This is a genomic window from Nitrosomonas europaea, from assembly GCF_900167395.1.
Lineage (GTDB): Bacteria > Pseudomonadota > Gammaproteobacteria > Burkholderiales > Nitrosomonadaceae > Nitrosomonas > Nitrosomonas europaea.
Map to the genome: position 1 here is coordinate 1 of NZ_FUWK01000013.1, position 52797 is coordinate 52797.

The 52797-nt window shown below is 53.4% G+C and carries 44 protein-coding genes and 1 pseudogene; 28 read left to right on the plus strand and 17 right to left on the minus strand.

Features of this window, described 5'->3' with window-relative positions; translation table 11 throughout:
- A partial coding sequence (locus B5D58_RS05755; protein ID WP_234989011.1) for an integrase core domain-containing protein occupies positions 1-702 on the plus strand: 702 nt, incomplete at its 5' end.
- Between the two features lie 49 nt (positions 703-751).
- On the opposite strand, the gene B5D58_RS05760 is transcribed toward B5D58_RS05755, so the two are convergent.
- Positions 752-1882, minus strand: a complete 1131-nt coding sequence (locus B5D58_RS05760; RefSeq protein WP_041356706.1) for an STN domain-containing protein — start codon at positions 1880-1882, stop codon at positions 752-754.
- 325 nt (positions 1883-2207) lie between these two features.
- Between B5D58_RS05760 and dinB the strand changes: the two genes are divergently transcribed.
- Positions 2208-3356 carry a DNA polymerase IV gene (dinB, locus tag B5D58_RS05765; RefSeq protein ID WP_041357149.1) on the plus strand — a complete coding sequence of 383 codons (1149 nt, stop codon included), beginning with the start codon at positions 2208-2210 and terminating at the stop codon, positions 3354-3356.
- A 238-nt stretch (positions 3357-3594) separates the two neighbouring features.
- Here dinB and B5D58_RS13595 read toward each other — a convergent pair whose 3' ends face one another.
- Positions 3595-4617 (minus strand): FecR domain-containing protein, encoded by a 1023-nt coding sequence (locus tag B5D58_RS13595; protein ID WP_234989012.1) that lies wholly within the window; start codon positions 4615-4617, stop codon positions 3595-3597.
- 21 nt (positions 4618-4638) lie between these two features.
- Entirely contained in the window at positions 4639-5151 is a 513-nt protein-coding gene (locus B5D58_RS13600) for a sigma-70 family RNA polymerase sigma factor (protein WP_011111805.1), read from the minus strand.
- Between the two features lie 245 nt (positions 5152-5396).
- Here B5D58_RS13600 and B5D58_RS05780 point away from each other — a divergent pair, with 245 nt between their 5' ends.
- On the plus strand, positions 5397-7565 hold the full coding sequence (locus tag B5D58_RS05780) for a copper-transporting P-type ATPase (protein ID WP_011111804.1): 2169 nt from the start codon (positions 5397-5399) through the stop codon (positions 7563-7565).
- Between the two features lie 15 nt (positions 7566-7580).
- Here the strand turns inward: B5D58_RS05780 and B5D58_RS05785 are convergent, their stop codons facing one another.
- The 8 genes from B5D58_RS05785 to hlyD all read right to left on the minus strand — a co-directional run bounded on the left by B5D58_RS05785 (position 7581) and on the right by hlyD (position 19376).
- Positions 7581-8420 (minus strand): SDR family oxidoreductase, encoded by an 840-nt coding sequence (locus tag B5D58_RS05785; protein WP_011111803.1) that lies wholly within the window; start codon positions 8418-8420, stop codon positions 7581-7583.
- 74 nt (positions 8421-8494) lie between these two features.
- Positions 8495-10879, minus strand: coding sequence for a sucrose synthase (locus B5D58_RS05790; protein WP_011111802.1), 2385 nt, complete (start codon positions 10877-10879; stop codon positions 8495-8497).
- 69 nt (positions 10880-10948) lie between these two features.
- Positions 10949-13090 carry an HAD-IIB family hydrolase gene (locus tag B5D58_RS05795; protein WP_011111801.1) on the minus strand — a complete coding sequence of 714 codons (2142 nt, stop codon included), beginning with the start codon at positions 13088-13090 and terminating at the stop codon, positions 10949-10951.
- 7 nt (positions 13091-13097) lie between these two features.
- Positions 13098-14039: a carbohydrate kinase family protein gene (locus B5D58_RS05800; protein WP_011111800.1), complete on the minus strand. Its 942-nt coding sequence runs from the start codon at positions 14037-14039 to the stop codon at positions 13098-13100.
- A gap of 249 nt (positions 14040-14288) precedes the next feature.
- Positions 14289-15413, minus strand: coding sequence for an ABC transporter permease (locus B5D58_RS05810; protein ID WP_011111799.1), 1125 nt, complete (start codon positions 15411-15413; stop codon positions 14289-14291).
- 6 nt (positions 15414-15419) lie between these two features.
- On the minus strand, positions 15420-16571 hold the full coding sequence (locus B5D58_RS05815) for an ABC transporter permease (protein ID WP_011111798.1): 1152 nt from the start codon (positions 16569-16571) through the stop codon (positions 15420-15422).
- On the minus strand, positions 16568-18340 hold the full coding sequence (locus B5D58_RS05820) for an ATP-binding cassette domain-containing protein (protein WP_011111797.1): 1773 nt from the start codon (positions 18338-18340) through the stop codon (positions 16568-16570). Before B5D58_RS05820 ends, B5D58_RS05815 begins: the two co-directional genes overlap by 4 nt.
- A gap of 1 nt (position 18341) precedes the next feature.
- The gene (gene hlyD, locus B5D58_RS05825; RefSeq protein WP_011111796.1) at positions 18342-19376 is read right to left on the minus strand and encodes a secretion protein HlyD; all 1035 of its coding nucleotides are present in this window, start codon (positions 19374-19376) and stop codon (positions 18342-18344) included.
- A 210-nt stretch (positions 19377-19586) separates the two neighbouring features.
- On the opposite strand from hlyD, the gene B5D58_RS05830 reads away from it, so the two are divergent.
- Positions 19587-19709 (plus strand): type II toxin-antitoxin system Phd/YefM family antitoxin, encoded by a 123-nt coding sequence (locus B5D58_RS05830; protein ID WP_198407865.1) that lies wholly within the window; start codon positions 19587-19589, stop codon positions 19707-19709.
- Between the two features lie 29 nt (positions 19710-19738).
- Here B5D58_RS05830 and B5D58_RS05835 read toward each other — a convergent pair whose 3' ends face one another.
- Entirely contained in the window at positions 19739-20299 is a 561-nt protein-coding gene (locus B5D58_RS05835) for a gamma carbonic anhydrase family protein (RefSeq protein WP_011111795.1), read from the minus strand.
- Positions 20300-20329: 30 nt separating this feature from the next.
- Here B5D58_RS05835 and B5D58_RS05840 point away from each other — a divergent pair, with 30 nt between their 5' ends.
- Positions 20330-20806 carry a glutathione peroxidase gene (locus B5D58_RS05840; protein ID WP_011111794.1) on the plus strand — a complete coding sequence of 159 codons (477 nt, stop codon included), beginning with the start codon at positions 20330-20332 and terminating at the stop codon, positions 20804-20806.
- 212 nt (positions 20807-21018) lie between these two features.
- Entirely contained in the window at positions 21019-23190 is a 2172-nt protein-coding gene (locus B5D58_RS05845) for a TonB-dependent receptor family protein (RefSeq protein WP_198407864.1), read from the plus strand.
- A 133-nt stretch (positions 23191-23323) separates the two neighbouring features.
- Here the strand turns inward: B5D58_RS05845 and B5D58_RS05850 are convergent, their stop codons facing one another.
- The 3 genes from B5D58_RS05850 to B5D58_RS05865 form a co-directional block, all read right to left on the minus strand.
- Positions 23324-24937 carry a tetratricopeptide repeat protein gene (locus B5D58_RS05850; RefSeq protein WP_011111792.1) on the minus strand — a complete coding sequence of 538 codons (1614 nt, stop codon included), beginning with the start codon at positions 24935-24937 and terminating at the stop codon, positions 23324-23326.
- Positions 24938-25033: 96 nt separating this feature from the next.
- Positions 25034-26083, minus strand: a complete 1050-nt coding sequence (locus B5D58_RS05855) for a PD40 domain-containing protein (protein ID WP_011111791.1) — start codon at positions 26081-26083, stop codon at positions 25034-25036.
- A 233-nt stretch (positions 26084-26316) separates the two neighbouring features.
- On the minus strand, positions 26317-26952 hold the full coding sequence (locus B5D58_RS05865) for a hypothetical protein (RefSeq protein ID WP_011111790.1): 636 nt from the start codon (positions 26950-26952) through the stop codon (positions 26317-26319).
- 510 nt (positions 26953-27462) lie between these two features.
- Here B5D58_RS05865 and B5D58_RS05870 point away from each other — a divergent pair.
- The 3 genes from B5D58_RS05870 to B5D58_RS05880 all read left to right on the plus strand — a co-directional run bounded on the left by B5D58_RS05870 (position 27463) and on the right by B5D58_RS05880 (position 29830).
- The gene (locus B5D58_RS05870; protein ID WP_011111789.1) at positions 27463-28425 is read left to right on the plus strand and encodes a universal stress protein; all 963 of its coding nucleotides are present in this window, start codon (positions 27463-27465) and stop codon (positions 28423-28425) included.
- Positions 28426-28746: 321 nt separating this feature from the next.
- Positions 28747-29097 carry a DUF3147 family protein gene (locus tag B5D58_RS05875; RefSeq protein ID WP_011111788.1) on the plus strand — a complete coding sequence of 117 codons (351 nt, stop codon included), beginning with the start codon at positions 28747-28749 and terminating at the stop codon, positions 29095-29097.
- Positions 29098-29353: 256 nt separating this feature from the next.
- A complete protein-coding gene (locus B5D58_RS05880) occupies positions 29354-29830 on the plus strand; it encodes a hypothetical protein (RefSeq protein ID WP_011111787.1) in 477 nt (158 codons plus the stop codon).
- A gap of 36 nt (positions 29831-29866) precedes the next feature.
- Here the strand turns inward: B5D58_RS05880 and B5D58_RS05885 are convergent, their stop codons facing one another.
- Together B5D58_RS05885 and B5D58_RS14295 are read right to left on the minus strand one after the other, a co-directional pair.
- Complete coding sequence (locus tag B5D58_RS05885) at positions 29867-30427, minus strand: YqaA family protein (RefSeq protein WP_011111786.1); 561 nt, start codon at positions 30425-30427, stop codon at positions 29867-29869.
- A gap of 227 nt (positions 30428-30654) precedes the next feature.
- On the minus strand, positions 30655-30780 hold the full coding sequence (locus tag B5D58_RS14295) for a hypothetical protein (RefSeq protein ID WP_256335804.1): 126 nt from the start codon (positions 30778-30780) through the stop codon (positions 30655-30657).
- A gap of 107 nt (positions 30781-30887) precedes the next feature.
- On the opposite strand from B5D58_RS14295, the gene B5D58_RS05890 reads away from it, so the two are divergent.
- The 19 genes and pseudogenes from B5D58_RS05890 to B5D58_RS05985 all read left to right on the plus strand — a co-directional run bounded on the left by B5D58_RS05890 (position 30888) and on the right by B5D58_RS05985 (position 52661).
- On the plus strand, positions 30888-31883 hold the full coding sequence (locus B5D58_RS05890) for an ABC transporter substrate-binding protein (RefSeq protein ID WP_011111785.1): 996 nt from the start codon (positions 30888-30890) through the stop codon (positions 31881-31883).
- Positions 31880-32668, plus strand: a complete 789-nt coding sequence (locus tag B5D58_RS05895) for an ABC transporter permease (RefSeq protein WP_011111784.1) — start codon at positions 31880-31882, stop codon at positions 32666-32668. The genes B5D58_RS05890 and B5D58_RS05895 overlap by 4 nt, the downstream gene beginning before the upstream one ends.
- Positions 32665-33459: an ABC transporter ATP-binding protein gene (locus B5D58_RS05900; RefSeq protein WP_011111783.1), complete on the plus strand. Its 795-nt coding sequence runs from the start codon at positions 32665-32667 to the stop codon at positions 33457-33459. The genes B5D58_RS05895 and B5D58_RS05900 overlap by 4 nt, the downstream gene beginning before the upstream one ends.
- The gene (locus B5D58_RS05905) at positions 33453-34673 is read left to right on the plus strand and encodes an NnrS family protein (RefSeq protein ID WP_011111782.1); all 1221 of its coding nucleotides are present in this window, start codon (positions 33453-33455) and stop codon (positions 34671-34673) included. The genes B5D58_RS05900 and B5D58_RS05905 overlap by 7 nt, the downstream gene beginning before the upstream one ends.
- 272 nt (positions 34674-34945) lie before the next feature.
- Positions 34946-35224: pseudogene (locus B5D58_RS14430) on the plus strand (patatin-like phospholipase family protein); the annotation flags it as partial.
- A gap of 112 nt (positions 35225-35336) precedes the next feature.
- Positions 35337-36767: a patatin-like phospholipase domain-containing protein gene (locus B5D58_RS05915; protein ID WP_234989014.1), complete on the plus strand. Its 1431-nt coding sequence runs from the start codon at positions 35337-35339 to the stop codon at positions 36765-36767.
- A gap of 365 nt (positions 36768-37132) precedes the next feature.
- Complete coding sequence (locus B5D58_RS05920) at positions 37133-37660, plus strand: sigma-70 family RNA polymerase sigma factor (RefSeq protein ID WP_011111781.1); 528 nt, start codon at positions 37133-37135, stop codon at positions 37658-37660.
- A gap of 121 nt (positions 37661-37781) precedes the next feature.
- Positions 37782-39008, plus strand: coding sequence for a FecR family protein (locus tag B5D58_RS05925; RefSeq protein ID WP_011111780.1), 1227 nt, complete (start codon positions 37782-37784; stop codon positions 39006-39008).
- Between the two features lie 161 nt (positions 39009-39169).
- A complete protein-coding gene (locus B5D58_RS05930) occupies positions 39170-41575 on the plus strand; it encodes a TonB-dependent siderophore receptor (protein ID WP_011111779.1) in 2406 nt (801 codons plus the stop codon).
- Positions 41576-41818: 243 nt separating this feature from the next.
- The gene (locus B5D58_RS05935; protein ID WP_011111778.1) at positions 41819-42187 is read left to right on the plus strand and encodes a DUF6164 family protein; all 369 of its coding nucleotides are present in this window, start codon (positions 41819-41821) and stop codon (positions 42185-42187) included.
- Between the two features lie 219 nt (positions 42188-42406).
- Positions 42407-43900, plus strand: coding sequence for an apolipoprotein N-acyltransferase (lnt, locus tag B5D58_RS05940; RefSeq protein ID WP_011111777.1), 1494 nt, complete (start codon positions 42407-42409; stop codon positions 43898-43900).
- A gap of 55 nt (positions 43901-43955) precedes the next feature.
- The gene (locus B5D58_RS05945; RefSeq protein WP_041357143.1) at positions 43956-44879 is read left to right on the plus strand and encodes a glycine--tRNA ligase subunit alpha; all 924 of its coding nucleotides are present in this window, start codon (positions 43956-43958) and stop codon (positions 44877-44879) included.
- Positions 44876-47023: a glycine--tRNA ligase subunit beta gene (glyS, locus tag B5D58_RS05950; protein WP_011111775.1), complete on the plus strand. Its 2148-nt coding sequence runs from the start codon at positions 44876-44878 to the stop codon at positions 47021-47023. Before B5D58_RS05945 ends, glyS begins: the two co-directional genes overlap by 4 nt.
- 11 nt (positions 47024-47034) lie before the next feature.
- Positions 47035-47577 (plus strand): D-glycero-beta-D-manno-heptose 1,7-bisphosphate 7-phosphatase, encoded by a 543-nt coding sequence (gmhB, locus tag B5D58_RS05955; protein WP_011111774.1) that lies wholly within the window; start codon positions 47035-47037, stop codon positions 47575-47577.
- Entirely contained in the window at positions 47577-48305 is a 729-nt protein-coding gene (locus tag B5D58_RS05960) for a lysophospholipid acyltransferase family protein (protein ID WP_011111773.1), read from the plus strand. Before gmhB ends, B5D58_RS05960 begins: the two co-directional genes overlap by 1 nt.
- Before the next feature lie 193 nt (positions 48306-48498).
- Positions 48499-50943: a S8 family peptidase gene (locus tag B5D58_RS05965; RefSeq protein ID WP_011111772.1), complete on the plus strand. Its 2445-nt coding sequence runs from the start codon at positions 48499-48501 to the stop codon at positions 50941-50943.
- 266 nt (positions 50944-51209) lie between these two features.
- Positions 51210-51440 carry a type II toxin-antitoxin system MazE family antitoxin gene (gene mazE, locus B5D58_RS05970; protein WP_041356688.1) on the plus strand — a complete coding sequence of 77 codons (231 nt, stop codon included), beginning with the start codon at positions 51210-51212 and terminating at the stop codon, positions 51438-51440.
- Entirely contained in the window at positions 51433-51774 is a 342-nt protein-coding gene (locus B5D58_RS05975) for a type II toxin-antitoxin system PemK/MazF family toxin (RefSeq protein WP_011111770.1), read from the plus strand. Before mazE ends, B5D58_RS05975 begins: the two co-directional genes overlap by 8 nt.
- A gap of 377 nt (positions 51775-52151) precedes the next feature.
- Positions 52152-52661 (plus strand): hypothetical protein, encoded by a 510-nt coding sequence (locus B5D58_RS05985; RefSeq protein WP_011111768.1) that lies wholly within the window; start codon positions 52152-52154, stop codon positions 52659-52661.
- The last annotated feature ends 136 nt before the right edge of the window (positions 52662-52797 follow it).

A 52797-nucleotide genomic window follows, 5' to 3' on the forward strand; every position in this document is an offset into this window, starting at 1 on the left:
TTTCAACCAGATATGACCGTAAAGCTATTTACTTCTCCGCCTTCATACATCTGGCTGCAGCAACTTTATGGCTTTAAATGTCGATTCGACCTAGAGAAGAAGCAAGAAGATGATGTTGCTCATGGCGAGATCGAGACAGCCCATCCCGGATATCTCGGTAGCCAAGACACATTTTACGTCGGCACTATCAAGGGCGTGGGCCGAATTTACCAACAAACCTTTGTCGATACTTATTCCAAGTGGGCAGCAGCGAAGCTGTATACCAACAAAACACCAATTACATCAGCTGATATGCTCAATGACCGGGTACTGCCGTTCTTTGCTGAACAGAGTATGGGCATTATTCGCATTCTGACCGACCGCGGTACCGAATATTGCGGCAAGCCGGAAAATCATGATTACCAGCTTTATCTGGCACTCAATGACATTGAGCATTCCAAAACAAAAGCCAATCATCCGCAGACTAACGGTATTTGCGAGCGTTTCCACAAAACCATCTTGCAGGAATTCTACCAGGTGGCATTCCGGCGCAAGATTTACCAGTCCATTGAAGAGTTACAACACGATCTGGATGATTGGATGGCGTACTACAACAGTGTGCGGACTCACCAGGGAAAAATGTGCTGTGGACGCACCCCGATGCAAACTTTAATTGACGCAAAGGAGATATGGGACGATAAAATTACCGAATTGAATAACTGAATCTGATCTAACAGGCACTCGTCAAATCGGGTAACTGTCAGATCAGATCTCAACTACTACAATTTATTGCAGTCGAATAATTGAGTCCAAACATCACAGACCACTGATCATTAATAATAATGTTATCCCCCATTAGGATATTGTTGTATTGGTCAGCATAACTTGGATTCATTGATTTATTCCCCATAGGTCCCCAGTCCGGTTCGGGTATGTACTTGAGTTGACTCAATGCCAGTGTACTCGTGCCATTTAGATAGGCCCATCCATCATTACGTACAAGTTGCTCATAATAGTTAGATGAGTAGCCCAATGTCAGCTTATGATCAATATTGAAAGTTGAAAAACGGGTGTCTGAATAAATATATCCGCCGTAGTTATTATGTTTTTCTTTGGATAGATTCAAAAGTCCCTGACTAATGGCAGAACCATTTGAATAAGCGAGAGGAATACCATCATAAATTGGCGTAGTTGCATTGAATCCACGCATAGTAGCATTAGGTACACCAGTCGTAACATTAGTACTAGGTTCCTGGATCAGTGGATTCATTTTAAAAATCTGTCTCATATCCTGAGCATTAACGTTCTCAATCAGATCGGAAGTTACGACACTGATCGAATAGGGTGTATCGCGCAAGCTTCGTTCACCCCATAAACCGATCCCGCTGATATTACTGACCCGATACCCTTCTTCCGCTGTGCCTTGTTTCAGGGTATCAGCTGACGTACTCACTGTCATCAGGGGAAGTGTTCCGACTGTGTTTGCAACCGGCTGCAGGACGTGCTGTCCCTGTGCATTACGTTGTGTTTCCATCCCGGTTCCCGTCAGCAGTACGTCCAGTGCTCCCTGTATACTGAATGACCCCTGTACGCCGGGGCTATTTTTGCCTTGCGCAAGATCGTTAGCACCCACCAGGAAAATACCGGATTCAGTAGAGAAACGCGTCAACACTGTGTTCAGCGGCCCGGCTGGAATATCGTAGCGGCGTGTGGCAGCAGCCTGAGTCTGTTCGATTGCGGGCGCTACAATAGTTTGTGCTCGGATATCGGTTGACCCGCTCGCTGTGATGAACAAGCCGCCGGCAAAGATCAGCTGCACGACCAGCCTTAGCAGATACAGGAATGAGTCGAATGGTAAGGGGTGCGCCGTAGCGGCAGTATGGGGCGAGCGACTGTAAAACATGATATTTTTTCCTCAGACAGGGTTAATGTGACGTTGCGAGCGCCTTTACCGTCAGGATTACCAGCTGCTTGAGCAAAGCTTGGTCCGGATATACCGATCTTGCCTTTCAGGCAGCTGATCAATCGCTGATATGAACTGCGCTCTCACCCTGTAAATCAATCGAGCGGGCAAAAAGCGGAACCATTTTCAAAAAAATTTTGTACGATCTTCGAGATATCACCGCGAAGGAGGAGGGCTGACATTCTGAGAGGTTGCGGGGCGGGATCGCTTTCCACTGTTCCGAATATCCCGGAGAGGCGTTTGAAATACGATTAATATGCATGGCATGAATACCAAAAATCGCCGTATTGCCCATCTGGATATGGATGCTTTTTATGCATCGGTAGAACTTCTGCGTTATCCGGAATTGCGGGGATTACCGGTTGTCATAGGCGGCCGATCGGTTCACCAGCCAGTCATTCAGCCGGATGGGAAGCGTTCATACGTAAGGCTGCGTGACTATACCGGTCGAGGAGTAGTAACGACATCGACTTATGAGGCACGTGCATACGGCGTTTTTTCAGCGATGGGGATCATGAGGGCCGCACAGTTGGCGCCTGATGCCATACTGTTACCCGCAGATTTCGATACCTATCGTCACTATTCGCGGCTGTTTAAAGATGCGATTGCACGGATTACGCCTCATATAGAAGATCGTGGCATCGATGAGATTTATATTGATCTGAGTGAGCATCCTGATGAGACAGCTTCACTTGCATCGAGTATCAAGCAGGCAGTGCGTGATGCCACGGGGCTATCCTGTTCGATCGGAATAGCGCCCAACAAGCTCCTGGCAAAAATCAGTTCCGATCTTGAGAAACCTGATGGGCTGACTATCCTGACTCATACTGATATTCCGAATCGAATCTGGCCTTTGTCAGTTCGCAAGATTAACGGGATCGGGCCAAAAGCAGAAGAGAAGCTTGTCAGGCTGGGTATTCAGAAAATCGGGGAATTAGCCAAGGCTGAACTCAGTTTGCTCCAGGCTCATTTTGGCCGTAGTAACGCAATCTGGCTTCATGACTCAGCCCATGGTCGCGATAGCCGCCCCGTGGTAATCAGTTCAGAATCCAAGTCAATCAGTCGTGAAGCAACCTTTGAACGAGATCTTCATGTGCAGGAGGATCGGGAAATATTGTCGGATATCTTCACTGAATTATGTACGCGTGTTGCAGAAGATTTACAACGCAAAGGCTATGTCGGGCGAACGATCGGTATCAAATTGCGATACGAAAATTTTCAAACGATCACACGTGATCTGACTGTACGGAACCCGACTGCTGATGCGTCAACTATTCGCAAGGCTGCGAGAGATTGTCTTCGGCGTGTTCCTTTCGAACAAAAGTTGAGATTACTTGGCGTTCGTATCAGCGGGTTGTCTAAGATCAGTGCGTTATTAAAGGAAAACTATTACTTTCAGGAAGAGCTGTTTTGATTAATGGAAAAGATTATGGATATCAGACCAATCAGGACAGACACTGGCTACCGTACAGTACTGAAGGAAGTCGAAACGCTCATGACTGCAGAATCCAGAACAGTGGAAGGCGATAAACTGGAATTTTAGGATCAACTATAAATCAAAACTTACTTTGTCGGCTTCTCCTTGCCGTATTGTTCATGCTGTCTGCGGCTCGCCTTCTCGTCATTTTTGATTGGGAAATAGAATTATCGGTTCAGCGGTGGGGATCAGCGTCGGTTCGTGCCTCGATGCTGACCCACCAGGGCAGTGTGCGCTGGATCCGAATCGGGAGGGCAGATGCCAGCATGGTCAGGGTATCGTCGGTGTCTCGTAGCGGGAAGCTGCCAAACACGCGCAGACCAGCTACTTCAGGGGCTATACCCAGATACCCGCTGCGATAACGGCGCAGTTCCTTCACGACATCGCCCAGTGTCATATCCCAGGCTACCAGTACACCACGGCTCCAGGTTTCGCGTGCACTATCGGCTGGTTCGACCGCTGCTGAGGCATCGGTGGTAAAACGGGTTTGCTGTCCCGCCTGGATGAGGGAGGATGTACCCGCCGCAGAGGTTATTTCGACGCTACCCTGATAGACTCCCAGGAAGGTTTTGTCACTCTCCAATCGCACAGTAAAACGGGTGCCCAATGCTCTCAACCGTCCCTGCGGTGTATCGACTACAAAAGGCCGCTGTGGGTCAGTAGCAGTATCGATCAGAATTTCACCTGTGATCAGGCACAGGCGGCGGAGACTGGCGTGATACGCTTCGTTGAGCGCAGTAGCAGTATTGAGCCAGACATGCGTGCCATCCGACAGGACGACTTCGCGCTGCTCACCGGTAGCAGTGTGATGATCGGCCATCTGTGCCAGAACGATACCGGGTAGCGGTGTATGACGCCAGGTTGCCCAGCCGAATAGTCCGGTTCCGGCCAGAGCGACGATACTGGTCAGTATTCTGCGGCGCTGTATCACCCGGCTATTGGCAGCCCATAAACCATCGGCAGTTTGTCGGGGGTCAGGGGTAGCATGGATAGGCTCGAAGCTGCGGCTGATGGTTTCAACATATTGCCAGGCGAGGCGGTGGTCGGAGCTGTGTTCCAGCCAGGACTGCCAACGGGCATGATCATCGTGGGTGGCTTCGCCGGAACGCAGTAGTGCATACCACTCGGCAGCCTGTTCCATTGCCTGATGCGAGGGTTCAGTCGGAGTAGAATCAGGCAATGGGGTCGTAGTGGACACGTGAATCAGGCCATGCCGGGATCAAGGGAATCCATACTTGCGTACCATGCGAGATGAAACGCCAAGTGCTTCAGCCACTTCCTTGTCCGTCATCTGGCAAGCTGCAGCCATGAGGAAAGCTCGGGCAGCTTTAGGCGGAAGATCGAGCAGCATAGTGCCGATTTCATGCAGCGCTTCCAATACCATGACTTGTCGCTCGGGAGAAGGGGCGAGGGCCTCCGGCCATGCAGCCAGGGTATCCAGCCAGGCTCGTTCGATTTCACGGCGGTGCCACAGGTTGATGCACATGCCCTGAGCCATGGTACGCAGGTAGGCGCGTGCTTCACCAAAATTGGCAAAACCGCGAGGAGCCGGTTTGATAATAAGGCGCAGAAAAGCATCATGTGCCAGATCGGCTGCGTCAGCAGCGTTACCCAACCGGTGGCGTAACCAGCTGTACAGCCAGTCATGATGATCGCTGTACAGGAAATAAACCTGCTGCATCGCAGAATCGGCAGTCGGTACGATATCCTTGGAGGAATCGGTTGAGCACATATACAGAAAGATCAAGAAATGAGAACGATTCACATTCTACAAGATGCAATATGAATCTTGCAATCGAGCTTTGATCGGCTGCTGTTGACGATAATGCATATCCATCATCTGTTGTTTAGCTCCATGGTATGCCGATAGCTCGCCAGGAGTGGATGGTCTGGTGTATGGTGGAGTAAGGGCGCCTGCGACGTACTGATGATCATAGTCTGCGAAGTTGTCCTGTTCCTAACTCTGAGAGGTATGCTATGAGACACGAACATCATCAGCCCAATAGTCATGATCCAGCCACGGCACAGCCACTTGCCGATGCATCTGGGGCGATCTATACCTGTCCGATGCACCCCGAGATTCGCCAGGATCATCCGGGTACCTGCCCAAAATGCGGTATGGCTTTAGAGCCACTGCTACCTGATCTGGATGATGACGACAATCCTGAGTTGCGCGATTTCTCGCGGCGCTTCTGGTGGACACTGCCTCTGACGCTGGTTGTACTGATTCTGGCAATGTTTGGCGAGCATCTGCAGTTGATGGATATGACGCAGCAAAGCTGGGTTGAGCTAATTCTGTCGCTGCCAGTCGTTCTATGGGCCGGTTGGCCTTTCTTCCTGCGCGGGTGGCAGTCCGTGTATAACCACAGCCCGAACATGTGGACACTCATCAGCCTGGGCACAGGAGCAGCCTTTATCTATAGTGTGGTTGCGACTGTTGCACCCCAGGTGTTTCCCGCATCATTCATGTCAATGGGGCGTGTCGGGGTGTACTTCGAGGCTGCTGTAGTCATCATTTCACTCACACTGCTGGGTCAGGTACTGGAGCTGAAGGCCCGCTCGCAGACATCGGCAGCAATCAAATCCCTGTTGGGTCTGGCCCCCAAGACTGCACGCCGCATCCGTGTAGACGGCAGTGAGGAAGATGTGCCGCTGAGCCACGTGCATGTCGGCGACTTGCTGCGCATCCGGCCTGGTGAAAAAGTGCCCGTCGATGGTGTGGTGTTCGAAGGCAGCAGTTCGGTGGATGAATCAATGCTGACCGGCGAGCCGTTGCCTGTCAGCAAACGCCAGGGTGACAAGGTCATCGGGGCCACGCTGAATACCAGCGGTTCGCTGGTCATGCGCTCGGAACGGATTGGCTCGGACACCGTACTCTCGCAAATCGTGCAAATGGTCGCTCAGGCGCAACGTTCCAGAGCGCCGATGCAGCGTATGGCAGACGTGGTGGCCGGCTACTTCGTAATAGCCGTCGTCGTCATTGCCATTACCACTTTCTTTGTTTGGGGAATGTTCGGACCGCAACCTTCCTGGGTATACGGGCTGATCAATGCCGTCGCGGTGCTGATCATCGCATGCCCGTGCGCGCTGGGGCTGGCCACACCGATGTCGATCATGGTTGCTACGGGGCGTGGTGCCACGCAGGGCGTGTTGTTCCGCGATGCGGCGGCGATCGAGAATCTGCGTAAGGTCGATACGCTGGTCATCGATAAGACTGGCACCTTGACCGAAGGGCGGCCCGTCTTTGATCGCGTAGTGCCAGCCGATGGTTTCACTGCCGAGGAAGTGCTGCGTCTTGCGGCCAGCCTTGACCAGGGCAGCGAGCACCCGCTGGCTGAGGCCATCGTTCAGGCCGCCCGTGCCCAGGGACTTGTACTTGTCAAACCCCAGACCTTCGAGTCGGGATCCGGTATTGGCGTGCGTGGTAATGTGGAGCACCAGCAGCTTGCGCTCGGCAACACAGTACTGATGGAACAAACCGGCGTATCGGTCACTTCGTTGATGTCGCAAGCTGAATCGTTGCGCGGCGAAGGGGCCAGCGTCATGTATCTGGCCGTGGATGGCCAGCTTGCCGGATTGCTCGCGGTATCCGATCCGGTGAAGGCCAGTACACCCGAGGCCCTGGCCGCGCTAAAAGAGGCGGGCCTGAACGTGATCATGGCCACGGGTGATGGCCAGACGACTGCCAGGGCAGTTGGTACGAAACTGGGCATCGACGAGGTTTACGGTGAGGTCAAACCTGCAGACAAGCTTTCACTGATCGAGTGTTTGCAAAAAGAAGGCCGTATCGTTGCCATGGCGGGTGACGGCATCAACGATGCTCCAGCTCTTGCCAAGGCAGATGTCGGTATCGCAATGGGTACAGGAACCGATGTTGCGATGAATAGCGCTCAGGTCACCCTCATCAAGGGTGATTTGCGCGGAATCGCTACCGCACGCACATTGTCGGTGAGCACAGTGCGCAACATGAAGCAAAATCTGGCATTTGCTTTTCTTTACAACGTCATGGGCATTCCGGTCGCCGCAGGCATCCTGTACCCCTTCACGGGGTGGCTGCTATCGCCGATGATTGCCGCCCTGGCCATGAGTCTGAGTTCGGCATCGGTGGTTGGCAATGCGCTTCGGTTGCGGAACAGTAGCTTGTAAGGGCTCGTGGCAGATTCATTGATGATCATTCCCGGCCTTGGCCAGGATTTTATCCAGTACGGAAACCGGGAGGATGCGTTTGAGAAAACCGAACAGGTGTGTCGGGAAGGTGACGTAGTAGCGTGCCTTGGGAGTATCGGCTTCCAGCGCGTAGATCACTTTTTTCAGCACGGCTTCCGGGGGTAAGGTGAAGGGGACAGCCGGTCCCGGTTTATTGAGCCGATTGTGGATAGCGAGATATTTTTCGCGATGAACGCTTCGTTCGACATCGATATAACGTTCGAATGCTTTCATCGCATTGGCGCGGAATTGGGTGATGATCGGCCCCGGCTCGATCAGGCTGACAAAAATTCTGCTTCCTCTCAGCTCCAGCCGCAAAGTATCGCTCCAGCCTTCGATCGCATATTTGGAGGCATTGTAGGCGCCGCGAAACGGCATGGCGGTAAAGCCCAATACCGAGCTGTTCTGAATGATGCGTCCGTATCCCTGCCTGCGCATGGCGGGCAGAATCAGATTGGTCAGCTCCACCCAGCCAAAGAGATTGGTTTCGAACTGCGCGCGTAATGCTTCCCGGCTGAGATCTTCAACTGCACCGGGCTGGCCGTAGCCGCCGTTGTTGAACAGGGCGTACAACTCACCACCGCTGCGTCGCAGGGTTTCTTCGACAGCCCACCGAATCGAATCGGAATCATTCAGATCGAGCCGAAAACTCTCCAGTCCTTCCGCGAGCAGCATTTCTACACTTTCCTGTCGGCGGGCGGTGGCAAAGACACGGTAACCGCGTGCATGCAGACCATGGGCAGTGTAATAGCCGATACCGCTGGAACAGCCGGTAATCAATATGGATTTTTTCATTGTTCTGCTCTATGTAGTCGATTGAAGTTCAATTTCACCCGTGCACGTGCAGTCTGGGCGGCCAGGCAGCCGGGTCATATCTCATGGGCCAGCCTGTTTGCCAGCGGCCGGAATTGCAGATGATAGAACATGTTGAGGTAGCGATCCGTTTCTTCCCGTTCGAGCCCGCTGACGAATTTCCAGAATCCGTAGATGCGCGATAGCGTCATCATACGTTCAGCATACAGCTTCCAGGTGTAGCGGCTGGCGACACGGTCGAGTGCACCTTGTGAAATACGTTCCCATTCCTGCGGGTTTTCCAGATTCTTTTCAAAAAAATCAGCGATCAGATCAGCCGTGGCAGCCCCCTGGTTGGGATCGATATGGAAGCCGGAACGGTTGTTCTGGATGATTTCCAGCGGGCCACCGTAGCGGGTGGCGAAAGTGGGCAGGCCGGATGCCATGGCCTCGATGATGGTCAGGCCGAATGCTTCGAACAGGGCTGGTTGTACGAATATGCCGCGTTTATCGGCAATGTAGCGGTAGAGTTCTCCTGCCAGGTTTTTGTCGAGGCGCATGCCCAGCCAGCGCACCTGCTGATCGAGCTCGTGTTCATCCATCAGTTGATGCATTCGATGAATCTGTTCCTGTTCTTCATGGTCACTAGAATGTTGCGGATCGATTTTGCCGCCGACGATGACCAGATTGGCGAGCGAACGCAAACGTGGTGAAGCGGCATACAGTTCCACCAGGCCGGTAATGTTTTTGATCCGATCCAGGCGCGCCATGGTAAAAATCAGAGGTTTGTCCGGATCCTGAAGATATCCGCGGGCCGGGAGGTTGGTCGCATCATCAAAGATCAGGGATTCGATTTCCGGTATCAGGCTGTGCAGGCGCCTGTTCGGGTCGGAGTAGGGGAAATAGATATCCGCATTTGCTCCTGGAGAAACGATATTGAATTTCGGATCGAACAAGTCGATGCCATGGATTACCCGGTAAAGGTCGGGCATGGAAAAAGCCTGGTAACTCTCATACTGGCCTTCTGCTTCCCGTGTTCCGGCAATTTCCTGATATGTGCTGGTGACGATGAAATCGGCGGAATTCATTGCCAGCAGATCTGCCGTGTACTGGCAGGAGAAATGATATTTGTCCTCGTTTTCCTGCCAGTAGATATCCGAATGCAGGTATTTGGTTTTTTCGAGTGCATGCGCGATATTGCATTGGGTGACGCCCAATCTTCTGCTGAGCAGGGTGGCTACCAGATTACCATCCGAATAGTTGCCGATGATCAGGTCAGGATGTCCGCCCAGTTCCGCCAGTGCTTCCCGTTCGACATCACCGGCAAAAATTTCGAGATGAGGCCATATTTCAAAGCGCGAAATCCAGTGAGGAATGATCTCTCCGTTGTGCTTGCGAAACGGAACACGCAGAATCCAGGTATTGGTACAGCCGCTGACTTTTTCCAGCCGCTGGTTACAGGTGGTATCGCCTGCATCGGGTATCAGGCGGGTGACGATCAGTATTTTCGGCTCGACCTGCACTCCCTGTAATTGCAATCGGTCGTGCATTTCCTTTTCCAGTGCGCGCACCTGGTCGAGAATATAAACGACCTGGCCGCCGGTATCGGGCAGCCCGAGCACGTTATCCTGACCGAAATAGCCGTGAGGAGAAAGAATCAGCAAGCGGGAGATCATGGGAATACATGCCAGGAATTCTTCCAGTGCGGAAGGAGAGGGGGCTTCGAGGATGTCCATCAGCATATTCATGGTTTCAGCCACCCGGTTGGCGTTATGTCCCCAGCCGGGCGCGAAACCGAGCTGATTCATTTTCGGGGCCAGCTCGATCCATGGTGTCGTTCCGTCCAGTGTTTCCAGCATTTCCAGCGCTTGTCGCAACTGGTTGCGCACGGCATGAATATCGTGAGAATTGTTGCTGAACATCAGTTGCTGACCCTCGATGGCGTGTACTCCCAGGAAATGCAGCAAACTGGTATGGCCTGCCTCGATGCGGGAAAACATTTCACTGGACAGCTTGCGATTGAGGAAAATGACACCTTGCCCGATCGAGCGGGATTCCTTCAATCTGGGAAATCCACGGTTGAATGGTCCGAAATCGACTTCGAGCACCGATTCGGTTGCTTCACCCTTGACCACGGTTTCCTTGAATTTCAGAAATTCACTGATGGTTAATTTTTCCGGAATGAGGTGTTCCTGATGAATCCGCATGAACTCCCATTTGGCAATTTCGGGCCGCAGCGCCAGATAGGCCCAGGGAGAGCTGAAGATCCCTTCCTGCAGGCGGAATACGAATGCGCGGAGCATGTCGGACTGGCCGCAATCCTGTTCCGTTTGCAGCAATCCCTCCCGCAGATCGGATTGCAGAAGCAGGGTGCGATTTGCCGTGAAATAACGTCGTAACAGGGTGTAGACGGCATCTCTGTTCTGCTGGGTACAGGTGGCGAGTGTGTCAATCGTGGTCATGTCGGATACCTCCGGTATAACGGTTGCAGTACTGCCTCATAGGGTGCAGCAGGTACAATCAATGTATGATCATTGGTCGAAGTGGTAGTGTTTCATCCCTTCGAGTATGCCCAGTGCATAGGTGTTTTTCGCAAAATAGATCTGTTCCCGGTCCCGCAGTGATTCCAGCTCAGGGCTGTGATTTCCTACTACCACTCCCAGCGTATCGCCTACCAGCATTTCTTCATCATTACCCGAATCCCCGGCGATCAGAAAACTTTGCAGCGGCAGTCCCCATTTATAAGCGAGATAACGTACTGCCAGCCCTTTGGAAGCGCGCACCGGCAGCACATCCAGAAATGCTTCATGTGAGTAGATCAGTTTTGCATGCAGATTCTGTTTGTGCAGATGCTGATAAAGCTGTTTGAGTGGGGGCATTCGTTCAGGTGTGACCAGATAACTCAGCTTGAATTCACGTTGATTTTCCGGGGCCTGGAGTGCCAGTCCGGGTATTTCTTTCAGTGCTTCAGCCAGTGCTTCCCGTCGCCACCGGTGGCGGATGTGATTACTCCAGCCTTTATCCGGTCGCAGTGATGGCCAGTAGTTGATTTCGCTGCCGACCGAGGTGATCAGGATATCGGGCATCGGTACGCGCCATTTTTTAAGGATTCTGACTGCACTTTCGACGGTTCTTCCGGTGGCAATACCGAATGAGATATTTCCGGCATGCATGCGCAACCATTGCAGAAATTCAGCCAGTCCCTGTTCATCTCCAAGCAGGGTATTGTCGATGTCGCTGATGATCACTTTACGCGCCAGCGGCATGGGTGACCGGCCTGCATGCAGAGTGGCTGCGAGCTGACGGCGCAGACGTTTGCGTTCCCGGTAGAGCAGTTTGTCGGCTTCCCTGAGGTATTTGCTGACATGTGCATCCCAGGTGTAATGGCGCCTGACGCTGGCAATTCCGTTTCTGGACCAGTTGCGCCAGCGTTTTCTGTCGGACAGAGCATCCTTCAGAGCGCTGGCGATATCGGAAGGGTTCAGCGTATTGACAAGCAATCCATTGCGGCAATTGGTGATGATGTCACGCGGACCGCCATCTTCCGGAGCAATGATCGGCAGGCCACTGGCGGCGGCTTCGATCAGGGTGAGCCCGAAGGGTTCGGTCAGGGCCGAGTTGACGAATATGCCGCGCCTGCGTACCGCCAGGCGGTACACTTCCGGTACATCTTCCACCATGAAATGTTTGGGAATCGCTATTTTTCCCCACAGATCATAGCGGTCGATATCGAGCAGTACATCGTTCATGATCTTGCGCTGCGATTCTTCCATCGCACGGATATCTTCGCGTGAGCCGGCGATGATCACCAGGTTGGCCATATCCTGCAGTGACGGGTCCGAGCCGTATGCCTGAATCAGTCCATGAAGATTTTTGCGTGTGTCGGGCCGGCAGATGGTGAGAATCACCGGTTTCTCCGGCGTATTCAGGAACCGGTCGATACCGGCCTGTATCGCCGGATCGAGAGGTTTACGTCCAGGGGGCGAGAAGCGCGAGGTATCGGTCCCTGGTGGAATGACCTGACAGCGGCGCGGATCGGTATTTTTATACATACCGTACTGATCTTCGATTTCCTGCGAGGTACTGGTGATGATCAGTGAGGCATGCACCAGTACCTCTTCTTCTGCAGCGATTCGCCGGGACAGGTTGAACTGTCGTTCGATGGCCTGTTCCTTGCGGCCGGAAGCAAGCAGGCGCGCCCGTTTGGGACGGCCGAGCGAGTGGCCGGTATGTATCTGCGGAATACCCAGCAGGTTGGACAGATGCTGGCCGACGTAACCGGCATCGGCATAGTGGGTATGGATCAGATCGGGCAGGCGCCCCTGCTGGCGCAGATAGTGCAAACAGCGATCTACCATCTGATCCAGATGTGGCCACAACAGCTCCTTGCGCAGATATTTGCGAGGGCCGCAGGGTAACCGGACGATACGGGCATTCGGCCCGAGTTCTTCGATTTCAGCTGCATAATCGGGTGAGATGTTGGGATCCTCGATCTGGCGGGTCAGCAGATCGATCTGGGCGATATGACTGTTGCGGCCCAGCGCACGTGCCAGTTCAACGACATAGGTGATCTGTCCGCCCGTATCCGCATCACGCCCCAGTTCCATGTCATGCCCGCGGACCAGGCCATGTACGCTCATCATCAAAATATAAAGTTTCTGATCTGTCATCATTCGGCAGTCAATTGATCATCCCCCAGTCTTTGAGGAAGGGAGAATAAAATTCAGAGGATTCGGGAATGGCGCCACGAATACCGCACAGTGCTGCGGCAAACCGGTTGGCGCGCTCCAGTGTCAATGTCTCCGGCCAGCCCAGCAGCATGCCGAGAATGAATACGGCGGAAAATCCGTCTCCGGCACCAACGGTATCGATGACGGTGATATCGGTGATACCGGGTGTTTCAGCTTCATTGCCGGACTGGTCGAGTAGCCATGCACCCTCGGCGCCACAGGTCACCAGCAGGGTGTGCAGTTGAAATTCTTCTATCAGGCGCGATGCGGTATCACGGGGGTCACGGGTGTGTAAATTCAGTAAACCGGGTAACTCGATCAACTCATCCTCATTGACTTTTACGTGATCGGCCCGGGTAAGCGAATAGCGTACGGTGTCCCGTGTGTACCAGGGTTTTCTCAGATTGATGTCCAGCAGGCGCGGGGTCTGTGGTGTATACCGGAATATCGTTTCCAGGGCGCTGCCGGACAAACGGCTGCGTTGTGCCAGTGTTCCGAAATACACCAGATCAGGTTCTATGGACGAAGCAGCGGTAGCAGCTGTCACCGGATCGATGAAGTCGTAGGCCTGGTTTTCGAGAATTTCAAACTGGTGTCCGTACCAGTTTTCACCGGGTTTGATCAATACCTGGCCGGTTGGATAGTGTGGATCACTTTGAATGCCGGAGATAGTCATACCGGCATTACGCATCAGTCTGATCAGTTTCCGGTGGAGCTCATCGGTACCGGTACGTGTAATCAGCATGGGGTGCAGACCGAATGCCTGAAGATGGCAGCTTACATTCAGGGGAGCGCCCCCCATTACCGGGCCGTCAGGGAAAATATCGGCCAGTGCTTCGCCGAACAGAATGACATTTCGTTTTGTGAGCGTACTGTAAGAATCGATAGACATGGTTACAGAGGTTCCTGCCGGTCATTGCTATTCATTGCATGGAGTATCATGGTAGCCGTCCGTATGAAGAAGGACCCGGGCGGTTGCAGAAAACGGGCAGAAAACAAGCGCCGGAAATTGCATTTCCGGCCGGGTGTTTTTTTATTCTGGCATGGATGGCGGATATGTGCAAAGAACTGTCAGAAAAAATGCATTTCCGGGAAGAAGGTAAAACTGATGATTTCACGCGATTGATATGCTGTTTTTATTTCACTGCAATCGGCTGCGGGCAAAGATCATGGCGATCGGCAGCATGGTAAAAGCAATGACTGCCAGAGGCCAGAGATTGGCAAGAACATCCCGGGGTGGAAGTGCTTTGAGAAAACAGCCTTCGATAATGATCAGAAAATGGGTGAGCGGAATGGCCTGGGCCAGCCATTGCAGCAGCAGCGGCATATTTTCCACCGGGGTGGCAAAGCCTGATATCAGCACAGTCGGTACACCGATGACAAATCCGCCCAGGATGGCCTGCTGCTGAGTCATGCTGATGGCGGAAATCACCAGGCCGATACCCACTGCCGACAGAATGAATAACACAAGCCCGATCAGCAGCAATCCGAATGAGCCTGTGAACGGGATCCGGAAAAACCAGATTGCCAGGGTAATCATCAGTAAAGCGAGCAGGGAGCTGATGACCAGTGCCGGCAATGATTTGGACAGGATGATCTCGAGCGTCGAAGCAGGTGATACCAGCAGTTGATCGAAAGTACCCAATTCACGTTCCCGGGCAATGGACAGCGCGGTGATCATGAGTGCGCTGAAAAAAGCGAGTGTGCCGGTCAGGCCGGGGACCATGAACCAGAGATAAACCAGATTGGGATTGAACCAGTGGCGCACGGTTACCGATGTTTCCGGTATCGGCGCGGTATCTGCCGTAAAGCGGATGTCTCTGGCGATGGAGGACAGATAACCCACGACGATCTGGCCGGAATTACTGCGCCGACCATCGACCAGTACCTGTGCGTGGCCACTCCCGCTGACCGCAACGGTGCGGGAAAAATCAGCAGGAATGGCAATCGCGGCGATTACCTTGCCCTGTACCAGCTGTTCACGCAATGCGGTATTGCTGTGGACATGGTGTACCTGCGCAATGAAGCGGGCGGCTTCCAGATGCCATACGAGTTCCTGCGCTGCACGCCCGGTATCCTGGTTGTATACGGCAATATCGAGATTGCGTACCTCCATGGTGGCAGCGTAGGAGAATATCAGGAGCTGCATCAGCGGGGGAACGAACACTACGACCCGGTTGCGCGGATCACGCAGAATACAGAGCAGCTCTTTGATGAACTGAGCGCGCAGGCGGATGAGCATGGTCCGGAAATCATGATAAAACATCGTTCATCACTCCAGACTTTTGCGTGTATAACGCTGCGCAATCAGAAAAAATATCAGGCCGATCGTTGCCATACCCAGCAGATCGGGCAGGAAAACGCTCCAGACATCTCCCGCCAGGAATATCGTTTTCAGCGAAGAGACGAAATAACGCGCCGGAATCAGCCAGGTGATCGCCCGGATGAGCGCGGGCATGGCATCGATTTCGAACAGGAAGCCCGATAGCATGAACGCGGGCAGATAGCCGGAAAACAAAGCCAGCTGTGAGGCGAGGAACTGGTTGCGTGCCAGTGATGAAATCAGCAGCCCCTGGCCCAGTGCCGGCATCATGAATACCGCGGAAAGCACCAGCAGTGCGAACAGTGAACCGCGTAACGGCACATTGAACAGGAACACGGCCAGCGCTGCCGCGATCAGGGTGGACAGCATCCCCAGCACGAAATACGGCAGCAGCTTGCCGACCAGAATCTCCAGTACCGATGCCGGCGTGGACAGAATCGCTTCCATAGTGCCGCGTTCCCATTCACGCGCTACGACCAGTGCAGTCAGCAAGGTGCCGATAATGGTCATAATGATGGCAATGGCGCCTGGTACCAGCGCACGTCGACTGGCCAGCTCGGGGTTGAACCAGTAACGCGGTTCCAGCTGGACAGCCGGCATCGGCATGGTTTCAGTGAGACTGGCCATCCAGGTCTGCACGACACCTTGGGCATAGTTGGCTACGAAATTGGCCGTGTTGGGTTGCGAACCATCGGTGATGATCTGTACCAGCGGACTGCCCGTATCTGCGAAGTGGCGTTCAAAATTCTGTGGGATCACTACATAACCGCGCAGCTCGCCGGCAATGAGTTTCCCGGCGACTTCGCGACGATCGTAGGCAAAAGTTACGTCCAGATAGTGCGTGCCGGAAAAAGCATCCGCCAGTGTTCGGGCTGTTGCTCCGGGGGATTCCAGAACGACACCGATGCGCACGTGGCGTACATCCAGCGATACGGCGTAGGCAAACAGGAACAGCAGAATCAGCGGCAGAACCAGAGCAATCAGCAGTGTGGACGGATCCCGCATTGCCTGCAGGCTTTCCTTGCGTACCAGTGCGACGAAGCGTGCCGGATCAAAGCGGCGCACGACGATGCTTTTTTCCTGGCCGGATGCGCTTTTCATATTTTTACTTCATCGGTGAGCGCCGAAGTTTCCACCAGATGAATGAAGGCATCTTCCATGGTCGGATCCGGTCGATCAGCGCTGGCTGCATCACGCTTGAGTACGTCGGGGGTATCCAGGGCAATCAGACGGGCACGGTAAAGCATCGCCACGCGGTCACAATACTCGGCTTCATCCATGAAGTGGGTCGTGACCATGATCGTCACCCCTTTGCGCGCCAGGCCGTTGATATGTGTCCAGAATTCGCGCCGCGTGATCGGATCGACGCCCGAGGTCGGCTCATCCAGAAACAGCACCGGGGGATGGTGCATCAGCGCACAAGCCAGTGCCAGACGCTGTTTATGCCCCAGCGGCAGAGAATCGGGTGCGGCGGACAGCCAGTCATGCAGATCAAAAATTCTGATCATCTCTTCGATGCGTTCGCGCTGCGTGGTGCTGTCCAGCCCGTAGACACCGGCTGAGAATTCCAGGTTCTGACGTACCGAGAGCAGGCCGTAGAGAGAAAACTTCTGTGCCATGTAACCCAGTTGTGCTTTCGCGATACCGGGCGCCCGGCGCAAATCCAGGCCGACTACGTGCGCTTCACCGCCGGTAGGTTTGAGTAACCCGCACAACATTTTGAAAGTGGTCGATTTGCCGGCGCCATTAGGGCCGAGCAATCCGAAAATTTCACCTTTATGCACCTTGAAACTGACATTATCGGTCGCAATGAAATCACCGAAACGTTTGGTCAGGTTGTGGCAGGAAACCGCGATATCCGAAGTCAGTTCAACGGGCGACAGACGCTCAGCCAGTGCCGATGTACCACCCGGGCCACCGCCCAGCAGATCGATGAAGGCATCTTCGAAACGGGCCGGGACCGGTGTTAGACGCGCGCCAACCCTGCCGGCAAGTGCCTGGATTTTCTCCGGCCCCGCACCGGCACGCAATACGACACGTACCCCGGCACCCTGAATCACGCCATCGCCGATCGTATCCAGGTCCAGTGCTTCAGCCAGCACCGCCCGGCGCTGGGCACCGACAGCTTCCAGGCGGAAGCTGCGACCCTTGAGGCGTCCGGTCAGTTCACCAGGTGGACCGGCAAAAGCGAGCCGGCCTTCGTTGAGCAACAGTACGCTGTCGCAACGTTCGGCTTCATCGAGATAAGCAGTAGACCAGACGACAGCCATGCCTTCGCCCGTCAATGCCTGCACCATGCGCCACAGATCCTGACGGCTGACCGGATCGACACCAACACTCGGCTCATCCAGCAGCAGCACCCTGGGTCGCGCCATCAGGGCGCAGGCCAGGCCCAGTTTCTGTTTCATGCCGCCGGAGAGTTTTCCGGCCAGGCGTCCGGTGAAGGGTGCAAGGCGGGTGAAATCGAGTAGTTTGGTAAACAGATCAATATGCCGGCCGGCATCCATGCCGCGCAGTTGTGCATACAGATGCATGTTTTCCATCACGGTCAGATCTTCATATAAACCGAAGCGCTGAGGCATATAGCCGCTTACCACGTGAATGGCATCGTTATTTGCTACCACATCGAATCCGGCTAGGGTGGCGTGGCCGGCATCCGGCACCAGCAGGCCGGTCAGGATACGCATCAGGGTAGTCTTGCCGGCACCGTCCGGGCCGACCAGACCGGTCAGGCGGCCGTAATGAATCTCTGCGCTGAGGTCGCGCAGGGCATGCACATTGCCGAAATGCTTGTCGACATGGTCGATGATAATGGCGGTATCGTCATGCTCAGCAGCTGAAGAGGGCGGCAAAGCAGCCACGGGATACATATCACAAATCCTTGGCGGACAGGTCGGCAGCCGGCCGGGTATCGACTTCGATCGTTATCGGCATGCCCTGTCGCAATGCGGCGTCGGCATCACTCACTACGATCCGCAGGCGATAAACCAGGTCGGTGCGCAGATCGGTGGTTTCTACTGTTTTAGGCGTAAATTCGGCGCGTGGCGAGATGAAGCCGATCTGGCCATGGTAGATCTTTTTTGAGGAATCACTGCGCACCTGTACCGGCGTTCCGGGGGCAATGCGACCCAAAGCCGTTTCACCGATGTAAGCGCGCACGTACACCGGCTTGTCAAGGCTCAGATTGTAGACGGCACTCTGACTGACGACCATGCTGCCCGGTTCACGGATCCGGGTGATGACGGTACCATCGCTCGGTGCAAACAGTTCGGTATCGGCCAGCGCGGTAGCCGCCTGATCCCGCGTGGCCATTGCAGCCGCCAGCTGTGCTTCAGCCGCAGCGATATCTTCTTTGCGGAATCCCTCCCTGGCCTGGGATAAAGCCGCTTTGGCCGCCTTGACACCGGCAATGGCCTGATCCCGTGCAGCACGTGCATTGTCCACATCCTGCTGACTGCTTGCTTTCGAAGGAAGCAATCTACTCAGACGCACGTAGTCACGCTCGGCCCGGCGCGCCACCGCCTGTGCCTGGTTGAGTGCTTCCTGTGCCTGAATGATTTCCTGCGGGCGCAAACCGCGGCGCATCTTGGCCAGCTCCGCCTGTGCCACCCGCACGGATGCTTCTGCTGTCGCAAACGCCTCCTGATACGGCTGAGCATCGAGCGTTGCCATGCGTGTACCGGCTACCACGGCATCTCCCTCATCGAACATCATCTGCGCCACTCGCCCCGGCTGACGGAAGGCTAACTGTACTTCCCGGATATCGACGTTCCCGTACAGATATAGCAGGCTTTCATCCTGCTCCGTATGCAGTACCCATGAAAATACAGCGCTCCCCGCAGCGAGAAGGATGACTGTGATGATCAGAATACGTTTTACAGTACGGGATAAACTGCCCATCTTCATGTCCGGCCTCGGTAATCAGGTATTCCACTGGAAAATACTCTATTACCTGCCCGACTGCAAAGATGCTTTGCTGCAGAAGCTGGATAAGGATAGGGCCGAATTGTCGGTGTGCTTTTATGTGGATGAAAATGGATATTTGTTGGAGCTGAAACGGGATGTTGAATTTAGATAAACTAAGTCAATTAAACTAAGTTGAATTGGAAAAATAGGATGCGGACGTACAACATTCATGATGCTAAAACTCAGCTGTCCCGGTTGGTGGAGCAAGCTGCCAAAGGCGAGCCATTTGTCATTGCCAAGGCTGGCTATCCGGGTCCAGTACAACTTGTCTAGTCAAACACAGAAGATCTGCCATTGAAAACCTACAGTTCATTCTGGATGTGTTTATACCCTTGTACCAGAGTGTTGTTGGTTCTGGCTACATCTTCCGAAAATTCTGAAGCTTTGGGTGATACTTTCGGAATGGTGGATAAATCAGTGCGCGGCCCGATCCTCTGGGTGGAGGGAACATAAAAACCGGGTGGCAGATCACAACCATCAACGACCGCGTTATGTCGAACGACACAACCTTCACCGATCGTGCAGTTGAACAGCACGCTGTTGAATCCGATGAATACATCCGGGCCGACGGTACACGGCCCGTGCACGATCGCCCGGTGAGCGATCGAGGTACGTTCTCCGATCGTTACTGCAGCACCTGATTTGGAGTGAATGACCACGCCATCCTGTATATTGGAATGTGCACCCACGGTGATGGGTTCCATGTGTCCGGTTTCATCCACTTCATCTGCCCGGATGACGGCGTAAGGGCCGATAAATACATTCTCATGCACTACGATACGTCCGCAGAGGATGGCGGTTGGATCGACAAAAGCGCTTTCATGGACGATCGGCTGATCACCCCTGGGGTTTTTCCTGATCATGATAATTTCTGAATAGGGTTATAAATAGTGATGAATATTTACGACTGCGGTATCAAAACCATGGATGGGCAGGACAAATTGCTCGGCGATTATAAGGGTAAAGTTCTGCTGATTGTGAATACTGCCAGCAAATGCGGGTTTACACCGCAGTATCAGGGCCTGGAGGATCTGTACCGTCGCTACAAGGACCGAGGATTCGTCGTACTCGCTTTTCCCTGTAACCAGTTTGGCCACCAGGAACCCGGCAGTGAGTCCGAGATTCAGCAATTTTGTACCACCCGCTATGACGTCAGCTTTCCGGTATTCGCAAAAATCGAAGTGAATGGCGCCAATACCCATCCGCTCTATCGATATCTGAAGAATGAGAAATCTGGTGTACTGGGCACTAAAGCAATCAAATGGAATTTCACCAAATTCCTGGTAGACCGATCCGGCCACGTGGTCAGGCGTTATGCACCTGCCGATAAACCGGAATCACTGACCGGAGATATCGAACAACTGCTTTGAGCAGGTGTTGCAAAGCACAAGAGTGTGTGCATTTCAGTTGTTAATGATAATTATTATTGTTATCTTGTATGATATTGGCACGTAAATGACAACTGTTAAATTGTACGAGTGGCATCATGAAACAATATTCAGGGACACAACCGGGATCGAGGTTATTTTTCATACCGTGGCGCACAGCCTGCTCAGGCTCAATGTTTATGCTGGTTTTTTTCATGGCCAGTCAAATTTGTTACGCACAATCCGCCACACCGGGGGCAACATTACTGAAGCCGATCGTCATTACTGCCCCACGTGAGGAAGATTCATTTTCTTCTCGTACCAAACTTGAATCACTGCCGGGCGGGACTTCATACATCGCTGCGGAAGAGATGCCGGGTGCGGCAAATCTGACGGCATCGAAGGCATTTTTTGGAACGCCTGGCCTGATCGTGCAGGATTTTTTCGGAGGGAATGATCAGCCCCGTATCCAGATTCGCGGTTCGGGCCTGCAGCAGAATCCGGTAGAGCGGGGGATTCTGGTACTGCAAAACGGTCTTCCTATCAACCGTGCTGATGGATCCTATATCGTTGGTTTCATCAATCCCCGCCAGGCAGAAGCGATCGAAGTCTATCGGGGCTATATGGCAAACCGGCTGAGTGCAAATGTACTGGGCGGAGCATTGAATTTCATTTCCCCGTCAGGTATTACTTCACCGAATACCCGGATGATGATCAGTGGAGGCAGTTTCGGACAATTGAATCTTTCCGGTCAGGCAGGCGCTACCTCGGGCGATTTCGATGGTCTGATCCAGGCCGATTTCAACCGGCGGGACGGCTATCGCGACTACAATGATTCCAGACGTTTCAGTGTCAGCGGGAATGCTGGCTGGCATCTTTCCGAGGATGTTACGACTCGGCTGTTCGCGAGTTATACCGACCTCGGTTTCGATGTGGCCGGACCACTTTCGAAGGATCAATTGAAAAGCAGCCCCAGAAGTGTTTCTGCCGGTCCCGTCGTCATACCTGCCGGTGCAATCTACCCCGGGCCAAACGTCATTCGCGACCAGCCTGAGCGAACAGCCAGTCAGTTCCTGGTCGGATCGAGGACCACACTTCAGTTCGATAGACATATTCTGGATCTTGCCCTGGGATTTACCCATACGGATGATACATTCCGCTTTCCGGTTTCATCCGGGATACGTGAAACCCGCGGCAGTGATCTGACGGGTGTCATCCGGTATACCATCGAATCGACAGATAAAAATGCACTGCCGATATTTGAATCGGCGGCGTACTACACGGCAGGATGGGCCGATCGGAAAAATTATCTGAACCGATCCGGTACGAAAGGGGAACATTTCGGTTCAAACAAGCTCGATGCAACAACATTGTCGCTGCATGCCAACCTCAATATTCCGATTCATCGGAATCTGACGCTGACTCCTGCCATTTCGTATTCTCGTGCAACCCGCGATAACAAAGATACCTATGATTCGCCTACCCGGCCAACATTGGCTTACCGGCCCAATGATCCGACTCAGCTGCTTCCGGGTGGTGCAGTTCCCTACGATAGTACGCGCTACAAACGATCGTTCGACAGTTGGAACCCGAGCCTGGCGATGACTTTCCGTCCGGCTGCCGGCCAGACCCTGTTCACCGCGATCAGCCAAAGCTTCGAACCCCCCACCCATGATGATCTGCTGGCAACCGTGAACGGCACACCCAACAGCAGTGCGGGACGTCCCAATCCGGCCAATTCCGCATTACCGGCCGCTGTATTCGTAACGCCCGATCTGAAAGCCCAGACAGCAATGACGCTTGAAGGAGGATGGCGCGGAAGCCACGGTATTTTCACCTGGGATGCGGTGGCCTATTACGCGTGGATCGATAATGAGCTTCTGAGTTTGCGGGATGAGTCCGGTGTATCACTCGGTTCTGTCAATGCCGATAAAACCACGCACCTTGGAATTGAACTCGGCCTGAAAGCACAATTGACCGAGCACCTGCTTGCCCGGATAGCCTATACCTATCAGGATTTCCGCTTCGATAACGATCCGGTGAGAAACAACAATCAGCTGGCGGGTGCGCCTCCTCATTTCATTCAGACACAGCTGCAGGCACGGATCATCGGGAATCTGGTGATGCAGGCTGCCGTAAAATGGGTGCCTGCCAGAATCCCGGTCGATAATATGAATACTCTGTACGTCGATCCCTATGCCATCCTTGATCTTCGCGCCGAATACAGATTCAATCGCAACTTCACCGTTTTCGGTGAAACGACCAATCTGTTCAACAAGACCTACGCTTCATCGTCACTGGTCGTCGATCAGGCAAGAAGTGACCAGGCCGTATTTCTTCCCGGAGATGGACGGGCCTTTTTTGCCGGAATCAAAGCGACATTCTGAAAAATTAGATGGCGCCTGTTCCGGTTGTATTGAGGATCGGCAAATTGATGAGAAGCTGGCAGAGAAAAACCGCATTCCCAAGCGCACTCTCAAAAATGACAATCAACAACGGGTGTTTTTCAGGGGTGACTATTTACATTCCAAGCATACTTTTTGCCTCGGCTATCTCAGGGCGCGGGCTGTCAGCATGTTCAGCCAACTTAAGCAGTAACTCCGCGTAGTGATCAGCTTTCTGTTCATTGCCAGCTTGCTTTGCATTTTGAGCTGCTCCTGCAATCGTACGATAGCGATTGGGGTGCTGTTCAAGAACTTTCTCGAACTCGGCAAGTGCATCAGCCGGTTTACGGTCACGTTCAAGTATCGTTGCCAGCATCTCTCGCGCCGGGACGACTGGCCCGGGGGTGACGACGTTCTTTGCGCTTGCATCTTCACGCTCTGCCGCCCGGTGCAGTATTGCGATTCCCTCATCACGTTTGCCTTCTGCAAAATCTGCCAGTCCGCGCACTACTTCAGCCTGGATATCGATCTGGTCGGCCCAATAGTTCAATTTCATAGCTGTTGCCGCATCGCGAAGTTTAATCAACCGCTTCGCCTCAAAGTTCGCCTTGGCCGGCTCTCCACTCATCGCTGAACCGACACCGCGGGCAAACGCGTTGACTGCTTCAGCCTGCGGATATTTCTTCCATGGGTAGGTATCCCGCGCATACAGCGGCAAATCTGCTGCTTCCCGCCAGGCCCTGCGTTCCAGAGCAATCCTTGCAGGGATAGCAGCGTACGGATAGGCGACCCCAATCATGTCGATCCCGTGTCTAACTTGTTCCTGCTCCATGATTTTTCGTGCCGCGAGATCCTGGCCTAACTGTAGATGGGCATATACCATGTAGTCGGATGCGTGATGTCCATCGTGGGTGATCGAGTCATCAGCCATCTCGGCCGCGCGGCGGTTTGTATCGATCGATTCTTGCCAGAAGCCTGTGAGAGTAAAGATGTGCGATGGCATATGCAGAGAGTGAGGCGTGTCCGGAGCGATTTTCGCGTACTTCCTCGCAGCATCGATTCCACGCTTGGCCAACGGTGGATAGTCATAACTGTGAATCAGATAGTGTGCTACTCCAGGATGGTTAGGCTCCCGGGCGAAGATCGGCTCAAGTAGCTCGGCGGCGTGTAATTGGTTGCGATAGGTCTTGTCAGTGGGATCGAAGTTTCTTGAGAGAATGAGCGCATACAATACAGTTGCCTCACTGTCGTCGGCATTTTGTTGCGCCAGCTGTGCCATCGCTTTTTCGAAGGACTCAGCTCTTTCCCGATAGTTCGTGGTGTTCAGATCTTTGAAGAATATTGCGAGTGCATCGACATAGTCTCGTTCTCTCTGAGTCTTGAGCCCGGCCTTGCGCGCGGCATCAAGTAATACCGGCCCCTCAGCTATTGCTTTTTCTGACAAAGTGACTGGCCAGGCAAATGGGTTATCGAGCATCGCCAGAGCCTTTACCCAATGAGCCATACCGCAAGTGGGATCGACCTTGAGTACGTCATCAGCCGTTGCAATCACACGTTGCCACTGAAAAGAGTGATAGTATGCCACCGCTACATTAAACTTGGCTTGTGCCGTAGCGTTGCACTCTACTTTAAAGTGAACATCGCCAATCACGGCTGGATGTGAGCCTTTATCATCTGCTCTTGCAACTTGAGTCAGTACCAGTGCCAGAAGTGTCGATACTAATACTGTACGTTTCCTTACGGATCTCATTCCAGTCTCCTTGGTGTTGTTTTAGGATTCGAGGTAAGCAGACGTAAAACACTGAAGCAGTCAGTGCTTTAGTGTTTTACTCCAGTAAATTTCGACTCAGCCTTTGTTGCTGTTGACAAGCAGGTTGGGTGGAGGGCCGATCGGATCGAATGTTTTCAACAAGGGAATATCCTCTTTGCTTATCCAGCGGATATCCGTATCAAACGTGTTTTGTGGTCCCCAGCTGCCGGTAAATTTCTTACCATCAGGCGTGAACGTCCAGCACATTTCCTCACCCGGAGTATTGATGACATCACCGAGATTGATCGGTTTTTGCCATTCTCCCCTGGCATCCTGATGTGAGATCCACATATCGTGCCCACCCCGGGAATCAGGATCGATCCGTGTGCTGGTGATGACCATACTTTTGCCATCTTTCGATACCCCGGTCCAGTGCATGTGGTCACGCTGCGGAGAATTGATTTTCGCCCCCAGGCTCACCGGCTTCTGCCATACACCATCCTTTTTCTCGACTTTCCAGATATCACTCTCTTGTGTAACCCCAGGCTGGCTGTAATTGAAATAAATCAGGCTGTCAGAAACGATGATCGGACAATGCTCTTCGCCGGTCAGCGTATTGATACTGGGTAGTTCCGGCACATCGTTCCAGTTTTTAGCTGATTGCCATACACCATTCACTTTCTGGACGACGTATAAGTCACCTGACAATAAATCACCAGGCTCATATCTCGTGAAATAAATGACATTGCCATCATCTGAAAAACTGGGCTCGAGCTCCCAGGCCGACGTATTGATATTCGGCCCTACAGTGGGATCGATGTCAGCACCGAGATGAACAGGTTCCTGCCACACACCATCCACATTTCGCGCCATCCATATATCGAAATTGTAAGGAGTGCCAGATGATTCGACACTGCCCTCGCGGGTCGAAACGAAAATAGCTGTTTTACCATCGGCACTGTAAGTGATCTCTATTTCCGAACCCGGCGAGTTGATGGGTGCGCCCATATCTTTCGATACAGCTGGTGGCTCAGTCACTCCACTACTTTCGGCTCCATGCATGCCCGGCATGGCATACGACAGATTACTCGCCAGTACTAAAACCGGTAACGCAGAACAATATTTCATAACAGTGCTGTCTTTCATTCTGTTTCTCCTCTTTAGGTTAAATGCAATCTACTTACCATTAGCTTGGCAAGATAAATGGTTTGCATCGAAAAACGTATGGGATTCAAACCATATTTCCTGGTAAATATCTTTGCCAGGAATTCGACAATGTCACCAGAACCGACTTCATCATGCTCTCTGATTTCATTGATAATCGAACTGAATATCAGCCCGCGCGCAAAAGCTCTGACATCCGGTATATCGGTAGAAAATTAATTCACTATTCGTCTGAGGTTATAAAAGAAAGCCGCAACTACGCCCAGTACCAGCATCGGCCAGTATGGGACAAAAGGCTCATACCATTTCGTACCGATGGTGACGGGTATATCCAGATGGAACTCAGACTGGTATTCATCCGTGCCGGAGAGCTGAAGCACGTATTCCCCTGATTCATCGATACGAACTTCCTGCGAAATAATGCCTGACTGATAATTTCTGGCGGGAATCGACAAGAGCGGTTCCATTATTCTTTCGCCATTCTTTCTGGCCAGACTGACTGCTACCGGCTGTTCCCGTATGGAGGCCGGATACAGCAGATCGACAGTGATACTGAGCAGGCCGGGGCCCGGTACTTTGTCACACAAAACAGGGACGACAGATAGGGCGCTCATTGAATCATCCGGTATTTCATAATCGACAGGGATGAAATAAGCGGAGTACCCGACCAGCAGCGTGTCGGATTCGATCGTGCAGGTACCACCGCGAAAACCCTTGGGATAAGTGTCCGACATACTCCCTTGTGAATTAACATGGAACTGCATCCCGATCAGCACGATACCGGTCAGTATGCAAAGGGCAATAAAAAGGCGCTGAATATTGATCGATAAGTTTTGCCAGATTGTGATCATGTTGCCTCCTCGGAACTGTTTCAGATGATTCACACGAAAGTAAGCCGGATTGGCCTACTTAGCTTTTGATACTTAGTGATACTTGGCCAGGAAGTACAGATTGACTGAGCGTTACATAGAAAATCTGGTGCAGTCGTCATCAGATCTCCGTAATAAATAAGTTACAGGAAGGAATTTCATATATTCGTACCTGATATTCAGGATTATTCGGCATTTTTTCTATAAGTAGACTGATCAGTCTACTTGTGGAAAAGAATATACCTGAAATAGTGGGATGACAAGATTAGATAAATGAATGTCTGATCCTGGGTTGTTTGAATATTTTCTTATTTTTCTTATTCATAAGATTGAGGACTGAATCCTGATATCCAGCATTTTTGAGATATTCCCGGGATGGGAAGGTTATAAATACGATACAGGTGTTTCTCTGCAGCACCCGCCTCATAGATCTGGCAAAAGGGGATGAGTGAATCTATACTTATCCGATGACCTGTGAACAGGGGTATCCATATGATCAGACGGACACTTATCCCGTTGGATGGCTCTGAACTGGCGGAGCGAGCCATTCCTCATCTGCTGCGTTTCGTCGAACCGGATCAGACTGAACTGCTGCTGATGGCGGCATTGTCATCCACTTCTTCTTCCTTGTTTGAGGATACCGCCAGATTGCTCATGTCAGGGCAAACGGCTCTGTCGAAGGGACATGAAGCAGGTAAGCGAGTGGATATCGTGGCGCAGCAACTTCGTCAGACCGGTTTCAATGTGGCGAACCGGCTCCTGTCGGGAGCGCCGGCTGCAAGCATTCTGCATCTGGCAGAAGAGGCATATGTTGATCTGATTGCCATGTCAACACATGGCAGAACCGGTCTGGGGCAGGTGCTGCTCGGCAGCGTGGCAGACGAAGTAGTACGTAATGCCCGTCCACCGGTATTTTTAGTGCCTGCCGCAGTGGTGGTGAAACCTGATTCTTTACCTCGTACCATTCTTCTGCCACTCGACGGTACTCCTCTGGCAGAGACGGCCATTCCCGTTGCCAGCCAGTTTGCGCAGAATACGGGAGCAACTATCTATCTGATCCGTGTCGTTGAACCGGGTGATTCCGGGGATGAACTGCAGGATGCGCAAATACTTGCCGGTTCGGATTATGCCGGCGAACAACCCATCATCCGGCAGGCGATCAGCTATCTGGAACGGATACGGTTGCGGTTGCAACTGGCGGGTGTTTCGTCCTGCAGCCGGATTGCAGCCGGCGATCCGGCTGATGTCATTGCTCGCATCGTGCATGCAGAAGATGCCGATCTGATCGTGATGAGTACGCATGGCCGGTCAGGTATGGAGCGTATGGTTCATGGCAGTGTCGTCAGCCGGATCATTGGTAATACGATCTGTCCACTGTTGCTGATGCGTGGAAGGGTACCTGTCGAGGCTTATGAACGTACTGGTAACGAAGTATCGGCGGTTTCTTTCTGCTGACTGTCAGGGTTGAGCAAGTTCTGAATCACCAGGTAGTTGTAACAACCTGTATTTCAAACTGTATTGACCAGCAGGTTGCGGAATTAAAGCAAAGAGTCATGGCAGGGGAACAAAAAGCATTGCTCGTCCGCAACTTTGTTATCAGCCGTGAGACGTTATACTAGTATCTGAAAACGGTAGACTGAATATGGTCGTTGCAACGACCGTCGCCTGAACTACCATGACGTTCTTAATGGATTCCTTTTGAGAACGATATCTATGTCATTTTTACAGTATTAAGTTTGCATGACTGAAGAAATACCTTTTTGAATTTCACCTCACATGACCTGGATCCTTACCAAATACTTTATAACTGCAGCAGTTGTTGTGATCGTCTCAGAATTTGCAAAACGCAGTGACAAGCTCGGAGCCTTGGTCGCTGCACTGCCAATGGTAACGATCCTCACGTTGATCTGGCTTCATGTAGAAAATCAGCCGGAAACCAAAATTGCCAATCATGCGTGGTATACATTCTGGTATGTCGTGCCAACGCTCCCGATGTTCCTGATTTTCCCATTCTTGCTGCAACACTTCGGATTTTGGCTTGCTCTGACACTCAGTGCTTTCATTACGATCGCCTGTTTCGGAGTTTTTGCCCTCCTGGTCCGCAGGTATGGGATTAATCTCATGTAATACAGATACTTTAGAAAAGCTTCATGCTTGTAACAACCTGCAATTCAAGCTAGCCGATCTATAATGAATGCTATCCAGGTTGAAGTTCAGGTTGTTACAGGTAGTGTTTCAGAGATGTTGGAGCGTACATCGTAAGGTGTATGAAACAGTAGTGGAATATCCGGAATGGCAGAAGAGTTACCGCAATTTATCGTAGTATCCCAATAGCCCGATATAATCGGGCTATTGAATAATATGGCTTGAAACTGGAAAAATCATGGTTTGGGTAATTGGATTGATCGTGCTGATACTGCTGATCGTATCAGCATGGTTCCGTAAGGTGGCAGTGAGCGTGATCATTGTTACCGGGGTGGTCGGCAGTCTCATTTATGTTCTGAATGAACGTGAGGAAGAGCGCGCTCTTTCCCGTATCTCGCTGGCGGAACTGGATTTTGAAAATGTGGCACTCAAGCCCAGTTACAGTGGATACAAGCTGTCTGGTCGTATCAAAAACAATTCACAGGAATTTACACTCAAGCAGGTCAATCTGCTGATCATCATGCAGGATTGCACCGGTACACCGGATTCTCAGGACTGTGTGACTATCGGGGAAAGTCACGAGAATATGGATCTCAACATTCCACCCGGTCAGGCCCGTGACTTTGAAAAATCCCTGTATTTTCCCGGGGGCAACCTCAAACTCCTGGGTAAACTGGAGTGGAATTACTCTGTTTCCGGGATAAAGGGTGAATAATCGTTACTGAGCTGAGAACAATGTGTAAGTTTTTCCTTAAAACCACCTGCTTGCTGCAATGATCAGCCAGTAATAAAGGAAAAAGCGGGGAATCCGGAATACCAGTACAGCGGCCAGAACGGTCGTTCCGCGCAGTGCCATCATGCCCGCTGCCCAGCAGGTCACTGAAAATGGGAACGGTGTGATCGACCCGATCGCGATCGCCCAGAATCCGTAACGGTGAATGAATTCCCGCTGATTCTCCTCAAGCTCCCCGAGTATGCGTTTTATGAACCCGAAATGCCCCAGCCAGCGGCCGATTCCCCAGCCGAGCATACCTGCTACACAGGAAACCACCCCGAGTATCGATACATACATGAACCAGTGTTCAGACAGTGAACTTTTGGCAATGACCAGTAGCAGAACATCCGGCGGAAAGGGTGTGATCAACGTATCCGTTACCAGCAGAATCAGGCAAAGGCCAAGAAAACCGATTTGATCGACGATCCAGTTCGTTCCTGCTTCCAGCTCCTCTTCGAACAGATAGCCTATTGCAGCCATGGTGAGAACAAATATTGCCAATGCTATGAGGGTTTTAATCAGGTTTTCACTGATCATCGATTCATGTCTCCTGTGCCGGAAATAATATTGACGCAATATACAAAAATGCAGGCAGCTCTGGTGTTCTGATTTTTCCCATAATCGGCATGGATCAATGGGTGGAGCTGTTCATGATACGGCCATGATCGTTGCGTCAGTACCTGATTTTTGGATTACCTGGCCGGACCAGCGGCAGGTTTGACTAACCTCCCGGCTTTACGTATATTTTTTCGAGTAATGAAGATTCACCCACCGAGCAAGTTAGCAATGCGCCAGCCGGCGACCAGCAAGCCAGCTCTCTTTTTCAGGAGAAAAACAGCATGGCGAGTTTGCCCTCGTTCTTTGTATTCCTTTATGTTTACTTTTGTCATATCGCCTCCAATCGCTGCTGTTACAGTCTGGTTGCAGGAAAGGGCTGCGTATCGTTTCCCGGCATCGCGCCATTCGGGTGTGCTGATGCTTCCAGGAGATTGCTGACATGAGAACAATGATACAAATACTCGTCGCTGTGCTCATGGCTCTTACAGTCCTGTCAGTGCATGCCGAACGAAGACCCCATCTCGTGCTGGCCGGACCATTGGCGGCCGTATCATTTCCACTGATCCACATGGTCGAGTCAGGCACCCTGGCTGATCTGGCCGAGACAGTCGAATTCGTCTCCTGGCGGGATCCCGATCAACTGCGTGTACTTGCACTCAAGAACAAGGCTGATGTACTTGCCATGCCGACCAACGTCGCGGCAAACCTGTACAACCGCGGTACTGACCTTGAGCTGATCAACGTATCGACCTGGGGAATTCTGTGGCTGGTCTCGCGCCGTGACAAACTGGAAACACTGGCTGATCTGAAGGGTGAGGAAATTGCAATTCCGTTTCGCGCCGACATGCCTGATCTGCTGTTCGGACTGATCAGCGAAGCTCAGGGGCTGGATCCGCGCCACGACTTCAAACTGCGCTATGTAGCAACACCGATGGATGCGATGCAGTTACTGATTGCGCGCCGCATCGATCACGCTCTGCTTGCCGAACCAGCTGTATCGATGGCGCTGCGCCGCACACAATCATTTCCGATCAGTGTCATTGCACCTGAACTGCATCGTTCGATCGATCTGCAGGCTGAATGGGGACGTGTACTGGAACGTGCACCGCGTATCCCGCAGGCCGGTATCGTCGCCATGGGCACGATACGTCATGATCCAGACCTGATCGCACGTATCCACGATGCCTACCGCAACTCACTCGCATGGTGTCAGGCAAATGCCCTCGAATGCGGACGGCTCGTCGCTACCTATACCGATATGCTCAGCGCTGAAGCAGTCAGTGATGCAATCGCTGTCAGTCCGCTGGAAGCCGTACCCGCTGCAGCCGCACGTAACGAACTGGAATTTCTTTTCACAACATTGATGCACCGTAATCCCGCCGTAATCGGGGGACGCATGCCCGATGATGATTTTTACGGGCACGGTTCGCCGTGATTCTGCTGCGCAGCGGGTTGAAATCGTTCCTGATCTATTTGTGGAGCGGCTGGGGGGCAATCGCGAGCCTGATGCTGTTTCTCGCCGTCTGGGAATGGGCCGGTCTGTATTACGGTGAACTGATCCTGCCCAATCCCCGGATCACCTTCCAGACACTGGCCGGATTGATCGCTGAGGGTAGCGCATGGCAGGAGCTCACGATTACTGCGCGTCGTGCACTGATCGGATTCGGCGCGGCACTGGCGGTGGGCAGTACACTCGGGCTTGTGGCCGGACTATCGATGACTGCTTTGATGATGTCGCGGCCGATCGTCACCGTATTGATCGGCACGCCACCGATTGCGTGGCTGGTACTTGCGCTGCTGTGGTTTGGCAACGGCGATGGTACTCCGATATTTACCGTATTCGTCGCATGTATGCCGATTGTATTCGTCGGTGCAATGCTGGGGGCACGCACACTCGACGGACAACTCGGGGATGTCGCTACAGCTTACCGTCTGCCGCCATTGATGCGCTTCACCGATATCGTGCTGCCGCATGTCGTATCCTATCTGTTTCCCGCCTGGATCACAGCATTGGGCATCTCGTGGAAAGTGGTCGTGATGGCTGAGTTGCTTGCATCCAGCGACGGTGTCGGCGCCGCCCTTGCTGTCAGCCGCTCACACCTCGATACTGCTGCGACGCTGGCATGGATCACTGCCGTAGTAGGGCTGCTGCTTGCTGTCGAATATCTTCTGCTTGAACCGATCAAACGGGAAATCGAACGCTGGAGGGTAGCTGTGTGACGACTGCAGTACACGCGCCGGCACACCTGGAAGTACGCGGGCTTGGACATAAGTTCGCACTCCAGACCATCCTCGAAGCTATCGATCTCGATGTCACCAGTGGCGAAGTAGTGGCACTGGTCGGTCCATCAGGTTGCGGCAAAACCACGCTGCTGCATCTTTGTGCCGGCCTCATGCCGGTACGTACCGGCCAGATTATCAGCAGTTTTAACAATCCGGCATGCATGTTTCAGCAACCGCGCCTGCTGCCATGGAAAAGCACGCTCGATAACATTGCGCTGGGTCTCAAGGCAGCTGGTACTGGGCGTGACGAGCGCACCCGTCGTGCACGAATGCTCGGTTTGCAGACTGGTCTCGCCCACGAGGATCTTGGCAAGTTTCCCCATCAGTTGTCCGGCGGCATGCAAAGCCGCGTCGCACTCGCACGGGCGCTGGCAATCATGCCCGATTTGCTGTTGCTCGATGAACCGTTCTCCGCGCTTGATATCGGCCTCAAGGCCGAGTTGTATGCACTGTTGCTGCATCACTTGAATACTTGCAGCCTGGGCGTACTGATGATTACGCATGACCTCATGGAAGCCATCCGCCTGTCTGACACGATTCTGGTCATGGCGCCGTCTCCAGGTCGTATCGTTCACCGCTTCAGAATCGATCTTCCGGCCATGCAACGGGATGATGCCTTCGTCTACAAAATGACAGCTGAACTGCTGCAGGATAGCGCGGTACGGACGAGCTTCAGACTGGCTCCGATAAAATCCGAGTTGCTGACCAGGCAGGAGCTGCCATGCTGAAATTCATCCATTCGGGTCCGTTTGCCGCACTGTTCGAATGCGGCTTCCGGCCGTTCTTCCTGCTGACTGCAGCTACCGCTGTGATCGCTGTCGCGGCATGGGTCGGGTTTCTCACTCTCGGCATGCCGCTGCCTTTGACACCGAATGGCCCTGTCGTCTGGCATGCCCATGAAATGCTGACCGGCTTTGCAATGGCATCGGTCGCTGGCTTTGTACTTACAGCGATTCCTGAATTCACTTCGACCCGCATGATCGAGCGCCATCATGTATTCATACTGCTCATTTTATGGATCACGGGACGTGTCGCGTTCGCCATTCCGATCGTCCCGGCCGGGACGATTGTCGCAATGATCGCCGACCTCGGGCTGCTGGGAATGCTGGCTGCCATCATCGCACCACGCCTGTGGCGTGACGCGAATCGCCGCCATCTATCCTTTTTATGGATACTGCTTGCGGTGATCGTGGCAACAGGCGGATTCTATTTCGATACGCTGACCGGTACTTACCCGATGCGCTGGCTGCTCGTGATAACAGGGCTGATGATGGCGCTCATCGTCATTGCAATGAGCCGTATCTCGATGCGTATCGTCAACACTGCACTGAGCCAGGTCGGCGAAACTGGTACTGCTTATCTTGCCCGGCCGCCACGGCGCAACCTGGCGATCTTCTGTATTTTGCTCTATACACTGGCCGAATTTGTCGCACTGCAGCACCCGGTATCGGGCTGGATTGCACTGGCAGCGGCGGCGGCCCTGTTCAACCTGACCAATGACTGGCACATCGGCCGCGCCTTGCTGCAGCGCTGGGCCTTCATGCTCTACCTGGTCTACTGGTTCATGGCGCTGGGGTATGCGGTGATCGGTGCGGCGATTCTCATGGAGACTGCCTGGGTCAGTGCCGGTCGTCACCTGCTGCTGGTCGGTGCGCTGGGACTGGCCGTGTTTGCCGTGATGAACATTGCCGGACGTATTCATGCTGGCATCGAGCCCGACAAACGGCTATGGGTTCCCATCGCTGCTACGCTGATTGCCGGCGCAGCTGTACTGCGTGCAATGATGAATTTCGACCAGATCGAAGCCAGTCTCGCAATCGTGGCTGCAAGCGCATGCTGGATCACAGCCTTCAGCCTGCACCTCATCTTCCATTGGAGAATACTGATCCGCCCGCGTACCGATGGCCAGCCCGGCTGTGAGGGGATCGCAAGTGATGCCTGACTTGCGTCAGTCATCACAGATGATTCACCTCGTTGTATCTCTTGAGTCAATCAAAATAATGCTGATCAGCATCAGAAAGAGTAATCTGGGAAACCCAGATGGAATATTTTGCGAAATCAGTTGCAACTGATGGGCAAGAACCGGGTAGAGAGTACTACTTCTCCATGTTCTGATCTGTAAATGAAAATAATTGGAGGTGCATGATGAATCCAAATGATACCAGTGACACCGAAACCCACGAACCGCCAGCAGATCGTTTTTGTGATCTGGTCATGAAGGGAGGGATCACGAGCGGGGTGGTCTATCCACGCGCGATCAGGCGGCTATCGGAGCATTATCGATTCAGAGGGATTGGAGGCACTTCGGCCGGTGCAATCGCAGCGGCAATTACTGCGGCGGCCGAATATCAACGCCGTGAAAACAATGGTTCTCGCGAAGGTTTCAATCTGCTTGGCAGTCTTCCCGAGGAATTGGGAAGTGAGATAAAAAAGGGTAAATACAAGCTTCTCAGTCTGTTTCAACCGCAGCCAGCGACACGCCGGTTATTTGCGGTATTGGTCAGAACACTGAACAAAAGCAGCACAAAAAACCGGTGGTTCAGTCTATTCCAGGGGTTACTGATAGCGTATTGGCCTGCGACTGTACTTTCGATGATAGTCGGCTTTGGCAGTTGCTCAAAGCGGGGCATGGCTGGCTGCATTCTTGCTGCTGGTTATAGCACTGCTACTCAGCATAGGTTATTGGGTTTACTCGGACATTACCGGGAAAGTGGTCGCCAATGGATTCGGATTATGCAACGGGATGTCCGAGGAGAAAAATATCGAGGCCCTGACACCCTGGCTGCACAGCAAGATTCAAAAGGCAGCCGGGCGAGATGCCAAGGATAAACCGTTGACATTTGGTGACCTGTGGGATGCAAAAGGATTTCCCCCGACGTGGCGATCGATACCGGAAGGAGTAAGAAAACGTTCTATCGATCTTCAGGTATTTTCAACCAATCTTGCTCATGGACGACCTTACGTCTTCCCTTTGGCCGAGCCGGAAACTGGAGAAAGTCGATTCAGAAGTCACGAACCCCTGTATTTTACTGAAGCAGAAATGGAGAAATACTTTCCTCCGGAAGTGGTGCAGTGGATGGTGGAGAAATCTCCTGCAAAGTCGAAAGAAGATGGAAAGGATATGCTTGAGTTGCCAGAACCAGAGCATTTTCCCGTGGTGCTGGCTACCCGGATGAGTCTTGCTTTTCCATTCCTGATCTCAGCCATTCCCTTATATGCTGTAGATCGTGATCTCACGGATGAGCGGAAGTTTCGCCGGTGCTGGTTTTCAGATGGAGGAATCAGTTCAAATTTTCCTATCCACCTTTTTGATGGTCTGGTTCCAGTTTGGCCTACATTCGGGATTCATTTAGAACCCGCAATAATGAGAAATCGGAAAAAGTTTTATTTACCGTCCAGGTACGATGAAGGCTATGAGGAATCCTGGAGCCTGTTTGCGGAAAAACCCGAACCTGCTGGCATATTAGGGGGATTTATCAGTGCCATTATCAATACGATGCAGAACTGGAACGACAATACCGTCAGGCTTATGCCCGGTTTCAGAGATCGTGTCGCTCGCGTCAGGCTCGAGGATGGAGAAGGCGGTATGAACCTGAATATGGAGCCCCACATCATCGAGGATCTTGCTGAGCGAGGGGAGGAGGCTGCCAATGAGCTGATCCAGCGTTTTGCATCTTCCAATGGAAATGTAGCGGTTGGCTGGGATGAGCACCGTTTTGTTCGATTCAATAATCTCCTCAAGATGATGAAAGCGCGAGTGCCAAATCTGGTGGAAGCACTCGGTGATGACTGTAAGTATGCAACCAGAATGGAGGATTTACTGGAGAAATTGAGCTGCGCAACGGATGATAACGGCAAGCTGATTCCTCCACCTGGCTATGAAGAGCCAATGACTCAGCAGGAAAGGGAGGCATACAAAATTATAGTAGCCGCATTAAATGCATTGGCAACAGTGATGAATAATCAGAAATACAATATCCCATTCAAACCGATTCCAAAACCGGAACCGGAGCTCAGGGTCAGACCACCCCTCTAATACCCAATTGCATTCACTAAACAACCACCGACTAAAGCCGGTGGTTGTTTCCTTCATCACGAACCAACACTGCAGTCCGTCTGCAAAATCAGAGGCTCATTCGCTCCCGACCATATTCGTCCTATATCAAAACCACGGGTAGATTCGTTTTTATCAGCCCGATAGAATAATAAGCATTCTCATTCTTGTTGATTGTCATGTTGGATAACAGCATTCATACCGATTTATGTCTGGTGTCTGACGCCACCGTGTCCACCAATATTCAAGCCCTGTTACCTCAACTCTGAGAAAACATCTCCAACTCTCGCAACTTCAGAATTAATACTCAGGCGGACGGCCTGAGATTTTTAAAATCAGTGACAGCTATGTTGACAGTTACCGACTACTATAAGGAATTGCTGAATTTCTGCGCCCGCACCCTGAAAGATCGCGATGCTGCGGCTGATCTGGTGCAGGAGGCTTACACGCGCTTCCTGGTGGCCCAGCGTTCCGGCGCCGCCATCGCGGACCCGCGTGCGCTGCTGTTCCGTACCACGCGCAATCTGCTGATTGACCAGCACCGCCGCGCCGAAGTCCGCATGCATCTGAGCCTGGACACACTGCTGGAAGAAGAGCAACCCCTGGCTCCCAGGCACCTGCAGCCCGAGGAGGTACTGGCATTCAGCCGGTATGCGCAGGCCCTCTACGCGGCTATTGAAAGCTTACCCCGGCGCTGCCGCGAGGCCTTCATCCTCAATCGTTTCGATGGCCTGTCCCACCAGGAAGTAGCCGAAAAAATGGGCATCTCCCGCAACATGGTGGCTCAGCATATCATCCGTGGCGTGCTGGTCTGCAAGGCCTGCGACGACCGTTTTCACGGCCGCGTCGTACTCGCCAGCAAGCCAGCGGAGTAAAGGAACCTCTGATCAAGCCCCCCATGAGCCGCATTGCAGGCAAAATCCGGATCACCGCCTTCAGATCTCAACTGATCAAACTCTCGTTCGTCTACACTAATAAGGAGCTCAAACTTTCCACATGAACCAGCCCGTTCCCAACCGCCCTGCTGCCAGGCCCGACACACCACCAGCATCTTATCCGCAAGAGGAGGCAGATGCGCGCGACTTTGCCGAGTTCATCGCGGGGCAAGACCCACTCGACGCGGCTGCTGCCGGCTGGGTGGTACGCCGCCAGGACGGGCTCACACCCGAGGAAGAAGCCGAGCTTCAGGAATGGCTGGCCGCCGATCCGGCACACGCCAGAGCATTGGCGCAAGTGGAAGACGTCTGGAGTCGCATGGATGAATTGCCCGACGAAGGCGTCGTGGCGCTCAAGGCCGGGCTACCGTCACATAAAGCCGGTACCGCGTTGCCGCCTTCGGTCGCGATACCTACTCCGGTGCCAGTGGCACCCGAGCCTCAGCATCATCCTCGGCCCTCATCGTCTATTCAGCCGGCCTCCCCCGGCCGTCGTTCCTGGCTGATCGGCCTGGGCCGCTTCGTGCCCCAGATCACGGCGGCAGCCGTGGCTTTCAGCGTGGTGAGCGTCGGCTGGTATGGCTGGAGCACCTGGCAGCACCAGCCCACCTTCCAGCAGTCGTTTGCCACGGCACGTGGTGAGCAGAAAAAAGTGAATCTGCCCGATGGCAGTACCCTGTGGCTGGATACCGCCACTCGGGCCGAAGTTGCCCTGTACCGCCAGCGGCGCGAGGTGCGTCTGACTGACGGACAAGCGCTCTTCGCCGTACAGTCCAATCCCGACCAGCCCTTCGATGTGCTCACGGGTGGTACCCGTATCACCGTGGTCGGCACCCGTTTCTCGGTGCGGCGCACGCGCAGCGGGCTCGGTGCCGAGGGCAGCGTCAGCGTGGTGGTGGAAGAAGGGCGTGTGCGCGTCGCCAGCCGCTCGGCGGCGCACAAAATGGATAGCAGCTCATCTGTCGAACTCAGCGCGGGCCAGTCCATCATTGCTGATGCGGCGGGTGCGCTCGGGCCGGTGAATCGCGATGATGCCCCGGCCGCCACCTGGCGCGAAGGGCGCGTCAGTTTCAGCGGTACTCCGCTGATGCAGGCGCTGGCTGAATTCGAACGCTATGGCGACACTGGCCTCGTCATCCGTGATCCAGCGGTCGCCGCGCTAAAGGTCAATGGCAGCTTTGATCTGCGGCAGATCGGCGCCTTTGCCCGGGCTTTGCCTCGGGTCCTGCCGGTGCAGTTGAGCACGAGAGACGGACAAACGGAAATCATTGCTGCTCCCGGCGGCTGAGGCCAGCCGCTCATCGCACCGCAACTGAGGGTTTGAGCAGCCCTGGGCGGATCTGATCACAAAAAAATTGAAGGAAGTTCAGGCGGCGACCTCAACACATTGGCGGCTCGTGCGTCAGCACACGTAGAAACCTCATTTTTTCTACTGTGGAGATCTCATTCATGCCGCGACTCACCCCGCTCGCCCTGGCCGCTGCACTGGCCTTGCCGTCATTGGTATTCATCGTTTCGCCAGCTCATGCCCAGACGTCTACCGCTATGCCTATCTCTCTGCCCGCGCAGTCACTGGGCGCCGCGCTGAATGAGCTGGCCTGGCAGGCAGGCTTGCAGTTGATGGTGCATCCCGATCTGGTGGAAGATAAGCAGGCGCCAGCCGTATCGGGCAGCCTGACGCCACGGCAGGCGCTGGACAGGGTGCTGGCCGGCAGCGGACTGAAGGCGGATATCCAGGGGACGGAAGTCATCATCCGACGGATGCCTGCAGCGGAGTCCGGCGTGACTACGCTGGTCGAGATGAAGGTGACGGCGCAGGGCATGGATGATGGTACCACCGAAGGCACGGGCAGCTACACCACGCGCAGCATGGGCACGGTCACCGGGCTGGTGCTGTCGCCGCGTGAAACACCGCAATCGGTCAGCGTCATCACGCATCAGCGTATCGAGGATCAAAGGCTGGTGTCAGTGGCCGAGGCGTTGCGCAACGCACCCGGTGTTTCATACAAGGCGATTGATCGTGGTCGTGGCGGCACTACCGTGCGCGGCTTCAGCCTTACCAATTTCCAGATCGACGGCGTACCGACGATCCTCGATGCCAATATGGACATCGACAACGCCAGCATCGCGATCTACGACCGTATCGAGGTGGTACGCGGCGCCACCGGCTTGCGCTCCGGCGCGGGCGATCCGGGGGCGACTATCAACCTCGTGCGCAAGCATGCAAACAACAAGGTGTTCACCGGCAATCTCATGTTGGAGGCAGGTTCCTGGAACCGCTACGGCGCCACGGCCGACCTCACCGCACCGTTGAATACCGACGGTTCGGTGCGTGCCCGCGTGGTGGCCAATTACCGCGATCAGGGCGGCTTTATCGATTTCGAGCAGACTCGAACTACGGTGTTCTACGGCATTGTCGATGCTGACCTCGGCAACCGCACGCGTCTGAGCCTGGGCTTCAGCGATCAGCGCAACGAGCGCAAGGGAACCTATTGGGGTGGCCTGCCGGTCTGGTATGCTGACGGCACACGTACTGAGTGGGACCGTTCCAAGACTACGGCGGCCAAATGGCATCGGTGGGATGATCACTTGCAGAGCGTGTTCGCGTCGCTCGATCATTACTTCGATGGCGGCTGGTCGATTCAGGTCAACGCCCAGTACCTGCGCGCCAAGGAAGTCACCAATCTGCTTTGGTTCGGAGGACTGCCAGATCGCACTACCGGCCTGGGCATGAGTGCGTGGCCATACTACTACCGGGGTAAGCCGCGACAATACCAGATCAATATCCAGGCTGGCGGTCCCTTCGAGCTGTTCGGTCGCACGCATGAACTGATGGTTGGCGCGGTGCACATGCACGGCAAGAGCGGCTGGGATTCGGCGGATCAGATCGGCGACCCCGCGCCGGTCGGCGATTTTAATCACTGGGACGGCTCCTATCCCGAGCCGGTTTATGGCCCGACGTATGTCGGTCGTGGACAGACCGAAACCCAGTCAGCCGCCTACGCTGCCGCGCGCTTGAACTTGAGCGACCCGCTCAAGCTGATCGTCGGCACACGCGTCACCCGCTTCGACCGCGACATCACCGCCATGTGGGGGGCACCCCCCTACGAAATGCGTGAATCTGCCGTCTTCACGCCGTATCTTGGCGTGTTGTACGACCTGAGCACCCATCTGACCGCCTATGCCGGCTACACCAGCATCTTCTCGCCACAGAACTTGCGCGACCGCAACGGCGGCTATCTCGATCCGCTCGAAGGCCAGAGCTATGAAGCAGGCCTCAAATCCGAGTTCTTTGATGGCAATCTCTACGCCTCGGCATCCGTGTTTCGCATTCAGCAGGAGAACTTCGGCGTGCTTGATGGCGGCACGCTGGTGCCCGGCACCACCGAGTGGGCATACCGTGCCGAAAAAGGGGTGAAGAGCGAAGGCTACGAACTGGAAATCACGGGCAGGATTCTCCCGCGCTGGGATGTCAGCCTGAGCTGGACACAGTTCTCGGCCAAGAACCGTGAAGGTGAGCGCGTTGCATTCCGGTATCCGTCACGTATGCTCAAGCTGTTCACCAAGTATGATCTGTCTGGTGCCTTAAACGGCCTCAGCATCGGTGGCAATGTTGAATGGCAGAACGACATGCCTGACTGGCGTGCGAACCCTGCCACCGGCCTGCAAGAGAACGTCGGCCAGTCGGCTTTCGCCACCGTGGGGCTGATGGCGCGCTACCAGCTCAACAAATCACTGTCAGTGCAGGCCAACATCTATAACCTGTTCGACAAGCAATACTACGAGGGTTCGTGGGGAACCTTCACCTATGGCGAGCCGCGCCGGATTTTGGCCAACCTGACGTACCGGTTCTGATCCGATTGCGTTTGTCGGCACCTCCGTATCCGGCAACCGTGCGTGCCTCTGTCGATCCAATAGTCGCTTCTCGCATCGCCACCAGCCTTGCTGGGCGGCTACGCCTTCTGCCGTGCTTTGCTGCCACGTGCGCCGGATCAGCGAGGGATTTCAGATAATTTATCAGCCTTTTGCAACGCGGATTTTACTGCGCTCCGATTTTGCTGGAGAATTTGGGTTTTATCCACGAAATTCCGTTACCCGATGTCGAAACTGTTATTCAAGCTGAGAAACGTACCGGATGATGAAGCAGAAGAAGTACGGGCGCTGCTGAGCGCGCACCAGATCGATTTTTATGAGACTTCTGCCGGTAACTGGGGGATTTCTCTGCCGGCACTGTGGGTACGCGATGAGACGCAGTATTCACAAGCGAGGGAATTGCTGGATGTCTACCAGGCGGAGCGCAGTGCACATGTTCGTGAGGAATATGCCCGACTCAAACAGGAGGGGAAACACAAAACGGTGCTCGACAGTTTTCGTGAAAATCCCTTCGCTTTCATTGCTTACCTGTTTATCGTGTACGCCTTGCTGTATCTTCCTTATAAGATCATTACCGGGCTGAGCAGTCAATAAAAGAACCTGTTTAATATCTCACTGAAGGACGCATTGCGGCGTTGAAATTGAACTCAACATACTCACATACTTCGAGTATGCTCCGCTTTTGCGTCCAATTTTGCCTTGCACTGCATTCCTTGATCGAGATCCTGAACAGGTTCTTAAGCTCATTTTCCTGGCTGCGGTAGATTACTTTTCTGCTCCGATTTTTCTTGATCCGATAGAAGTGTGAATATATTGAACGGTTATTTCAGACTGATTGCTGCATTTGCGTTGGGTGTGGCAACGGTTTCCGGTTTTGCGCCTTTTTATCTTTATCCGATTCCGGTGGTCACGCTGGCGTTGCTTGCTCTGCTCTGGCGCAGGAGCAGGACACCTGGCCAGGCTGCGCTGACTGGATTTACCTTTGGCATGGGCCTGTTTGGTGCGGGTGTAACCTGGCTTTACGTCAGTTTGCATGATTTTGGCCATATGGAGCCCGCGCTGGCGGTACTGGCGCTGATAATCCTGTGCGCTTATCTTGCATTATTTCCTGCGTTGACCGGATGGATCACCGCTTTCCGGCATTTTCGTGCATCCTGGGCATGGCCGGGGATGGTAGCGGCACTCTGGGCGCTGGCGGAATGGTTGCGCGGTACTCTGTTTACCGGTTTTCCGTGGCTGACAGTCGGTTATTCGCAGGCACCGGCCAGTCCTTTGGCGGGGTTTGCTCCGGTGATCGGGGTGTATGGCTTGTCGTTGCTGCTGATGTTGAGTGCAGCCTGGCTTGCCTGTTGGCTGGAGAACAGACAGAGCCACCGTTTCTGGCTGGGGCTGGGAAGTGTCTGGCTCATTGGTTTTGGTTTGCAGCAGATTCACTGGACGCAGCCGGAAGGAGAGCCGGTGACGGTCAGTTTGCTGCAAGGTAATATTCCACAGAATATGAAATGGCAACCGGAACATCTTGCAGCTACCATGCAGATTTATGCTGAACTGGTGCAGGAAAGCCCGAGCAGGTTGATCGTTACTCCGGAAATTTCGTTTCCCCTGTTTTACGAACAGGCGCCACAGGACTATCTGGCGTTATTGGCTGAACATGCCCGCTCCCGCCAGGGTGATTTGCTGATCGGCATGGCGGAACGTTCTTCATCCGACAATGGCTATTACAACACCATGTTCAGTTTCGGTACTTCGCCGGAGCAAAGTTATCGCAAATACCATCTGGTTCCGTTCGGGGAATATATTCCGCTGAAGCCGGTATTTGGCTGGATCATCGACGTGCTGCACATTCCGCTGTCTGATTTTTCGCGTGGAGGACTGGATCAGCAGCCGTTGGATCTGGCCGGGCAGCAGGTGGCCGTCAATATCTGCTATGAAGATGTGTTTGGTGAGGAAATCATCATGCAGCTGCCGCAGGCCAGCCTGCTGGTCAATGTCAGTAATGATGCCTGGTTTGGCCGCTCGATCGGTCCGCGGCAGCATCTGCAGATTTCGCAGATGCGCGCGCTGGAAACAGGTCGTTACATGTTGCGGGCGACCAATACTGGCGTGACCGCTATCATCGATGAGCGAGGCAGAGTGCTGGAGCAGCTGGATATGTTTACCACTGCCGGTTTGCACAGCACTGCACAGGGTTTTGGCGGTGCTACTCCCTATGTTCGATTCGGAAACAGTCTCGTATTTGCGTTGATTGGCCTGCTGTTGCTGGCCGGCAGCCTGGCGGCATTTTCCGGGAGACGCAAAACTCTGTAGAATGGGCCCGGTTCATCATCAGGCCGCTATCAACCCATCGCTAAACCGTCGTAACATGTCTATTCCCACTTTTCAGGAAATCATTCTTACCCTTCAGCAATACTGGGGGCAGCAGGGTTGTGCATTGCTGCAGCCTTACGATATGGAGGTCGGTGCCGGTACCAGCCATACCGCAACCTTTCTGCGGGCACTCGGGCCGGAACCCTGGCGTGCTGCCTACGTGCAGCCTTCCCGCCGTCCCAAGGATGGCCGCTATGGCGATAATCCCAACCGCCTGCAGCATTACTACCAGTTTCAGGTTGTACTGAAACCCGCACCACACGATATTCTGGATCTGTATTTCCGTTCGTTGCAGATACTGGGGCTGGATTTGCAGCAGAACGATGTGCGCCTGGTTGAGGATGACTGGGAGAATCCCACACTCGGTGCCTGGGGGCTGGGCTGGGAAGTCTGGCTGAATGGTATGGAAGTGACCCAGTTCACTTATTTTCAGCAGGTGGGCGGGATCAACTGCCGGCCGATCACGGGGGAAATCACCTACGGGCTGGAACGTCTTGCCATGTATCTGCAGGGAGTGGAAAACGTGTTCGATCTGACCTGGACGGATGGGCTGACCTATGGCGATGTCTATCACCAGAATGAAGTGGAACAGTCCACCTACAATTTCGAATACAGCGATACCGGATTTCTGCTGCTTTCTTTCGATAAACTGGAAGCACAAGCCAATCAGCTGATCGATGCACAACTGGCATTACCCGCCTATGAGCAGGTACTGAAGGCTGCGCATACCTTCAATCTGCTGGATGCGCGCGGTGCGATTTCAGTAACCGAACGTGCAGCCTACATTGGCCGTATCCGCAATCTGTCGCGCCGCGTGGCACAAGCCTATTACGATAGCCGCTTGCGTCTGCAGCCACCGTTTCCGCTGGCACCACGTGAGTGGGTCGCTCAGATTCTGAATCAGGCGGAGTCGGCATGATGATCGAAAATTTACTGATCGAACTCCTGACCGAAGAACTCCCACCCAAATCACTCGACAAACTGGGCAATGCTTTTGCCGCCGTCATTGCCGACAGCCTGAAAAGCCAGAATCTGACTACACCGGATACTATCCTGACTGCCTTTGCTTCCCCCCGCCGGCTGGCGGTGCATCTGACCGCCATTCCTGCTCAGGCACCGGATCAGGTCGTAGCGCTCAAACTGATGCCGATTACCGTCGGGCTGGATGCACAAGGGCAGCCAACGCCGGCATTACATAAAAAACTGGCTGCGCTGGGTATGGAAAATGTCGATGCCTCTGCGCTCAAACGGGTGCAGGAGAGTAAGGCGGAAATGCTGTTCCTGGAACAGAACGTTACTGGAATTCTGCTGGCAGCGGGTTTGCAGAAGGCGATGGAGGATGCCATTCGGCAACTGCCCGTTTCCAAAGTCATGACCTATCAGCTCGATGACGGCTGGGAGAATGTGCATTTCGTGCGGCCGGTACACGGACTGATTGCATTGCACGGGCAGAAAATCATACCGGTCAGCGCGTTTGGATTGACTGCCGGGAATACTACGCGCGGACATCGTTTTGAAGTAAAACAGACCGAGCTGATCATCGATCATGCAGATCGCTATGCTTCCCTACTGGAAACGGAAGGGGCTGTGATTCCGGGGTTTGACAGGCGCCGCAGCTGGATCCGGGAAGGGCTGGAGGCTGCCGCGAGTGCAGTGCAATTGCGTTGTATCAGCGATGAGGTATTGCTCGATGAGGTCACTGCACTGGTGGAGTATCCCAATATCCTGATGGGAGCATTCCCGACAGATTTTCTGGAAGTGCCGCAGGAATGCCTGATCTCGACCATGAAAATCAACCAGAAATATTTTCCTCTGCTGGATACCGATGGAAAACTGACCAACCAGTTTCTGATCGTTGCCAATATCACGCCGGCTGATCCGGGGCAGATCATCTCGGGTAACGAGCGGGTGATCCGCTCGCGGCTGGCGGATGCAAAATTCTTCTTCGATCACGATCGCAAGCGTACGCTGGCTTCACGCCTGCCCGATCTGGACAAGGTGATCTACCATCACCAGTTGGGTTCACAAGGGGAGCGAACCCGCTATGTGCAGACACTGGCACGAATCATCGGACGGCTGCTGGGTGACGATAACCTGGCCGGTCAGGCGGATCAGGCCGCGATGCTGGCCAAGGCCGATCTGCTGACCGATATGGTCGGAGAATTTCCCGAGCTGCAGGGCATCATGGGACGTTATTACGCCCGATTCGAGGGAATGGATGAAACGATTGCATTTGCCATCGAGGATCACTACAAACCCCGCTTTGCCGGAGATGTGTTACCGCGCAGTATGGCGGGAATTTGCGTGGCACTGGCCGATAAACTGGAAACCTTGATCAGTCTGTTCAGTATTGGCCAGCTTCCGACCGGTGACAAAGATCCTTACGCACTGCGGCGGCATGCACTGGGCGTCATCCGTATCCTCATCGAAAAAAATCTGCCGATCGGGCTGGATGTGCTGATTTCACGCGCGGCTGATGTATTGCAGGATGAAATGATTGGAAAACAGGATTCGGGGCCGGGTCATGCGCGTCCGGTAACGCCGCAACTGGTGGGACAGTTGCAGGATTTCTTTTACGATCGTCTTGCCGCCAGCCTGCGTGATCAGGGTTACACGGCTCAGGAAGTGGAAGCTGTTCTGAATCTGCGGCCTTCACTGCTGTGTGAAATCCCCCGGCGGCTGGCGGCGGTGCGTGCATTTGCCGCCTTGCCCGAGGCAGCCAGTCTGGCGGCGGCCAATAAACGGGTCGGCAATATCCTCAAAAAATCGGAATGTGATGCAACTGTCGCTATCGATGAAGCCTGTTTGCAGGCGTCAGCTGAAATCACTCTGTATCGCGCCTTGTCCGAAATTGAATCCGATGCCAGGCAAGCTTTTCAAAACGGTGATTATGTGACTGCCCTGCAAATTCTGGCGGCCTTGAAAGCACCGGTCGATGCCTTTTTCGATCAGGTAATGGTGAATGATGAGAATGAGGCATTGCGACGCAATCGCCTGGCCCTGCTGATGGCATTGCAGGCGACGATGAACCGCGTCGCGGATATTTCCCGGTTAGCTGCCTGAGTATCCCGGAAATGAAACTGATCATTCTCGACCAGAACGGCGTCATCAATTATGGCAGTGAAACCTATATCAGAGCACCCGGTGAGTGGAAATCCATTCCTGGCAGCCTGCAGGCGATTGCACGGCTGACTCATGCCGGTTATCGGGTGGTGACTGCCACCAATCAATCCGGCATCGGGCGCGGTTTGCTCGACATGACGACCTTCAATTCGATCAACGACAGGATGCTGCGCGCCGTGCAGCAGGAAGGCGGGCGGATCGATTCCCTGTTTTTCTGCCCGCACACTCAGCATGACAAATGTAGCTGTCGCAAGCCGGGTATCGGCATGTTCAAGGAGATCCGGCAACGCTACGGCATTGAACTCAGCCATGTACTTGCGGTGGGTGATTCTTTGCGCGATCTGCAGGCGGCTGCCAAAGTGGGCGCCATTCCCGTGCTGGTGTTGACCGGCAAGGGCCAGGTCACCCTGGCGGAGGGTAATCTGCCAGCAGGTACGCAAATCTATCCGGATTTGTCAGCAGTGGCAGACAGCCTCGAAGTAGAGGCAGTGTAATGGCCGGTTTGCGTTCTCTGATCTACATGCTGCTGCAGGCAATTATTACACCGCCGTATGCGCTGTTTACGCTGATGTGTTTCGCGTTGCCTCCTCATTCCCGCTATCAAGTCACTTATGGCTGGACCCGGCTGATGCTGTTCATGCTGCGTACCATCTGCGGCCTGCGTTATGAAGTGCTGGGACGGGAAAATATCCCGGATCAGCCATCGATCATCCTTTCCAAGCACCAGTCCGCCTGGGAAACACTGGCCTTGCAGCAGATTTTTCCACCGCAGGTATGGGTGCTGAAAAAAGAACTGCTGCGCATTCCATTCTTCGGCTGGGGGCTTGCCATGACCAGCCCGATCGCGATCGACCGCAGTGCCGGCAAAGCAGCGCTGGAGCAGATCGTAGAGCAGGGAAGGGAACGGTTGCAGCAGAATTTCTGGATCGTCGTTTTCCCCGAAGGTACGCGCATTCCCCCTGGCAAAAAAGGCAAATACCGCATTGGTGGCGCCTGGCTGGCTGTGCATACCGGTGCGCTGGTCGTACCGGTGGCGCACAATGCCGGGGAATTCTGGGGCAGAAATTCCTTCATCAAATATCCCGGCACCATCACGTTGAGTATCGGCCATCCGATTCATCCGGATGGCATCGAAGCAGGCGAGCTGATGGCACAGGCGGAAGCATGGATAGAAGCTGAAACTGCACGCATCAGTCGCCCGTCACACCGGCCGATCGAATGATCGTGATATTGACAATCATCACCTGAGCTGTTTTGGCCATTATCCGAGCCATCGTTTTCTTCTCCCGCACGAATTGAAATAATCTGTTTTCTGCAACAGGCAGAGAGTATTATTTGATTGACATAGTCGGATCAGATACACGATCAGAATCGATCTGACAGAAAGCGGGACTATTCAGTCAAGGAGAAAAAACATGGCCACAGAAAAACGGAGTTCCCGTTCCACCAGCAGCAAATCATCCGGCAGCAAATCAGCTGGTACTGGAAAGACCAGACAACCCGGCGTCGAACACATCAGTCCTTTTGCTCAATTTTCCCGTTCTGCAGCCAGCACTAAATCTGCCGAATTTCCATCGATCTTGAACAAGGAAGGCAGTTCACCGGAAGTCGGTACGATCGTGTATATCCATGGCATAGGAAACAAACCCGTGGCATCGATCCTGAAATGCCAATGGGATACGGCACTGTTTGGTGCACCCATGGGAGATCGCACCCGCATGGCGTACTGGGTGGATCGTAATCGTTACCCCAAACCCAAGGACGCCAGTTGTGCCGACAAGGATACGCTGCCGGAGGATGCAGGTGGAATGGGGGTACAGGCGCTGCAGGAAAACGAGCTGGAGCCGGAAATCAAACTGAGTGCGGCCGAGCGCAAAATCATGGCCGCACTGGAAGAACGTCTGCGCGCAGGAGAAAAGCAGCCCGGCGGTGTCAATGTCAAGGTACTGCCTCTGCCAGAGAGTGTGCGATTGTGGATTACCCGCCGTATTACCAAACTGTTCCTCAAGGATGTGCAGGATTTCTTTTTCGATGAGCACAAGCGCAACGTGATGGAACAGTCGCTGCGTGATCGTCTGGATGTCGGCGGTGGCCCGTTCATCGTGGTTGCTCACAGCCAGGGCTCGATGATCGCCTATCATGTACTGCGCCAGTTGAAAAAAGCTGACTGTGACGTACGCCTGTTCATCACTATCGGTTCACCCCTCGGTATTCAGGAAGCGCAGGATGTGCTTGGCAAGATCGGTTCCGGCAAACCGCTTGCCGTGCCGGAATGTGTCGATCGCTGGCTGAATGTGGCTGAACGCCTCGATCCCGTCGCACTTGATTCAGATCTTGGTAACGATTATCAGCCTAACAGTCACGGTGTGAAGATCGAGAATCACGCCGGTTTGATGATAAATCCTGAGTGGGCATCCAATCCCCATTCGGGTACGGGTTATCTTTCACTCGATATCGTGCGTCAGGCTGTGCGTGAGACAGCAGGTCCTACCTTCAGCAATCCGGTGGGTCGCAATATCCTGATGAAAGATCTGGTCGACAATATCGAGGATGGCCACCGTGAGCAGAGACACCCGACACTGATTCAACTGGTTTCAGATGACGATGATGCCACCTCGCTGGATGAGGTGCGTGATCGCCTCAGTAACCTGATAAAGAATGTCCTGATTTTCAACAACGCTGAACCCGAAGAAGGGCGCATCCAGCTTATGCGCCGTTTCATCTCGGCGGATCTGACCCGGAGTGAAATCGAGGAATTACGTTCGCACTGCAGTACATTGAAAATCGATCGCGTGTGGCGTAATGCGCTCAAGCGTACGCTGCTGCACCAATCGGCACACACGATCCAGGTGCGCCCGGCCAATCTGGGTTATGGTGCCTGTGGCCAGAATATCGCCTGGGCCGTGCTCGATACCGGAATCGCTGCTGATCACCCGCATTTCAAAAAACACAACAATGTGGTCGCACAGTGGGATTGCACCGGCAGTGGCAGCCCCAGGGAACTGAGACTCGGCGACAGCGGGTTTGGCACACTGGATGGTCATGGCCACGGTACCCACGTTGCCGCCATCATTGCAGGCACGCTGACCTTACCGCACGATGAAAAGGATAAATCTGAAATCCTGCTGCAGGGAATGGCACCCGAGGCCAGGCTTTACGGTTTCAAGGTGCTCAAGGACAACGGTAATGGAGAAGATGCTTTCATCATCAAGGCGCTCGATACCATTGCAGAACTGAATGAACGTGCCGGTAAACTGGTCATCCATGGTGTGAATCTCAGCCTGGGCGGCAATTTCGATCCCAGTGTTTTCGGTTGCGGTCATACGCCACTGTGTCAGGAACTGCGACGCCTGTGGCGTCAGGGAGTACTGGTATGTCTCGCGGCTGGCAATGAGGGTTACGCGCTGCTCGATTCCGCCAGTGGTGTGATACCAGCCAACATGGATCTTTCCATCGGTGATCCGGCCAATCTGGAGGAAGCCATTTCTGTTGGCTCGGTGCACAAAACCAATCCGCATACCTATGGCATTTCCTATTTCTCCTCACGCGGCCCGACTGCCGATGGACGCATGAAACCGGATCTGGTTGCCCCGGGTGAGAATATTCTCTCGGCACGCCATCAGTGGCCGAAAAGCAAGCTCACCATGCGTAATGCGTATGTCGAGATGAGTGGTACCAGTATGGCTACCCCGCATGTTTCGGGATTGTTTGCAGCTTTTCTTTCCGCCAGACGGGAGTTCATCGGCTATCCGGATCGCGTCAAAACACTGTTGCTGCAGCATTGTACCGACCTGGCTCGTGATCCTTACATTCAGGGTAAAGGGATGCCCAATCTGGTAAGAATGATCATGAATACCTGAGCAAGAGCCGGCCAGGTCGCTCTTGGGTTGTCTGATTATTAAGATAACCCGTGTGTTGCCGCTCCGGCGGCCAATATGCCCCGCTGGAGCGAGGCCATATTTTGGCCACTCAATAACATAATAAATGGGCATTTTAAGCTGCGTTTTTAACGCAGAAATGGCAACGCAGGTAGTTTTTCAGAGGTTTTTTAAGCGTCTAATCACATACCTATGAGTATTACTATAAAATATGACTATGTAGATTAATAAATAGTATGAGGAATACCATGACTCATAGAGTGACTATTACGCTCGACGCAGAAACATTTGCTTTTCTGAACGATGTTGCAAGTAGTAATCGTAGCGCCTATGTTAATCAGCTCTTAAAACAGGATCGCAAAAATTTCCTGCAGGCAGCGCTACGCAAAGCGAATCAGGAAGAGGCAGAAGATACAAACTACCAGGAAAAATTACAGGCATGGGAAAGTACGCTGTCAGATGGATTAGCCAATGACTGATTTCAAGCAGCGGGATATTTACTGGATCGATCTTGAACCGACAAAGGGTGCGGAAACAAGAAAATTAAGGCCATGTGTAATTATTCAAAGTGACCTGGTTAACGTTCAATCCAGAACAGTGATAGTTGCCCCTTTGCTCCTTCAGCATAAACCCTGGCCATTTGCAGTGAATCTGGAGCCCACAGAAAAAAATGGTCTGGATAAGGATCGTCATATCAACCTCAAGCAATTACGCGCGGTTGATATTTCACGCATTGGAAAAAAACAAGGCAGGCTTGAAAATAGATACAAGGATCCTATCAAAGCAGCTTTAATGATCATCTTTGATTTGTAAGCTGGTAAATATGCCTCGCTGGAGCGAGGCGGGCTGCATTCTCACACGGAGCGTGGGAACTCAATTGGCTATCCGGATCGCGTCAAGGCACTGCTGCTGCAGTATTGCACCGACCTGGCCCGTGATCCCTATATTCAGGGTAAAGGAATGCTTAATCTGGTAAGAATGATCATGAATACCTGAAAGAAAGTCAGCCGGGACACATCGCCGGGTTGCCAGATTATTAAAAAATAAAATCATGACAAAATTTTTGGGCTGATTATGACTCAAACATAAAATAGTCAAAATAGTAATCGTATTGATCAAAAGTGCTTCCACCAGAAGAGTAGGTCACTACTCTTTCGTTCTTGACTGAGCAGTTCTAAATGGAGGGCATCATGAGACGCATATACTTTTTGGTTCCAGAGATCGTTACTACCCGAAAAATTGTTGATGATTTGCTTCTGGCAAAGATTGAAGAGAGGCATATTCATGTGATCGCAAAACGTGGTACGCCGCTGGAAGATTTGCCGGAAGCCAACCTGCTGCAGAAAACTGATTTTGTTCCTGCTGTTCAGCAGGGAATTGCACTGGGTGGCGCCACAGGGCTGCTTGCCGGGCTGGTAGCCGTTGCGCTGCCACCTGCATCAGCAGTCATTGCCGGCGGCATTCTGCTGGCAACCACACTGGCGGGAGCCGGTGTCGGGTCGTGGGTAAGTGGCATGATCGGTATGACCATCGGCAATCGGCGCATTAAAGAATTTGAGGAGGAAATCGAAGCAGGAAAACTGCTGGTACTGGCGGATGTGCCAGTCAATCGAGTCGATGAAATTGAAGATCGGGTGAAACAGCATTTACCGCAAATCGAGGTGATGCGAACAGAACCCAAGGTTCCGGCATTTCCTTAAAACGAATATCCGGGCTCAGAACAGAGCCCGGATGTTTATCATAGAAAAATGGATGACTTCACTACATTTGCAATGATGAGGTGTAGTAGTTCAGATTTGATCTGACAGCAGGTCTTGCCAAGAGGTGGGATTACCC

Coding starts and splice junctions, on each gene's coding strand:
- B5D58_RS05760 (WP_041356706.1), bottom strand. CDS start 1,882: ATGTTTTACAGTCGCTCGCCCCATACTGCCGCTACGGCGCACCCCTTA.
- dinB (WP_041357149.1), top strand. CDS start 2,208: ATGAATACCAAAAATCGCCGTATTGCCCATCTGGATATGGATGCTTTT.
- B5D58_RS13600 (WP_011111805.1), bottom strand. CDS start 5,151: ATGTGCTCAACCGATTCCTCCAAGGATATCGTACCGACTGCCGATTCT.
- B5D58_RS05780 (WP_011111804.1), top strand. CDS start 5,397: ATGAGACACGAACATCATCAGCCCAATAGTCATGATCCAGCCACGGCA.
- B5D58_RS05785 (WP_011111803.1), bottom strand. CDS start 8,420: ATGAAAAAATCCATATTGATTACCGGCTGTTCCAGCGGTATCGGCTAT.
- B5D58_RS05790 (WP_011111802.1), bottom strand. CDS start 10,879: ATGACCACGATTGACACACTCGCCACCTGTACCCAGCAGAACAGAGAT.
- B5D58_RS05795 (WP_011111801.1), bottom strand. CDS start 13,090: ATGATGACAGATCAGAAACTTTATATTTTGATGATGAGCGTACATGGC.
- B5D58_RS05800 (WP_011111800.1), bottom strand. CDS start 14,039: ATGTCTATCGATTCTTACAGTACGCTCACAAAACGAAATGTCATTCTG.
- B5D58_RS05810 (WP_011111799.1), bottom strand. CDS start 15,413: ATGTTTTATCATGATTTCCGGACCATGCTCATCCGCCTGCGCGCTCAG.
- B5D58_RS05815 (WP_011111798.1), bottom strand. CDS start 16,571: ATGAAAAGCGCATCCGGCCAGGAAAAAAGCATCGTCGTGCGCCGCTTT.
- B5D58_RS05820 (WP_011111797.1), bottom strand. CDS start 18,340: ATGTATCCCGTGGCTGCTTTGCCGCCCTCTTCAGCTGCTGAGCATGAC.
- hlyD (WP_011111796.1), bottom strand. CDS start 19,376: ATGAAGATGGGCAGTTTATCCCGTACTGTAAAACGTATTCTGATCATC.
- B5D58_RS05830 (WP_198407865.1), top strand. CDS start 19,587: ATGCGGACGTACAACATTCATGATGCTAAAACTCAGCTGTCCCGGTTG.
- B5D58_RS05835 (WP_011111795.1), bottom strand. CDS start 20,299: ATGATCAGGAAAAACCCCAGGGGTGATCAGCCGATCGTCCATGAAAGC.
- B5D58_RS05840 (WP_011111794.1), top strand. CDS start 20,330: ATGAATATTTACGACTGCGGTATCAAAACCATGGATGGGCAGGACAAA.
- B5D58_RS05845 (WP_198407864.1), top strand. CDS start 21,019: ATGGCCAGTCAAATTTGTTACGCACAATCCGCCACACCGGGGGCAACA.
- B5D58_RS05850 (WP_011111792.1), bottom strand. CDS start 24,937: ATGAGATCCGTAAGGAAACGTACAGTATTAGTATCGACACTTCTGGCA.
- B5D58_RS05855 (WP_011111791.1), bottom strand. CDS start 26,083: ATGAAAGACAGCACTGTTATGAAATATTGTTCTGCGTTACCGGTTTTA.
- B5D58_RS05865 (WP_011111790.1), bottom strand. CDS start 26,952: ATGATCACAATCTGGCAAAACTTATCGATCAATATTCAGCGCCTTTTT.
- B5D58_RS05870 (WP_011111789.1), top strand. CDS start 27,463: ATGATCAGACGGACACTTATCCCGTTGGATGGCTCTGAACTGGCGGAG.
- B5D58_RS05875 (WP_011111788.1), top strand. CDS start 28,747: ATGACCTGGATCCTTACCAAATACTTTATAACTGCAGCAGTTGTTGTG.
- B5D58_RS05880 (WP_011111787.1), top strand. CDS start 29,354: ATGGTTTGGGTAATTGGATTGATCGTGCTGATACTGCTGATCGTATCA.
- B5D58_RS05885 (WP_011111786.1), bottom strand. CDS start 30,427: ATGATCAGTGAAAACCTGATTAAAACCCTCATAGCATTGGCAATATTT.
- B5D58_RS14295 (WP_256335804.1), bottom strand. CDS start 30,780: ATGACAAAAGTAAACATAAAGGAATACAAAGAACGAGGGCAAACTCGC.
- B5D58_RS05890 (WP_011111785.1), top strand. CDS start 30,888: ATGAGAACAATGATACAAATACTCGTCGCTGTGCTCATGGCTCTTACA.
- B5D58_RS05905 (WP_011111782.1), top strand. CDS start 33,453: ATGCTGAAATTCATCCATTCGGGTCCGTTTGCCGCACTGTTCGAATGC.
- B5D58_RS05920 (WP_011111781.1), top strand. CDS start 37,133: ATGTTGACAGTTACCGACTACTATAAGGAATTGCTGAATTTCTGCGCC.
- B5D58_RS05925 (WP_011111780.1), top strand. CDS start 37,782: ATGAACCAGCCCGTTCCCAACCGCCCTGCTGCCAGGCCCGACACACCA.
- B5D58_RS05930 (WP_011111779.1), top strand. CDS start 39,170: ATGCCGCGACTCACCCCGCTCGCCCTGGCCGCTGCACTGGCCTTGCCG.
- B5D58_RS05935 (WP_011111778.1), top strand. CDS start 41,819: ATGTCGAAACTGTTATTCAAGCTGAGAAACGTACCGGATGATGAAGCA.
- B5D58_RS05945 (WP_041357143.1), top strand. CDS start 43,956: ATGTCTATTCCCACTTTTCAGGAAATCATTCTTACCCTTCAGCAATAC.
- glyS (WP_011111775.1), top strand. CDS start 44,876: ATGATGATCGAAAATTTACTGATCGAACTCCTGACCGAAGAACTCCCA.
- gmhB (WP_011111774.1), top strand. CDS start 47,035: ATGAAACTGATCATTCTCGACCAGAACGGCGTCATCAATTATGGCAGT.
- B5D58_RS05960 (WP_011111773.1), top strand. CDS start 47,577: ATGGCCGGTTTGCGTTCTCTGATCTACATGCTGCTGCAGGCAATTATT.
- B5D58_RS05965 (WP_011111772.1), top strand. CDS start 48,499: ATGGCCACAGAAAAACGGAGTTCCCGTTCCACCAGCAGCAAATCATCC.
- mazE (WP_041356688.1), top strand. CDS start 51,210: ATGACTCATAGAGTGACTATTACGCTCGACGCAGAAACATTTGCTTTT.
- B5D58_RS05975 (WP_011111770.1), top strand. CDS start 51,433: ATGACTGATTTCAAGCAGCGGGATATTTACTGGATCGATCTTGAACCG.
- B5D58_RS05985 (WP_011111768.1), top strand. CDS start 52,152: ATGAGACGCATATACTTTTTGGTTCCAGAGATCGTTACTACCCGAAAA.